The sequence below is a fragment of the Streptomyces sp. NPDC005808 genome, from assembly GCF_042871385.1.
GTDB lineage: Bacteria > Actinomycetota > Actinomycetes > Streptomycetales > Streptomycetaceae > Streptomyces.
Map to the genome: position 1 here is coordinate 114,521 of NZ_JBIAIK010000018.1, position 41,931 is coordinate 156,451.

The window sequence follows — 41,931 nt, forward strand, 5'->3', positions numbered from 1 at the left end:
TGCCCCCAGGGGGATCCGAGTGTCAGTGCGATGTTCTACGCTCCCCGGCATGTCGTGGACGCGTGGACTGCTCGCCGCGCTCGCGTTCTGTGCCCTGCTCGGCGGACCGGTGGGCTGCGGCTCGGGGGATGCGCAGGAGCCGAAGGACGGAGTGTCGGCCTCACCCGTGGGCGAGCTGCTGGAGAAGACCGACGAGGCGGGACGGCGCTACCGTGAGATCGAGGAGAAGGACGCACCCGAGGTCGCGATCGAGGTCCAGCCGGAATCCGACAACGGCTGGGACGTCACGCTGACCGTCGAGCGCTTCCGCTTCTCACCCGCCGGTACGCGCGCGGTGGCCGTCGCCGGACACGGGATCGCCATCCTCTACGTCGACGGCCGCAGTATCGCAACGCTCCGCACCTCCGAGTACCACCTCCCCGGCGACCTCGTCCCGCGCGGCACACACCAGGTCACCGCCCGCCTCTACGCGGACGACCGCACGGTGTGGGCCGTCGACGAAGAGCCGGTCGAGAGCACCGCGGACATCACGTCGTCGTCGCAGGCCGGACAGACGTCGGCCGAGACCGAGTCGCCGGAACCTCGATGAGTACGAGCGGCAGCGAGGCCCGTACTGAGACCGGAGGTTCACCGGACCCCGGCGGAAAGGCATCATGAAGCCCGTGCCCCATGCGAGCTCGCTGCGCCGAGCGCCCGTGCAACGCCGCAGCGCAGAACGACTGACCCGCATCCTCGATGCCTGCGCCGACCTGCTCGACGAGGTCGGCTACGACGCGCTGAGCACCCGGGCCGTGGCCCAGCGTGCCGGCGTACCCATCGGCTCCGTCTACCGCTTCTTCGGCAACAAGCGCGCGATGGCCGACGCGCTCGCCCAGCGCAACCTGGAGCGCTACGCCGAGCGCGTCACCCTCCGGCTTCAGGAGACCGACGAGGAGGGGGAGGTCCCAAGCGGCTGGCGTGCCGCCGTGGACGCCGTGCTCGACGAGTACATAGGTATGAAGCGCACCGCGCCCGGCTTCTCCCTTGTCGACTTCGGCAACCAGATCCCGGTCGGCTCCCGCGCCGAGCCCAACACCCGCGTCGCCGACCGCCTCACCGAGCTCCTCGCCGGCTACCTCGACCGCACCCCCGACGAGGACCTCCGGCGCGTCTTCCTGGTCGCCGTGGAGTCGGCCGACACCCTCGTCCACCTCGCCTTCCGGCTCGCCCCGGAGGGCGATGAACGGATCATCGAGGAGACCCGAGTACTGCTGCGGGCCTATCTGGAGCGAGTGCTCGACTGAGGGGCCGCGGGGGAGGACCGGCGGGCCGCGAAGTGCTCGCGAGTCATCGACCGAGGTGCCGCGGAGCCGCGCCGAGCACCGGCGGTGGCGGATCCCGACCGCGAACCCTCGAATGAGGGGCCGTCGCGGAGGGCCGCCGCGGAGGGTCGGCGTGTGGCGAAGCGCTCGCGAGTCCTCGGCGGGGGATCGCAGCCGAGGACCTGCGTGCAGTGAACCGCTCGCGAATTTCCGACCTGACCCTCAGCAGGCCCTCCCCGCCATGCGTACCGGTCGGTATGCTCGGCCCCAGTCCGTGTGCCAACGCTGCCACCGCCCTCCGGGAGGACCCCGTGTCCCGCACCACCGGTACCACCGCCGACTCCCGCACCGCCCTGCGGATCTGCCCCCTCTGTGAAGCCACCTGCGGGCTGACGCTCACCATCGAGGGCACCCGGGTGACCGGCGCCCGAGGTGATCGCGACGACGTGTTCAGCAAGGGGTTCATCTGCCCGAAAGGCGCCTCTTTCGGGGCGGCGGACAGCGACCCCGACCGGCTGCGCACCCCCCTCGTACGCAAGGACGGCGAGCTGCGCGAAGCAAGCTGGGAGGAGGCCTTCGACGCGGTGGCCGCCGGACTGCGGCCCGTCGTCGAGCGGTACGGGCCGCACGCCGTCGGCGTCGTCCTCGGCAACCCGAACGTGCACACCATGGCGGGCGCCCTCTACCCGACCGTCCTGCTCACCGCTCTCGGCACCCGCAGCATCTTCACCGCCTCCACGGTCGACCAGATGCCCAAGCACGTGTCGAGCGGCCTGCTGTTCGGCGACGCCAACGCGATCCCGGTGCCCGACCTGGACCACACCGACCACCTCCTGCTCATCGGCGCCAACCCGGTGGAATCCAACGGGAGCCTGTGCACCGCCCCCGACTTCCCCGGCAAACTCAAGGCGCTGCGGGCACGCGGCGGCACCCTGACCGTCATCGACCCGCGACGGACCCGTACGGCAAAGCTCGCCGACCGGCACGTGGCGATCCGGCCCGGAACCGACGGGCTGCTGCTCGCCGCCGTGGCGAACGTCCTCTTCGAGGAGAAGCTCGTCGATCTCGGCGACCTCACCCCGCACGTCCAGGACGTCGACGAACTCGCCGTCGCCGTACGGGACTTCACTCCCGAGGCGGCAAGCGAGGCCTGCGACGTCCCCGCGGACACGATCAGGGCGCTCGCCCGCGAGCTCGCCGCCGCACCCACCGCCGCCGTCTACGGCCGCATCGGCAGCTGCACCGTCCCGCACGGCACCCTGACCAGTTGGCTCGTCGACGTCGTCAACATCCTCACCGGGAACCTCGACCGGCCCGGCGGCGCACTCTTCCCGCAGGCCGCCACCGACCGGACACCCCGGGCCGCCGGCCCCGGCCGCGGCTTCGCGCTCGGACGCTGGCACTCGCGGGTGAGCGAGTACCCAGAAGCCAAGGGGGAGTTGCCGATCTCCGCTCTCGCCGAAGAGATCGACACCGCCACCGAACAGGGCGAGCCGATCCGCGCGGTCATCGCCGTCGCCGCGAACCCCGTACTCTCCGCACCCGACGGCGACCGCCTCGACAAGGCCCTCGGCTCGCTGGACTTCATGGTCAGCGTCGACCCGTACCTGAACGAGACCTCGCGCCACGCGCACGTCGTGCTCCCACCGCCCCCGCCCGCGCAGAGCGCCCACCACGACTTCGCCTTCAACACGCTCGCCGTACGCAACCAGGTCCGCTACACCCGTGCCGCCGTCCCCCTGGAGCCGGGCCGCCTGGCCGAGACCGAGATCCTCGCGCGGCTCACCCTGGCCGCGACCGGCATGCACGGCGCCGACCCCTCCGCCGTGGACGCGATGGTCATCGGCAGCACACTCGGCAAGTCCGTCGCCGAGGCACACTCCCCGGTGCACGGCCGTGACCCGCAGGAACTCGCCGCACAGCTCGCCGGCGACAACGGCCCCGAGCGGCGGCTCGACATGATGCTGCGCCTGGGCCCCTACGGCGACGGTTTCGGCGTACGACCCGACGGGCTGAACCTGGAGAAGCTGCTCGCGCAGCCGCACGGCATCGATCTCGGGCCCCTGCGGTCGCGACTCCCGGGGCCGCTCAAGACCCGCAGCGGCAAGATCGAGCTGCTGCCCGGACCGATTGCCGACGATCTTCCCCGGCTGCGGGACGCCCTGCGCGAGCGCCCCTCCGCCCTCGTGCTCGTCGGCCGCCGTCACCTGCGGTCCAACAACAGCTGGATGCACAACGTGCCTGCCCTCACCGGCGGCACCAACCGCTGCACTCTGCACATCCACCCCGAGGACGCCGAACACCTCGGGATCGGCGACGGCTCGGCCGTCCGCGTCAAGGGCGCCGGGGGCGAGGTGACCGCCCCCGCCGAAGTCACCGACGCCGTACGGCGCGGGGTCGTGAGCCTGCCGCACGGGTGGGGACACGACCGCCCCGGCACCCGGATGAGCCACGCCGCACTCGACCCCGGAGTCAACGTCAACCAGCTCCTCGACGGCAGCCTCCTGGACCCCCTGTCGGGGACCGCGGTCCTCAACGGCGTACCCGTGGAGCTGACCTCCGTGAGCTGAGCAAAGCTGTGACCTGGAGTTTTGCGCTTATTGCTCACGTGTCAACGTCTTGTTAAGACTTGCGCACCCGACCTAACGTCACACGCACCGCCGTCCCAGGTGGGAGTTCAAGGGCGAACGTTAGGTATCCACTCATGCTGACCATCCTCGGCTTCACCATGATCGCGACCTTCCTGGTCCTGATCATGTTGAAAAAGATGTCGCCGATCGCGGCGCTCGTGCTGATTCCGGCGCTCTTCTGTGTGTTCGTCGGTAAGGGCGCCCAGCTCGGCGACTACGTCATCGACGGTGTCACCAGCCTCGCCCCCACCGCGGCGATGCTCATGTTCGCGATCGTCTACTTCGGAGTGATGATCGACGTCGGGCTCTTCGACCCGATCGTGCGCGGCATCCTGAAGTTCTGCAAGGCCGATCCGCTGCGCATCGTGGTCGGTACGGCGGTGCTCGCCGCGATCGTCTCCCTGGACGGAGACGGTTCGACCACCTTCATGATCACGGTCTCGGCGATGTACCCGCTGTACAAGCGCCTCAAGATGAGCCTCGTCGTGATGACCGGCGTCGCCGCCATGGCCAACGGCGTGATGAACACCCTCCCTTGGGGAGGCCCGACCGCCCGCGCCGCCACCGCCCTCAAGGTCGACGCCGGCGACATCTTCGTACCGATGATCCCGGCCCTCGCCGTCGGCCTGCTGGGCGTCTTCGTGCTCTCGTACGTCCTCGGTCGCCGCGAGCGCACGCGGCTGGGCCGGCTGACGCTGGAGGAGGTACTGGAGCCGCAGGAGGCCGAGACGGTTCTGGTCGGCGCCGGCAGCGGTAGCGGTGGCTCGGTCGATCTCGGCAAAACGCCTGTGAGCGAAGGCGGTTCGGGCTCCGGAACGGACGCGGACGCGCCCGAGGACGACGACGGCTTCGCGGTCCTCGACCCCGACCGCGCCACCCTGCGCCCCAAGCTCTACTGGTTCAACGCCCTGCTCACGGTCACCCTGCTCACCGCCATGATCATGGAGCTGCTGCCGATCCCGGTGCTGTTCCTGCTCGGCGCCGCCCTCGCGCTCACCGTCAACTTCCCCCATATGCCCGACCAGAAGGCCCGCCTCGGCGCCCACGCCGAGAACGTCCTCAACGTCTCCGGCATGGTCTTCGCCGCCGCCGTCTTCACCGGCGTCCTCCAGGGCACCGGCATGGTCGACCACATGGCCGAGTGGCTGGTCTCCAACATCCCGGACGCCATGGGCCCCCACATGGCCTTCGTCACCGGCGTCCTGAGCATCCCGCTCACGTACTTCATGTCGAACGACGGTTTCTACTTCGGCATCGTCCCGGTCCTCGCCGAGGCGGGCCAGGCCCACGGTGTCTCCACCCTGGAGATCGCCCGCGCCTCCCTCGTCGGCCAGCCGCTGCACATGTCGAGCCCGCTGGTCCCCGCCGTCTACGTCCTCGTCGGCATGGCGAAGGTCGAGTTCGGCGACCACACCAGGTTCGTGGTGAAGTGGGCGGCGCTCACTTCACTGGTGGTGCTGGGGGCGGGGATTCTGTTCGGCATCATCTAGACGCCTGGCAGATATTCACGGACGGATGTCATCAGAGACGGGTCAGTGGCCGTCCGTCGTCCGTCGCTCGTCGCTCGTCACCGGATGGAGGATCACTGTGGGGCCCGGTGGAAACCGCGGCTGGTTGCTGCGCCTCGTCATCGCCTTCAGCTTCGCGCAGGGAGCGGTGTCGATGGCGCGGCCCGCCGTCTCCTACCGGGCCCTCGCCCTTGGCGCCGACGAACGTGCGATCGGCGTGATCGCGGGTGTGTACGCCCTGTTGCCCCTCTTCGCGGCGGTGCCGCTGGGCCGCCGTACCGACCACGGCCGTTGCGCCCCGCTGCTGCCCGTCGGCGTGGTGCTCATCGCGGGCGGCTGCGCCCTCAGCGGCACGGCGGACTCGCTCACGGTGATGGCCGCGTGGAGCGGAGTGATGGGCCTGGGCCACCTCTGCTTCGTCATCGGCGCCCAGTCGATCGTCGCCCGCCAGTCCGCGCCGCACGAACAGGACCGCAACTTCGGCCACTTCACCATCGGTGCCTCCCTCGGCCAACTGGTCGGACCGATCGCCGCGGGCGCTCTCATCGGCGGTTCCGACATGGCGGGCACCAGCGCCCTCGCCCTGCTCGTCGCCGGCGGCCTCGCGGCGGTCTCGTTCACCTCGCTGTGGCGCATCGAACACCGTACGGCGGCCAAGTCCCGTACGGCACAAGGCGATCGCATCCCCGTGCGCCGCATACTGCGCACCCGGGGTGTCCCCGCGGGCATCTTCATCAGCCTCGCCGTGCTGTCCGCGACGGACATCCTCACCGCGTATCTGCCGGTCGTCGGTGAACACCGGGGTATCGCGCCGTCCGTGGTCGGCCTGTTGCTGAGCCTGCGAGCGGCGGCCACGATCGCCTGCCGGCTGGTGATGACGCCGATGCTGAGGCTGCTGGGCCGGACCGCGTTGCTCACCGTGACCTGTCTGGCGGCGGGGGTGCTGTGTGCGGGCATCGCGCTGCCGGTGCCGGTCTGGGGGTTGGCCGCGATGCTTCTGGTCCTCGGGTTCTGCCTCGGCGTCGGCCAGCCGCTTTCGATGACGACGGTGGTCCAGGCCGCCCCCGACGGCGCGCGCTCCACGGCCCTCGCCCTCCGCCTGACCGGCAACCGGCTCGGACAGGTCGCCGCGCCCGCCGCCGCGGGCCTGGTGGCCGGAGTCGCGGGCGTGGCCGCGCCGTTCATGATGCTGGGTGCGCTGCTGGTGGTGTCTTCGGGGATCGCGCTGCGCGCCCCCGCGAAGCCGGAGGCCGCTGCTCCGGCGGGGCAGACCTCAGCTCTGCAGCCCGGCCGGGGCTAGGGATTTCCAGCAGGTCTGCCGCCCCACCCGGGCGAGTGATATTCAGCCCGTCCGGCGTTTGAGGACGAGGCCGTTCAGGCCGAAGCGGGGTCTGGGGGCGGCAGCCCTCCAGGAACAAGGGACGGGTAGGGGCGGAGGGGCGAAAACCTGTCCGAGCCTCAGATCCGTTCCGGCACAGGCTGCACCACCCGGGCCCTCGGCCGGGAGCGCGACACCGCCACCCCGGCCAGGCACAACACCCCGCCGGCGAGAGTCAGAAGCCCAGGGACCTCGCCCAGGAACAGCCAGGACATCATCACCACGAGAGCGGGTACCGCATACGTCGTCGCCCCCATCCGACTCGCCGTCGTACGCGCCAGCGCATACGCCCACGTCGTGAACGCGAGCGCGGTAGGAAACACCCCCAGATAAAGCATGTTGAGCGTCGCGGACACAGGCGCTTCCGCCGCGTCATGGACAAGCTGCCCCGCGAACGGCAGACACGCCACCGCCCCGATCAGGCAGCCGAACGTCGTGGCCTGCAGCGGGCTCGACACGCCGAGGACCGGCTTCTGAGCGACGACCCCGGCCGCGTAGGTGGCGGCCGCGAGCAGACACAGGACGACCCCGAGAACCGGGGAGGAGCCGCCCTCGCCCGACATCGACAGTCCCACGGCGACCGCCCCCGCGAACGACACCGCCATCCCCGCGAGCAGCCTCGGCGGCATGGCGTCGCCGAGCAGTCGGGCACCGAGCAGGGCGATGAGGATCGGGCCGATGTTCACGATCAGCGCCGCCGTGCCCGCGTCCACCTCCTGCTCGCCCCAGTTGAGGGCGACCATGTAGACGCCGAACCAGAGCACCCCGGACACGGCGATGCCCCGCCAGGCCGAACGGGGTGGCCAACCCGCCCTGCGTATCAGGCAGATGGCGCCCAGCGTGACGGCTCCCGCCAGCAGCCTGCCGAGAGCGAGCGCGCCCGGCGAGTACGCCGCACCGGCGCTCCGGATCGAGACGAAGGCCGAGGCCCACAGCACGACGGTGACGGTTGCGGCGGCCGCGGCGCGCGGGTCGGTCCGCCGGGCGGGCGTGGGGGAATGGGCGGGGGAGTGGGCCGGGGTGGTCATCATGGTCCTGAGGCTAGACGGGCTGCCGGGGCGAGGTCTCGCGGATTTCGGACGCCGCGTCCGAGACGAGGCGCTGCCCCTGGAGCCCAGCTCCTCAAACGCTGGAGAACTGACCCCTGGCCCGTCCGGCGTTTGAGGACGAGGCCGTTCAGGCCGACGAGGGGGGCCTGGGGGTGCCAGCCCCCAGGAATGAGGGACGCTCGGTGACGTAGGGGGCGAAAACGCCCGACCTCACTCCGCCCGCCCCAACCCCTTGAACCGCACCGCCAACCCATCCAGCAAGGCACTCAGCCCCATCTCGAACGCCCGCTCGTCGATCTTCTCCTGCTGCTCCGCGAGGAGATGCGCCTGCCCGAGGTGGGGGTAGTCCGAGGGATCGTATGCCCCCGCGTCGTCCACGAAGCCGCCGGCGAAGGAGTCAAGGGCTGAGCCCATGACGAAGTAGCGCATCAGCGCGCCGATGGACGTGGCCTGGGACGGCGGCCACCCCGCCTCGACCATCGCGCCGAAGGCGGCGTCCGCGAGCCGGAGCCCCGCGGGGCGCCTCCCGGGCCCCCGCGCCAGCACCGGCACGATGTTGGGGTGGTCGCGCAACGCCGCCCGGTAGGACAGGGCCCAGTCGTGCAGAGCTGTACGCCAGTCACGGCCGTCCTCGAACATCGACAGGTCGACCTGCGCGCTGACCGAGTCGGCGACCGCTTCGAGGATCTGGTCCTTGGTCGGGAAGTGGTTGTAGAGGGACGGCCCGCTCACCCCCAGCTCGGCCGCGAGCCGCCGCGTCGAGAAGGCCGCCAGTCCCTCGGTGTCCAGCAGCGTCCGCGCCGCGTCGACGATGCGGTCGGTGCTGAGGAGCGGCTTGCGCGGTCGGGCCATGGCGCACATAGTAGGGCTGGACCTGAAAACTAGCAGTGATAATTAAAATGTACTGGGGTGACCCGTCATGGACCTGGAGCTCAGCGAGGAGCAGACCGCCGTCCGGCGGCTCGCCAGGGACTTCGTGGACCGGGGATCGTCTCCCCTGCCGTCGCCCTGGTCGCGCCCGCCCGGCTGGGCGCCAGCCGGATCCGGAAGCTGGCCGTCGGGCGAGCGCCGACCGACGTTTCGGGCTTCTGATGTGCCCCCTGAGCGGGCACGCTAAGCGCTCGCTCAGGTTCGGGGGTATGGTGTCACCCTGCCAGTGGAAGGGGCCAACCAGCGATGAGTACGGCGGAGGAGACGGCCGGCGCCGAGGTGCAGCCGTGGGCCGAGGTCACCCCGGACGCGGCCCGGCGGCTGCTCGTCGCCGCCGTGGAGGCCTTTGCCGAGCGCGGGTACCACGCGACGACGACCCGGGACATCGCGGGCCGCGCGGGCATGAGCCCGGCCGCGCTGTACATCCACTACAAGACCAAGGAAGAGCTGCTCCACCGGATCAGCCGGATCGGCCACGACAAGGCGATCGACATTCTGCGGACCGCGGCGGAGCGTGACGGCAGCGCCGCCGAGCGGCTCGCGGACGCCGTGCGGTCCTTCGTACGGTGGCATGCCGCTCAGCACACCACTGCGCGCGTCGTGCAGTACGAACTCGACGCGCTCGGTCCCGAGGCGCGCGCGGAGATCGTGGCCCTGCGGCGCCGGACCGACGCCGCTGTGCGCGGCATCATCCAGGACGGCGTCGCGGCGGGCGAATTCGACGTGCCGGACGTGCCGGGCACCACGCTCGCCGTGCTCTCGCTCTGCATCGACGTGGCGCGCTGGTTCAACGTCAACGGCCCCAGGACCCCGGATGAGGTCGGCGCGCTCTACGCCGACCTCGTGCTGCGGATGGTGGGGGCGAAGCCGTAGCCGCTGCGGGTCTCGGATCCCCGGACGCCGCTGGGGCCCGGGTCAGGCGCGTGCCGGTCCGTAGCCGCTGCGGGTCTCGGATCCCCGGATGCCCCTGGGACCCGGTTCAGGCAGGTGCCGGTCCGCTGAGGACCGGCTCAGAAGTAGTAGCGCGACACCGACTCCGCCACGCACGCCGGCTTGTCGCCGCCCTCGCGCTCGATCGTCACCGCGGCCGTGACCTGGACGCCACCGCCCGCCTCGGCGACCTCCGTGAGGACGGCGGTGGCGCGCAGCCGTGAGCCCACCGGGACGGGCGCGGGGAAACGGACCTTGTTGGTGCCGTAGTTGACGCCCATCTTCAAGCCGTCGACGCGCATCACCTGCGGTACCAGCACGGGGAGCAGTGAGAGCGTCAGGTAGCCGTGCGCGATGGTCGTGCCGAAGGGACCCGCGGCGGCCTTCTCGGGGTCCACGTGGATCCACTGGTGGTCACCGGTGGCGTCCGCGAACAGATCGATCCGCTTCTGGTCGATCTCCAGCCAGTCGCTGTGGCCCAACTGCACGCCCACCGCGGCCTTCAGCTCGTCGGCGGACTCGAAGATCCTCGGCTCTGCCATGTCCCTGGCCTCCTGTGGCTCAATGTCTAAGCGACTGCTTAGCATGGTCGGGTGCGGGTCGGATGTCAACGGACTCCGCGTGTGGCGAGGTGGGTAGGGTTGGAGGGGTGCCCCAGATCCCTGAGAAGATCCACGAGCTGACCGTCGGCCAGCTCTCGGCGCGCAGTGGCGCCGCCGTCTCCGCCCTGCACTTCTACGAGTCCAAGGGCCTCATCAACAGCCGCCGCACCACCGGCAACCAACGCCGCTATCACCGGGACGCGCTACGCCGCGTCGCCTTCGTGCGCGCCGCGCAACGCGTCGGCATCCCGCTCGCCACCATCCGCGAGGCGCTCGCCGAACTCCCCGAGGAGCGCACCCCGACCCGGGAGGACTGGGCCCGCCTTTCGGAGGCCTGGCGCTCCGAACTCGAGGAGCGCATCAACCAGTTGGGCCGTCTGCGGGACCACCTGACGGACTGCATCGGCTGTGGCTGTCTGTCCCTGGAGACCTGCGTGCTCTCCAACCCTGACGACGTCTTCGGTGAGCGCCTGACAGGCTCGCGCCTCATGGCGGAACGCGCCCGTCCGGCCGAGGGACGGGACAAGCGGGCCCACGCCCCGCGGAAGGAACCCGGGGACTCCTGCTGAACTTGCTGAGCGTGCTGAGCCGCACCCGAATCCTGTACGCCGGAGAAGCGGCTCCCGGCTCTACGAGGTACGCCGATCCCGCCCGGACTGGTACTGGACGAGTCCCGCCGCCACCAACTGGCCGTTGGACAGGGCTCGTTCACCGTCCGGCAGCAGCAAGGTGTCCTCCAGCCCGATCCGGGTGGCGAGGCCCAGCCTCCCCGCGAGCCGCAGCACCGGCCAGGTGCCGCCCTCCATGCCGTGCAGCAGGACAGGGCGGCCGTGGGCGGCGCCCAGGTCGAAGAGCAGGGCGTGGGCCGACTCCTCCGCAGTGTCGGCGGCGGTGTCCAGCACCTCGGCCAGTACGCGCAACACCCGTGGCCCCAGCGGCGACGCCACGAAGCGCGCGGCGGCGTCCGTGTCGGACCAGATGCCCGCCTCCACGCCGATCCCGCGGTCGAGGAGCGCCGACGCGACCTCCTCGGCGCCCGGCTCATGCCAGTTGACCGAGGCGTGGTCGGGCAGCACCGTCCAGGAACGCACGCGCTCCACGCGGGCCACCGGGTCCGGCTCGGCCCAGGCGCCGGTGGTCACGCCGACCGGTACGTCCACCCGTGCCCGTATCGCTTCGAGCGTCGGTGCAAGGGCCCTGGGTGACAACGTGTCGTGCCCGCAGGGAGACTTCGGATGGACATGGATGTCCGATGCCCCGGCCGCGACATCCTCCGCCGCGGACGCGGCCATCGAGCCGGGCGACAGTGGCACGACGGCACCGTCACCCGCGCCCCTGGCTCCGTTCACACACACCTGCACCATGCCTCGATACTGCCGGCCGACACTGACAACCGGGTTCGTACGCTGCCCCTGCAGGGGCACGCCATCATGCAGTTGCGCGCCGCCCCGCCGCGGATACCTCGCGGCGGGTTACTCACCCGCGGACCCCGCGCCGGGCAAGCTCACCTGAAGCCACCCGCGCCGGACACCGCATCGCGGACACCACACCGGGCGCCTCACCCGCAGTAGCCGCACCCGGTGCCGCACTCACGTGCCCGGTCGCGCACTTACGCCGATATGAGAAGCCGCGGCCCGCGCCTGGCCTCCGCCAGCGCCTCCGGGGTGAGAACAGGCCGCGGCACCACGATTCCGCAGCGCGTGCAGACAGGGCCGGACGAGGGTTCGTGGGCCAGGTCGAACTTCCAGTCGAGGCGCTCGCCCGCGCACACCGGGCACATCGCACCCGGCTCGCGCTCCAACGCGGCGATCAGCCGGCGCAGCACCTCGGCCAGCGGTTCGTGAGGGTGGATCCGCGGGTTGTCGCACCATGCGACCCCGAAGCCGCCCCAGGTCATCCGGTGCCAGTCATCGATGGTGCCCGGCCTGCGCAACCCGTCGTGCTTCTCCTTCTTGCGCCGCTCCGCGAACCCGACCTCATAGGCGAGCCAGACCGAACGGGCTTCCTCCAGCTCGTCCAGTGCGGCCACGAGCCGCGCCGGATCGGGGGAGCGGTCCTCGGGACCGAACCCGGCCCTCGAGGACAGATGGTCCCAGGTCGCCCGATGTCCGTAAGGGGCGAACCTTTCAAGGCACTTGCGCAGTGAGTAGCGCCGCAGTGCCAGATCACTCCTCGGATCTCGCACCTGTCTCGCCAGACTCCGGAAACCGGCCATCGTCCTGCACCTCCGTCACACCTGCACCTGTACTTCGGTCACTTCGGCGTCGTCGCACGGACTTCGCCGAATAGACGTATCGACAAGCGATTCGGCTCCATCGGATTTCCGATGACCTTCAAGAAGTCATCTGCCGAACCCCTCATGGCCTACCTCCGAACGCTGTGAGCTGCCTGTTGTCCGCCCGTCAGTTGCGCGGCGGGCACAGCGCCGGAGGGCGGGCGCTCCCTGGGGAGTACCCGATCCCTGAAAGTGACGCATGTTCATCTTCAAACACGGGGATACCGGCGGTAACGTCCGGCCCACCCCCCTTCGCGAGGAGCTGCCATGACCCGGCGCACCCCACGCACCATCCTGGACAGACTGAGAACTCCCCGCCGATTGCCCAAGTTCCTGAAGGCAGCATCCGTATGCCTTCTCATTGCCGGCCTTTTGTCTCCCCTTACCCAAGCGTCCGCCGCGGGCACGCCGATCACGGCGGCCGCCGCGAACGACTACTGCGGCAGTCAGTGCTCCGACATCCTGCCGCCCGGTGAGAACGGCAACGCCACCCTCGCAGAGGTCCTGCTCAACCAGGTCCTCGGCATCCAGCCGGCCCACGCGGAGGACCAGCTCGGCCCCTACGCGAACCTGGCCTCGGGCTACTCCGCACTCACCGATGCCAAGATCAACGACTTCTTCAACGACGCCTCGTTCGGTGTCCCCGCCGACCAGGTCGAATCGACCCTCAACCCCGCCGGGCGCACCGACGTCACGATCGTCCGTGACAGGAAGACCGGTGTCCCGCACATCACCGGCACCACCCGCTACGGCACCGAGTTCGGCGCCGGGTACGCCGCAGCCCAGGACCGGCTGTGGCTGATGGACGTCTTCCGGCACGTCGGACGCGGCACGCTGACCCCCTTCGCGGGCGGTGACCCCTCCAACCAGGCACTTGAGCAGCAGTTCTGGCGCACCGCGCCCTACACCGAGGCCGAACTGCAGGCCCAGATCGACAGCGTCACCACCAACAACGGCGCCCGTGGCCAGCAGGCGCTCGCCGACGTCACCGCCTACCTCGCCGGCGTCAACGCCTACATAGACGCCTCCGACAGCGGCCGCTACTTCCCCGGCGAGTACGTCCTGACCGGCCACAAGGACTCCATCACCAACGCCGGAACCATCGACCACTTCAAGCTCACCGACCTGGTCGCGCTGGCCTCCGTCATCGGTTCCCTCTTCGGCTCGGGAGGCGGCGGCGAGGTCAACAACGCCATCTCGCTGCTCGCCGCCCAGTCCCAGTACGGCGTGGTGGAGGGCACCAAGGTCTGGGAGTCCTTCCGTGAGCGCAACGACCCCGAGGCCGCCCTCACCCTCCACGACGGCCAGAGCTTCCCGTACGCGGCCAAGCCCGCTGTCGCGCAGGGTCAGGCGCTGCCGGACGCCGGCACCCTGACCGAGGAGCAACTGGTCTTCGACCGCACCGGCAGCGCGGCCACCGCGACCGCCGAGAGCACGTCCGCCACGGCAGCGGCCGCCGCCCTCTCTTCCGCCAAGAAGGGCATGTCCAACGCGCTTGTGGTGAGCGGCGACCACACCGCGAGCGGCCACCCGATCGCCGTCTTCGGCCCCCAGACCGGCTACTTCGCGCCCCAGCTCCTGATGCTCCAGGAGATCCAGGGCCCGGGCCTCAGCGCCCGCGGCGCCTCGTTCGCGGGACTGAGCTTCTACGTCGAACTCGGCCGCGGCCAGGACTACTCCTGGAGCGCCACGACGTCCGGCCAGGACATCATCGACACGTACGCCGTCGAGCTGTGCCAGGACGACTACCACTACCTCTACCACGGCACCTGCACGGCCATGGACAAGGTCGAGCACACCAACGCCTGGGTGCCGACCACGGCCGACCCCACGGCCGCGGGCTCTTACCGCATGCAGGTCTACCGCACCAAGTACGGCCCGGTGACGCATCGCGCCACGGTCGGCGGCAAGGAGGTCGCGTACACCACCCTGCGTTCCTCCTACATGCACGAGGCCGACTCGATCATCGGCTTCCAGATGTTCAACGACCCGGACTACGTCAAGAGCCCGGAGACCTTCCAGGCGGCGGCGCAGCACATCAACTTCACCTTCAACTGGTTCTACGCGGACTCGACCCACACCGCGTACTACAACAGTGGCAACAACCCGGTGCGCGCCACCGGCGTCGACGCCGAGTTCCCGGTGTGGGCGCAGGCCGCGTACGAGTGGCAGGGCTGGGACGGGGCGACGAACACCGCCACCTACACCCCGGCGTCCGCGCACCCCAACGACATCGACCAGGACTACTACATCTCCTGGAACAACAAGGTGGCCGAGGACTACGCGACCGCCCCCTGGGGCAACGGCTCCGTCCATCGCGGCAACCTCATCGACGACCGCGTGAAGCGACTCGTGGCCGCGGGAGGCGTGACCAGATCCGCGCTGGTGAAGGCCATGGCGGACGCCGCGCTCGCCGATCTGCGGGCGGAGGACGTGCTTCCGGACCTGCTGAAGGTCATCAACAGTCAGCCGGTCACCGACACGGCGGCCGCAGCGGCGGTGAGCACACTGTCCGCCTGGGTGACGGCGGGGTCGAAACGCGCGGAGACCTCGTTCAATTCGAAGACCTACGCCAACGCCGACGCCATCCGCATCCTGGACGCGTGGTGGCCGCTGCTGGTGCAGGCTGAGTTCGAACCGGGACTCGGCACCGGCCTGTACACGGCCATCACCAACAACCTCCCCATCGACGAGCCGCCTTCGGCCGGACACGGCCCGACCGGCTCGCACGCGGGAAGCGCCTTCCAGTACGGATGGTGGAGCTATGTCGACAAGGACATCCGGGCGGTGCTCGGTGAGACCGTGCAGGGCCCGCTGGCGAAGAAGTACTGCGGCGGCGGCACCCTCAGCGGCTGCCGGGACATCCTGATCAGCACCCTCAAGACGGCGGCCGGCAAGACCGCGGCTCAGGTCTACCCCGGCGACGCCAGTTGCGCCGCGGGCAACCAGTGGTGTGCCGACTCGGTCATCCACCGTCCGCTCGGCGGCATCAAGCACTACAGCATCAGCTGGCAGAACCGTCCGACCTACCAGCAGGTGGTGGAGTACACGTCGCACCGATGACGGTGCTGTAGCACTGCACTACCGGTCCGGTACCGGTACCGGTACCGGTACCGGTACCTACGGTTGTTGGCCAACGAGCGTTTCCCCCACGCTCGTTGGCCAACGGCCGTTTGCGGGCGATCGTTCGCCACCGATCGTTCGCCACCGATCGTTTGCCAACAAGAGTTTGCCAACAAGAGTTTGCAAACGGCCGTTGCCGGCCGGTAGACCGCAATGGCGAACCGGCAGGCGTTTCACACCTCACCGATACACCAGGTACTCCTCGCGCACGCGCCGGAACGCCGCCAGTTCGTCCTGCCAGGCCGCCACGACCTCGTCGACCGTCGCCCCCGCGTCGATCATCGTGCGGACGCCGGTGGACCCGGTCAGCTTGTCGATCCAGTGGTCGGCACGCCAAGTGAAGCCGCTCCAGACCTCCTTCGCGGTCACCAGAAGCGCGATCCCGGTGCGCACGGGGTCGTACGCGGCCCGGTCGTGCACGTGGATCTGTACTCCGCCGATGGTCCTGCCCTGGAACTTGGAGAAGGTCGGGGCGAAGTACGCCTCCCTGAAGTGCACGCCGGGCAGCCCGAGTTGCCCCACCGCCTCCGCCCAGCTCCGGTCGATACCCTCCGCGCCGAGCAGCTCGAACGGACGGGTCGTGCCGCGCCCCTCCGACAGGTTCGTCCCCTCGAAGAGACAGGTCCCCGAGTACACCAGCGCAGTGTCGGCCGTCGGCATGTTCGGGCTCGGCGGCACCCAGGGGAGACCGGAGGCGTCGTAGAACTCCGAGCGCCGCCAACCCGACATCAGTACGGTCTCCAGCGGCACCGGCGTCGCCAGGAACTCCCCGTTGAACAGCCGCGCCAGTTCCGCGACCGTCATTCCGTGTGCCTGCGCGATCGGCTCCCGTCCGACGAAGGTCGCGAACTCCTTGTGCAGCACGGGACCTTGGGCCGCCCGGCCGGTCACCGGGTTCGGCCGGTCGAGCACCACGAAGCGTTTGCCCGCCAGTCGGGCCGCGGCCATGCAGTCGTACAGGGTCCAGATGTACGTGTAGAAGCGCGCGCCCACGTCCTGGATGTCGAAGACGACGGTGTCCACGCCGGACGCGGTGAAGATGTCGGCGAGCGGCTGACCGCTCTTGAGATACGTGTCGTAGACGGGAAGTCCGGTCGCCGGGTCGTCGTAGCGGCCCTCCGAGCCGCCCGCCTGCGCCGTACCGCGGAAGCCGTGCTCGGGACCGAAGACGGCGATCAGGTTCACGCGGTCGTCGGCGTGCATGACGTCGACGATGTGGCGCACGTCCCGGGTGATGCCGGTGGGGTTGGTGACGACGCCGACGCGCTGTCCGTCGAGGGGGGCGTAACCGCCCGCGGCCAGGCGTTCGAAGCCGGTACGCAGCTGTCTCCCCGCGGCCGCGGCTGCGGGGGTCGCGGGCAGGCCCACCGCGCCCGTGGTGGCGGCGAGCAGGGTTCGTCGGGACAGGCGCATGGGGGGACCTCCGTGATCGCGGAAGGTTGGCACAGGCACGCTATGGGCTTCCGCCGGAAGTTCGTAGCCCGCGGGCAGCTCCTGGCCTGTCGCGCCACGCCGCGAGCCCGCAAATGTCACATCCCGCGCCCCTCGAACCGCCTTCCCTGTTTACATACCGACTGGTTAGTCTGGCCGGAGACAGAGCCGAATCACGTCGCCTCGAAGGAGACCGATGGTGGAAGCCGTGCAGGATGCCGGAGTGATCGTCACCGGAGCGGGGGGCGGTATCGGAGCCGCGCTGGCCCGCCGCTTCGCCGCCGAGGGGGCCAGGGTCGTCGTCAACGATCTGGACGCCGTCAAGGCGAAGACAGTGGCCGACGAGATCGGCGGCATCGCGGTCCCGGGCGACGCCTCCACGATCATGGCGGAGGCCAGGGACGCCCTCGGCGGCACGGTCGACGTGTACTGCGCCAACGCGGGCGTCGGGTCGGGCGGGACGGAGGCGGCCCCCGAGCAGGTCTGGGCGCTCGCCTGGGACGTCAATGTCATGGCCCACGTACGCGCGGCCCACGAGCTGCTCCCCGCCTGGCTGGAGCGTGGCAGCGGCCGTTTCGTCTCCACGGTCTCGGCGGCCGGACTGCTGACCATGATCGGCGCCGCGCCGTACGCCGTCACCAAGCACGGTGCGTACGCCTTCGCCGAGTGGCTGTCCCTGACGTACCGGCACCGCGGCCTGAAGGTCCACGCGATCTGTCCGCAGGGCGTGCGCACGGACATGCTCGCCGCCACCGGCAGCGCGGGCGACCTGGTCCTCCAGCCCACCGCCATCGAGCCCGAGGCCGTCGCTGACGCCCTCTTCGCCGGGATGCGGGAGGACCGCTTCCTGATCCTGCCGCACCCCGAGGTGGCCGAGTACTACCAGGTGAGGGCCGCGAACCCCGACCGCTGGCTGACCAACATGAACCACATCCAGCAGAAGTGGGAGGCCGGTCAGTGACCGAAGGCCGGTTCTACGTGCTCGACCACGAGTAGGGGCGACCGGCCGCACACATATTCGCGGCGGGAGGAGATGCTGCCCGTTCTGCCGAAGGTGGCGAGTGGCAAGATCCTGCATCGGGAGCTGCGTTCCCGATCGCACAAGAGTCAGATCGCGCAAGACTCAGATCGCGCAAGAGTCAGTAGGACAGCCAGAGAACCAAGGAAGGCAGGTGGCGGCAGTGCCCAGGACGACGGAGGGTGACAGTACGCCCGTGCCGCAGCGGCTCCTGGCCGCCGCCACCCGGCTCTTCGCCGAGCAGGGCTATGACCGGACCTCCGTGCAGGAGATCGTCGAGGCGGCGGGCGTCACCAAGGGGGCGCTTTACCACTACTTCGGCTCCAAGGACGACCTCCTGCACGAGGTCTACGCGCGCGTGCTGCGCATCCAGCAGGAGCGACTGGACGCCTTCGCGGGCGCCGACGCACCCGTCGAGGAACGGCTGCGGGGCGCCGCGGCCGACGTGGTCGTCACGACCATCGACAACCTCGACGACGCGTCGATCTTCTTCCGCTCCATGCACCACCTCAGCCCGGAGAAGCACAAGCAGGTACGCGCCGAGCGCCGCCGGTACCACGAGCGCTTCCGCGCGCTCGTCGAGGAGGGCCAGGAGAAGGGCGTCTTCTCCACGGCCACCCCCGCCGACCTGGTCGTCGACTACCACTTCGGCTCCGTGCACCACCTGTCGACGTGGTACCGCCCCGACGGCCCGCTCACCCCGCAGCAGGTCGCCGACCAGTTGGCCGACCTGCTGCTGCGCGCGCTGCGGCCCTGAGGCCGATATCCGCGGGTCAGGGATCCACGGCCGGCCCGAGTCCCGCGGGCCAGGGGGACAGGGCCGGTGAAGACGTACACCCTCACCGGCCCTCGCGGCACGCACCTTCACCGGCCCAGGCGCTGCACCCGCACCCCGCACTGGCCCCGACGCCGGCCCGCGTCTCACTGGTGCCTCTTGATCTCCTGCCGCGCCAGCGACCGCTGATGCACCTCGTCGGGACCGTCGGCGAGCTGCAACGTCCGTGCGGTCGCCCACAGTTCGGCCAGCGGGAAGTCCTGGCTCACGCCGCCCGCGCCGTGCAGCTGGACCGCCTTGTCGAGAATGTCGACGACCGTACGGGGAGTGGCGATCTTGATGGCCTGGATTTCGGTGTGGGCGCCCTTGTTGCCGACCGCGTCCATCATCCAGGCGGTCTTGAGGACCAGCAGGCGCAGTTGCTCGACGGCCACACGGGCGTCGGCGATCCAGTTCTGGACCACGCCCTGGTGTGCCAGCGGCTTACCGAAGGCGGTACGGGACACGGCTCGGCGGCACATCAGCTCGATCGCCCGCTCGGCCATCCCGATCAGCCGCATGCAGTGGTGGATCCGGCCGGGGCCGAGGCGTGCCTGGGCGATGGCGAAGCCGCTACCCTCCTCGCCCACCAAGTTGCCCACGGGAACCCGGACTTGATGGAAGGAGACCTCCGCGTGCCCGCCGTGGGAGTGGTCCTCGTAGCCGTACACCTGCATGGCGCGCCGGACTTCGACACCGGGAGTGTCGCGCGGCACGAGCACCATGGACTGCTGACGGCGGAGGTCGGACCCCTCCGGGTCCGTCTTGCCCATCACGATGAAGATCTTGCAGTCCGGGTTCATCGCGCCGGAGATGTACCACTTGCGGCCCGTGATGACGTACTCGTCGGAGCCGTCGGAGGACCGCTCGATGCGTGTGGTGATGTTCGTGGCGTCGGAGGAGGCCACCTCGGGCTCGGTCATCGCGAACGCCGAGCGGATCTCACCGGTGAGCAGCGGCTCCAGCCACTGCTTTTTCTGCTGCTCGTCGCCGAACTGTGCGAGTACCTCCATGTTGCCCGTGTCGGGCGCGGCGCAGTTCAGCGCGGTGGGCGCCAAGTGCGGGCTGCGGCCGGTGATTTCGGCGAGCGGCGCGTACTGGAGGTTGGTGAGCCCGGCGCCGTACCGGGAGTCCGGCAGGAAGAGGTTCCACAGCCCCTGGCTGCGTGCCTCGGCCTTCAACTCCTCGACCACGGCCGGGGTGTCCCACGGCGACGCCAGTCGAGCGCGCTGCTCCTCAGCGACGCTCTCCGCCGGATAGACGTACTCGTCCATGAAGACGAGCAGCTGATGGCGCAGCTCCTCGGTGCGCGCGTCGAATGCGAAGTCCATGGCGGATCAGCCTTCCTGAAGGGTGGTCAGGCCGTGCTCGATGAAGACCGGGGTCAGCGCGCCCAGGCGGTCGAATCCCGCGCCGACCGTCTGGCCCTGCGTGTAGCGGTAGTGGATGCCCTCCAGGATGACGGCGAGCTTGAACCACGCGAAAGCCGTGTACCAGGAAATGGCGGACACGTCGCGCCCCGAGCGCGCGGCGTACCGCTCGACGATTTCGGCCGGATGCGGGTGCCCGGCGGCTGAAGCCGTCGTGCTGATGGGGGAGTCGAGCGTTTTGAGAGGGATGCTGTACATGACCAGCAGCCCCAGATCCGTCAGTGGATCGCCGAGGGTGGACATCTCCCAGTCCAGGATCGCGTTGATCCGGTCGTCGGTGTCGATCAGCACGTTGTCGAGCCGGTAGTCGCCGTGCACGACGGTCGGCGCCGGGGAGTCGGGGAGCGCGCGCCCCAGAGTTGCGTGGAGTTCGTCGATCCCGGGGAGCTCGCGGCTCCTGGACGCCTCCAACTGCTTGCCCCAGCGGCGCAACTGGCGGTCGAGGAAGCCCTCCGGACGTCCGAAGTCGGTGAGTCCGACCTCGGCGGGATCCACCGCGTGCAGTTCGACCAGCGTGTCCACAAGACCGAGCACCGCGCCGCGGGTGCGCTCCGGACCGAGCGGGGCGAGCTGCTCCGCCGTGCGGTACGGCGTCCCCTCCACGAACTCCATGACGTAGAACGGCGATCCCAGCACCGACTCGTCCTCGCACAGCAGCACCGGGCGCGGCACCGGAACCGCCGTCGGGTACAGCGCGCTGATCACCCGGTGCTCACGCTTCATGTCGTGCGCGGTGGCCAGCACATGCCCGAGCGGAGGCCGCCGTACGACCCACTTCGCGCCGCCGTCCGTGACGGTGTACGTCAGGTTCGACCGTCCGCCTTCGATCAGCCGGCCGGTCAGCGGGCCTTTCACCAGCCCGGGCCGCTCGCGGTCGAGCAGGCCGCGCAGCCGGTCGAGGTCGAGACCTGGCGGATGGTCTGGGGACATCTTGGCTCCTACGCGCGGGGAAACAGGACATGACCATGATGCCGACCAGTCGGTATGTCGTCCAGCGCGGGAACGAAACGTGATCGGCATCTCCCTCCAGCCTCAGGGGGAACCAAGGTGCCCCACGGACGAGACCTCTCCGGCTCAGAACACCAGCTCCGCGGCGCAGACCTCCGGCTCAGAACACCAGCGCCGCGGCGCACACCGCAAGTGCCACGGTGCACAGCGTCGCGGCCGTCGCGTGCAGGGGTGTCAGTGCGGGCGGCCGGTGCGAGCCGGAGACCGCCGTGAGCACCCGGATCCGGCGGTGGGCGATGGCCAGGAAGCCCAGCCAGAGCACGCAGCACAGGGCGCAGACCACGACGCCGGTCACCGATCCGCCGCCGTGCAGGGTCGTCTTCGCGGCCAGCACGGTGGCCACCGTGCCCGACAGGGTCGTACGTCGCCACGCGAGGCGCGTGCGCTCCGGTTGCAGGCCCGGGTCGCGCTTTTCTTCCCCCTCCGGGGCGGGCGTGGTCATCCTGCCCTGCCGAGCAGTACGACGACGACCATGGCCACGGCGACGATCGCGACCACGATGCTCAGCACGGCCGGGAAGCGCGACACAGGCAGGTCTTCGCCTTTCCGCATCGCCATCTCACATCGCACCCAGTGGTTGACGGCCCGCAGTGAGCAGAGCACACCCGCCGCCAGCAGGGCCAGCGCGAGGCCGACGCGCCATCCCCGCCCCAGGTCCGGCAGGAACTGGTCCACCGCGAAGCCGCCGCCGATCAGTGCCAGCGCGGTGCGCAGCCACGCCAGGAAGGTCCGCTCGTTCGCCAGGGAGAAGCGGTAGTCGGGCGTGCTGCCTTCCGCTCCGACGGCCGGGGGCGCGAACCACAGCCGGACGTTCCGTACGATTTGGATCACGCCCTGGACCCTACCGGGAGCGTTGTCGGTGCGGCTCGCTACCGTTCGGCGCATGGACGTCCCCCTCTCACTGGCCCGGTACGCCGAGCCCGGCCACGGCATCGCCCCGGCCGAGGAACTGATCGGGCTGGCCGGATTCTGGCCCGCGTACTTCCTCCCGGTCTGGGACGAGTTCATGGAGGAGCCCGCCCTCTTCGGCGCCGACGAGGCGGACGTCGACGCCGCGACCGAGGCACTGTACAGCGCGCGCGAGGTCTGGCCGGCGTACCGCATTCCGCTTACCGGCGGGCACCTGCTGTGGATCGTCCACCGCAACTTCCCGGACGACCCCGGCACGGACTACCTGATCACGCACCCTGACTGGGACCGGGACGCGCCCATGACCTCGCTGGAGGGTCACTTCAGTGGCCCGGGGCTGTCCTGGCCCGAGCTGGTGGCGGTCGCCGACTCGGCCCCGGCACGGTCCGAGGGGGTGTGCGACCCCGCGATGCGGCTGCTCCTGCTGCTGCCCGCCTTCGGCGACGCGGACGTGCCGGTGGCCGGGGCGGTTTCCCGGATATCCGGCGCGCTCACCGCCGTGGGAGTCGCGGCGGGGGCGGCACCCCGCGTGGCCGAGCGGCTCCTCGACCATCCGTTCTGGGACGGCCCTACCTGGACGGTGCAGGGCGAGAGCCCGCTGAGCGGTGGCGCGGTGGGGCCGAGCCCCCTGAAGGTGTGCGACGGGCACTACAGCCCGCGCACCCTGCCCCTCGACCTGTGCGGCACCCCCGCCCACGCGCGGGCGCTGGCCGACGCGCTAGCGGGGAGCGGGTCCATAACGGGTGCCGGCACGGGCGTGCGTGCTGGTGCTGGTGTGGGGGCGTCGGAAGCCGGTCAGACCCCCGACGAGCGGTAGTCCTTGAGCCGCTCGTACGCCGCCAGGCCGTCCGGGACCCAGATCCAGTCGGCGAGGTGCCGTTCCACCTCGTCCTCGGGGAGGAACGCGTGCCAGGCGACCTCCTCGACCTGCGGGGCGACCGGCAGCTCGCAGCGCACCTCGTAGACGGAGGACCACCAGGTCTGGCCGGCACCGTTGTCGTAGAGGAACTTGAAAAGAGGCACGGGCCCGGGGAGCCCGGAGACGCCGAGTTCCTCCTCGGCCTCACGCAGGGCCGCCTCGTCGTACGTCTCGCCCGCGCCGACGACCCCGCCGACGAACATGTCGTACAGGGAGGGGAACACGAGCTTGGTGGATGTCCGGCGGTGGACGAAGATCCGGCCCTGGGCATCCCGGGCCTGGATGAACACGCACCGGTGGCGCAGGCCGAGCGCGTATGCCTCCCCGCGCGGGGACTGCCCGATGACCTGGTCGTTCTCGTCCACGATGTCGAGGATCTCGTCAGCGGCACTCATGTTCCCCATCCAAGCAGGGCCGAGCCACGTCGACAGGCCGGCCCGAGGGGCTCGCTCCGAGCCGGAATGCGCCGTGAGTCCGGCCGCCTTCAGCGCGGAGGCTTCAATGCGGCTGAAGATCCAGCGTCGGCTTCGTCTCGGACGTCCCGCGCGGCATCGCCGGATGCAACCCGAGCAGCACGATCCCCACCACGACGGCCGCGAGACCCGCGGCCTGCCAGGCGAGTGCCCCGGCATCCGTGCGTAGCTGGTCCCCCAGGAACCCGACCCCACACACGATCCCGGCCAGCGGCTGGGCCGCGGTGAGGGCCGGCAGCGACATCCGCAGGGGCGCGGTCTCGAAGGCGCTCTGCACCAGCACGAGGCCCGTCACGCCGAGGACCAGAACGCCGTACGGCTGCCAGCCGGTGACCAGCTCGGCCCAGCCGCCCTCGCCGAAGCGCTGGCCGCTGACCCGGGTGAGCGCGTCCTGGACGCCGTACAGCAGGCCCGCGGCCAGGGAGAGCAGCACGGGCATGGAGCTGAGCCGCGACCGCTTCGCGTAGGCGGTGAGCAGGAGCGCGAGGCCCACCATGATCCCGATGATCAGCCATTGCCGCAGGGGATCACTGACGGCGTCACCGCCCTCCGGCTGCCCGGCCACGATGAACGCGCTGACCCCGCCCGCGAGCAGCAGGAGCCCGGCCCAGCCCTGCCGGCCCAGCGGCTGCTTGGTCTGGTGGCGGGAGAGTGCGAGCGCGAAGAGCAGGTTCGTGGCGAGCAGGGGTTCCACCAGGGATAGCTCGCCCTTGCCCAGGGCGACCGCGCCGAGGACCATGCCGCACACCATGAGCCCGATGCCGCCCAGCCACCGGGGCACCCGGATGAGGTCGAGCAGCAGGCGGGGGGAGAGGAAGTCGCTCAGCGGGGCGTGCGAGGCGGCGTTCTGCTGGAGCACGAACCCGAAGCCCAGACAACAGGCCGCGCTCACAGAGAGGATCAGAACGAGAACCGACACGCTGTGTACCTCGATACATCGGGAGTCAGTGCGGGCCACGGGTGCGTATCGCGCCGACTGTAGTGCCACAGGCCGGGGCCTGCCCCGACAGTACCCGGATCCGGGCAGTTGACTCGGTCACTCTTCTTGCCGAAGGATCTGACCGATCAGTAACAACGAGTGGTCGAGCACCATGGGCGACCACCGCCTTCCGTACTTCCAATGTCTCATCAACCAGCGACGAAGCCGATCGGTTCGTGACGAACCTCATGAACAGGCTCATGACCAGCCTCATGGACAGGCTCATGACCAGGCTCATGGGCAACCTCGTGGGCACTCGTGCCGCCACCGATCCGGCCCGTCGGAATGCCGAGAGGACGGGCCCATGGCCTACGACGCAGATGTGATCGTGATCGGAGCGGGCCTCGCGGGGCTCGCCGCGACCGCGGAGCTCGTCGACGCAGGCCGCAAGGTGATCCTCCTCGACCAGGAGCCGGAGCAGTCGATCGGTGGCCAGGCGCACTGGTCCTTCGGCGGGCTCTTCTTCGTGAACTCGCCCGAGCAGCGCCGTCTGCGGATCAAGGACAGCCATGCGCTGGCCCTCCAGGACTGGATGGGAACGGCCGGTTTCGACCGCGCCGAGGACCACTGGCCGCGTCAGTGGGCCGAGGCGTACGTCGACTTCGCGGCCGGGGAGAAGCGTTCCTGGCTGCACGGGCAGGGCGTCCGTTTCTTCCCGGTGGTCGGCTGGGCCGAGCGCGGCGGCTACGACGCCAACGGGCACGGGAACTCGGTACCCCGCTTCCACATCACCTGGGGGACAGGACCCGGCCTGGTCGCACCCTTCGAGCGGCGCGTACGGGCCGGCGTCGCCCGTGGCCTCGTCCAGCTGAAGTTCCGCCACCGTGTCACCGGTCTGTCCCGCAGCGCGGGCGCCGTCGACACGGTCACCGGCGAGATCCTGGAGCCGTCCGGCATCGAGCGCGGCCAGGCGAGCAGCCGCACCGTCAGCGGCGCCTTCGAGTTCAAGGCCCAGGCGGTGATCGTCACCTCCGGCGGCATCGGCGGCAACCACGACCTCGTACGCGCCAACTGGCCGGAGCGGCTGGGCAGTCCGCCGGAGCGGATGGTCGCCGGGGTTCCCGCGCACGTCGACGGCAAGATGCTCGCCATCGCCGAGGAGACCGGCGCCCACTTCATCAACCGCGACCGCATGTGGCACTACACCGAGGGAATCCAGAACTGGAACCCGATCTGGGAGAACCACGGCATCCGCATCCTGCCCGGCCCCTCCTCGCTCTGGCTCGACGCCCGCGGCAAGCGGCTGCCGGTACCGCTCTTCCCCGGCTTCGACACCCTCGGCACCCTCGAACACATCATGAAGACCGGGTACGACTACACCTGGTTCGTGCTCGACCAGAAGATCATCGGCAAGGAGTTCGCGCTCTCGGGGTCGGAACAGAACCCCGACCTCACCGGCAAGTCCATCAGGGACGTCATCGGGCGGGCCCGCGCCGATGTGCCCGGTCCGGTCAAGGCGTTCATGGACCACGGCGTGGACTTCGTCGTCGAGAAGGACCTGGGCGCGCTCGTCCGCGGCATGAACGCGCTGACCAAGGAGCCGCTCATCGACGAGGCCGCGCTGCGCAACGAGATCGTCGCGCGCGACCGGGAGATCGCGAACCCCTTCACCAAGGACCTCCAGGTGATGTCGATCCGCGGTGCCCGCAACTACCTCGGCGACAAGCTGATCCGTACGGCGGCCCCGCACCGCATCCTCGACCCCAAGGCCGGCCCGCTGATCGCCGTCCGCCTCAACATCCTCACCCGCAAGTCCCTCGGCGGCCTGGAGACCGACCTCTCCTCGCGCGTACTGACGGAGGGCGGGGACCCGCTGGAGGGTGTGTACGCGGCGGGTGAGGCCGCCGGGTTCGGCGGCGGCGGAGTCCATGGCTACCGCTCCCTCGAAGGCACGTTCCTCGGCGGCTGCCTGTTCTCCGGGCGTACGGCGGGCCGGGCGGCGGCCAAGGCGGTGAGCTGACCTGCAGCCGGTTCACTTCCTCAACAGTGCGTAATAAGTGGTTACGGAATTCTGACGGGCACCCGCTTCCCCTGGCCCTTTGGGGGTCGCGGGTGCTCGAATCGATGGGTGAACCCTGAACATCCCGAAGCGCGGGAGCCGGAACGACCGCAGGCGCGGGAACCGGAACACCCCGAAGAGCGCGGCGTGCCGGTCGGCCGGCGGGTGTTCCTCGGCACGCTCGGACTCGGCGCGCTGGGCGTGCTCGCCGCACCCACGCTCCAGCGCGGCCTCGAATCCTTCCTCGCCGGCGCGTCCGACAAGGACCCCACCGGCCTGACGGGTCTCCTCCCCAACGGCGGCGGCTTCCGCTACTACTCGGTCGCCTCGTCCGTCCCGCACAAGGACGCCACCGACTACCGCCTCACCGTCGACGGCCTGGTCGACCACCCGGCCTCCTACACCCTCGCCGACCTGAAGGCCCTGCCCCAGACCCGGCTCGTGCACGACGTCCAGTGCGTCACCGGCTGGCGGGTACCGGGTACGCCCTTCGAGGGGGTCCGCCTCTCCGCCCTCCTGGACGCCGCCGGAGTGCGCTCCACGGCCGGGGCGATCCGCTTCACCTGCTTCGACGGCATGTACACGGAGAGCCTCACCCTGGAACAGGCCCGGCGCTCCGACGTCCTGGTCGCCCACCGGATGCAGGACAAGGCCCTCGGCCACAGCCACGGCGGCCCGGTCCGCCTCTACGTCGCCCCCATGTACTTCTACAAGTCCGCCAAGTGGCTCTCCGGCATCACGGTCACCGAGGACGTCCGTCCGGGTTACTGGGAGGAACGTGGCTACGACGTGGACGCCTGGGTCGGCCGGTCGAACGGACGCGACGATGAACCCACGAGTTGACGACACCCCGGCCCTGTCCTCCCGCGTACGGCGCTTCAGCCGCGCGGAACGCTGGGTGCACCGGGTGACGGCCCTGCTCATGGGCGTGTGCGTGGTGACCGCGGCGTGCCTGTACGTGCCTCAGCTCGCCGAGCTGGTCGGCCGCCGCGAGCTGGTGGTCCGTGTCCACGAGTGGGCGGGCCTGGTGCTCCCGGTGCCGGTCCTGGCGGGCCTGGCCTCCCGCGCCTTCCGCGCGGACCTGGGCCGCCTCAACCGTTGGGGGCCGCAGGACCGCACGTGGCTCCGTGCGGTGCTACGCCGCGACGCCCGTCCTTCCTCCCGTCCCGCCGCCAAGTTCAACGCCGGTCAGAAGACCTATGCCGCGTGGATCGCGGGCGCGACCCTCGTCATGCTCGGCACGGGGCTGCTGATGTGGTTCACCCACCTCACCCCGCTGATGTGGCGCACCAGCGCGACCTTCGTCCACGACTGGCTCGCCCTCACGATCGGCATCGTCCTCGCCGGCCACATCGGCATGGCCCTCGCCGACCCGGAAGCCCGCCGCGGCCTCCGCACCGGCTCCGTCAGCCGCGAGTGGGCAGAACGGGAACACCGCCTTTGGCGGCCCTGACGCCGGCCCGTGACGCGCTGAATGCCGGCCGCGTGACCCGCTAAATCACGAGTGACAGCAGCAGGACCAGCCCGCCCGCCACCACCGAGATGATCGTCTCCATGACCGACCAGGTCTTGATGGTCTGTCCGACGCTCAGCCCGAAGTACTCCTTGACCAGCCAGAATCCCGCGTCGTTGACATGGCTGAAGAAGAGCGAACCCGCGCCGATCGCCAGCACCAGGAGGGAGACGTGCGCGGTGGACATGTCGGCCGCCAGGGGCGCGACGAGACCGGCCGCCGAGATGGTGGCGACGGTCGCCGAACCCGTCGCGAGCCGGATCGCCACCGCGATCAGCCAGGCCAGCAGCAGCGCGGGGATCGACCAGTCCTTGGAGATGTCCAGGATCATCTGGCCGACGCCGGAGTCGATCAGCGTCTGCTTGAAGCCGCCGCCCGCGCCGACGATCAGCAGGATGCCCGCGATCGGGGCGAGCGACTTCTCGACGGTCGTCGACAGCCGGTCCTTGGTGAAACCGGCGGCCCGGCCCAGCGTGAACATGCCGACGAGCACGGCCGCGAGCAGCGCGATCAGCGGCGAGCCGATGACGTCGAAGACCCGCTGCACCATGTGCGTGGGGTCGTCGACGACGATGTCCACCAGCGCCTTGGCCAGCATCAGCACGACCGGAAGCAGCACGGTGGCGATGGTGGCGCCGAAGCCGGGGCGCTTCTCCAGGTCCTCGGAGGCGCGAGCGGGGATCATCCTGTCGGGCGCCGGGACGTCCACCCAGCGGGCGGCGTACTTCGAGAAGACCGGACCCGCGATGATCACCGTGGGGATGGCGACCAGGATGCCGAGAGCCAGTGTGAGACCGAGGTTGGCCCCCACCGCGTCGATCGCGACCAGCGGGCCGGGGTGCGGCGGGATCAGGCCGTGCATCACGGACAGGCCCGCCAGTGCCGGGATGCCGATGCGCATCAGCGAGTAGTTGCCGCGCTTGGCGACCATCAGCACGACGGGGATCAGCAGCACGATGCCGACCTCGAAGAACAGCGGCAGGCCGATCACCGAGGCGATCAGGACCATCGCCCACGGCATCGCACGCCCGCCGGCCTTGGCGAGGATCGTGTCGACGATCTGGTCGGCGCCTCCGGAGTCGGCGAGCAACTTGCCGAGGATCGCGCCAAGGGCGATCAGGACGCCCACGCCGGCGACGGTGGAGCCGAGTCCGGTCGTGAAGCTGACGATGACCTTGTCGAGCGGCGCCCCGGCGAACGCGCCGAGCGCGAGCGAGCCGACGGTCAGGGCCAGGAAGGCGTGCAGCTTGAACTTGGTGATGAGCAGGACGATGACGGCGATGCCCGCCAGTACGGCGATGCCCAGCTGAGCATGGCCCGCCGAGGTGATCGGCTCGACGGCGTCCGCTGCCAGCGACTCGACGCTGAGTCTGGTCACGGTGGTTCCCTTACATGAGTACGTGAGCAAGGTAGAAAAAAAGGGGGGTCAGAGGGAGGGCTGAGGCAGGTCGCGGAGTGCGGCCACGGCCCGCTCCGTGATCTCCCCGGGGTCACCGGACACATCCACGGCGACGCCCACCTCGTCCGCCTCGAGCGGCTGGAGGGTGGCGAGTTGGGAGTCGAGGAGCGCCGCCGGCATGAAGTGGCCCTGGCGCTGCGACATCCGGCCCTCGATGAGCGCGCGGTCTCCGGTGAGGTGCACGAACACGACCCCGGGGGCGGCCGCCCGCAGCCGGTCCCGGTAGCCGCGCTTCAGTGCCGAGCTGCTGACCACCCCGCCGAGCCCCGCCCGCTCGTGCGCCCAGCGCCCGATGGCGTCCAACCACGGCCACCGGTCCGCGTCGGTCAGAGGTGTCCCGGCCGTCATCTTGGCGATGTTGGCCGGGGGGTGGAAGTCGTCGCCCTCGGCGTACGGAACGCCGAGCCGGGCCGCAAGCAGGGGACCGATGGTGGTCTTCCCGGTGCCTGCCACGCCCATGATCACGACGACATGGGGGGTACGCGTCAGCTCCATCGTGCTCTCGCTGTCCTCATCGTCTTGGCCGATACCTGAGACACCCGAACTGAGACCTCCGAACCGAGACATCCGAGCCCGGGACATCCGATGCCGACGACACTGAAACCCATTAGGTAAGACAAATTCAAGAGTCTGTGACATATAAGTCTGACTTTTTGTTCCGAGCGTCGGACTCGTACGCTGGCCCCCATGAGCACACGGGGCCGGGGCCTGCACGAACACGTACTGGGGATCCTCGGGCCGGCGATCACCGCGGGCGAGTACCCGCCCGGCAGCGTTCTGCGCACGGACGAACTCGCGCAGCGCTTCGAGGTCTCGCGTTCCGTGATGCGCGAGGCGGTGCGCGTCCTGGAGTCCATGCACCTGGTCGAGTCCCGCCGCCGCGTCGGCGTGACGGTCCTCCCCAAGGTCGAGTGGAACGTGTACGACCCTCAGGTCATCCGCTGGCGGCTGGCCGACGCCGACCGTCCCCACCAGCTGCGTTCGCTCACCGTCCTGCGCTCCGCCGTCGAACCGATCGCCGCAGGCCTCGCCGCCAGGCACGCCACCGCCGCGCAGTGCGCCGAGCTCACCGAATGCACCCTGGGCATGGTCGCCAACTCACGCGGCCATCAGCTGGAGGGCTATCTCGTCCACGACATCGCCTTCCACCGGGTGATCCTCAACGCCTCGGGCAACGAGATGTTCGCCCGGCTCGGCGATGTAGTCGCCGAGGTCCTGGCGGGCCGCACTCACCACGAGGTCATGTTCGAGGACCCCGACCCCGCGGCCGTCACCCTGCACGTCCAGGTCGCGGAGGCCGTCCGGGAGGGCGACGCCGCCCGCGCCGAGGCGCTCACCCGCGAGATCACGGCGGGTGCGCTCCAGGAGCTGGACGTACTGGCGCCGTAACGGCTACTCGATGAAGTCGCCGTCCACGTACACCCACGCGCCCTCGAACCGCTCGAAGCGGCTGCGCTCATGCAGCGAGCCGCCTCGGTAGGAGGCCCGAAAGGTCACGGTCCCCACCGAGTGGAACGCGGACCCATCGCCCGTCTCCAGGACCTCCAGACCGGTCCACCGCATCCCGGGATCGAAGTCGAGCGACGAGGGCCGGGTACGCGGATGCCAGGTCCGCAACAGGTACTGCTCGTCCCGCCGTACGAAGGCGGTGTACCGCGACCGCATCAGCGCCTCGGCGGTCGGCGCGGCCGCGGCCCCGGAGTGATAGCGCCCGCAGCACCGCTCGTACGCCTGGGGCAACCCGCACGGGCAGGAGCGACCGGTCGTGGCTGTCGTCATGGCTGCGAAACTCACCGCCTCTACGCCGAGTCGGCGTTGGTGGGCGGATACGTGGGCCGCGCCGGAAGCAGGGTCTGCGGTGACGGCAGCGGAGGGAGCGCCGTCTTGTACAGCCACGCCGCGAACAGGTCGTCCAGGGGTTCGGCCGCGAAGCGGGTGACATGCGCGGTGAAGACCGCCGTCGTGACGGCGCCGCCCCGGTGCTGGGTGGCCCAGCCGCGCAGCATCCGGAAGAAGGCGTCGTCGCCCATCGCGCAGCGCAGCGCGTGCAGGACCAGCCCGCCGCGCTCGTAGAGCCGGTCGTCGAACATCAGCTTGCGCCCCGGATCGGCCAGGCACAGATCCTGCGGCAGCGAGGACAGCTTCCGGTGCGCGGCGGCGGCGAGTTGATGTGCCCCGCGACCTCCGGAACGCTCCGACCACAGCCACTCCGCGTACTTCGCGAACCCCTCGTTCAGCCAGATGTGCCGCCAGTCCGCGATGGACACGCTGTTGCCGAACCACTGGTGCGCCAGCTCGTGCGCGACCAGCCGCTCCGAACCCCGCGCGCCGTCCACGTGGTTGGCGCCGAACAGCGACAACCCCTGTGCCTCGACGGGGACATCGAGCTCCTCCGCCGTCACCACCACCGCGTACTCGCCGAACGGATACGGCCCGAAGAGGGTTTCGAACAGCTCCATCATCGCGGGCTGCCGCGCGAAGTCCCGGGAGAACTCGGCGAGCAGGTCCGCGGGCAGATGACCGGTCTGCGGCACACCGCCGAGGCCGGGGTCGCCGAGCAGCACCGTCTGGTACTTCCCGATCGAGAGACCGACCAGATAACTCGACGTCGGCGCCGACTGCTCGTAGACCCAGGTGGTCGTCGAAGCCCTCGTCGTACGGGTCAGCAGCCGGCCTCCGGCCACCACGGAGTACGAGGACGGCGTGGTGACCGAGATCTGGTACGAGGCCTTGTCCGCCGGACGGTCGTTGCACGGGTACCAGGAGGGTGAGCCGACCGGCTGGCTCGCCACCAGCGCCCCGTCCTCCAGCTCCTCCCAACCGATGCCGCCCCAGGGGCTGTTCACCGGCTTGGGATTGCCGGCCCAGTGCACCTCGACGGTGAAGGCGACGCCGGCCCGGATCGGCTTCGGGGGCCGGACGCGCAGTCTGCCGCCGCGGTGTGTGTAGTGCGTCGCCTTGCCGTCGACCCGGACCCGGCCGATCCGGAAGTCGGCCAGGTTCAGCTGGAATTCGGTGAGCGGGGAGCGGCCCGCTATGGCGTTGAGCCGCGCGGTGCCGGAGAGCCGGTTCGGGCCAGGGCGGTAGTCCAGCGCGAGTTCGTACCGGTGCACCCGGTAGCGGGGATCACCGTTGGCCGGGAAGTACGGGTCCGGTGCCACTGTCTGCTGAACGCTCACTGCTGCGTCTGCTCCCTGCCCTGTGCTCGTACGACATGCCGGTACACCGCCCTTCGTATCCGATCCGGCCATCTCTTCTATGAACGCCATGACTCAATCGGGTTGCCCAGCCAGCGGGTGTCGTCGGGTACGGACTCCGCCGCCATCACCAGCGACGCGGGACCCAGTGTGGAACGGGCCCCCACAGTGCTGCCGGGCAGGACGATTCCGCCCGGGCCCAGGGTGGCGCCCTCACGGAGGACAACAGTATCCGTCCGCAAGATCCGGTCGTGGAAGAGGTGAGTCTGCAGGACGCAGCCTCGGTTCACGGTGGAGGCGTCGCCCAGTGTCACCAGATCCGTCTCGGGCAGCCAGTAGCTCTCCACCCAGGCGCCCTTGCCGATCCGGGCACCGAGCCCGCGCAGCCACGCCGTCATCAGCGGCGTACCCGGCACGGAACCGGCCAGCCACGGCACGGCCACCACCTCGACGAAGGTGTCCGCAAGCTCGTTGCGCCACACGAAGCTGCTCCACAGCGGGTGCTCTCCCGCCTTGTGCCGGCCCACGAGCACCCACTTCGCCACGATGGACAGCACGCACGCGAGCACACCCGCCGCGAGCAGCACCACCCCGGCGAGCGCCCAGGCCCAGTCCCCCAGCGCACTCAGCGCGGCCACGGTCAGCACGGCGAGGGCCGCCGAGCAGAACACCGGCACGATCCGGCACAGCTCCACCAGACCGCGTGCCCACAGCAGATGAGCGGGCGGGTCGTACGTACGGCTCTGATCGCCGCCCTGTGTGGCACGCGGCAGCTTCATCGGCGGCAGCCCCAGATAGGAGCTGCCCTTCTTCGCCTTCTTCGGCGTCGCCGACAGCACCCCGACCAGACCGCCGTCCGGCACACTGCGTCCCGGAGCGGTCATCCCGGAGTTGCCGAGGAACGCCCGGCGCCCGATCTCGGCCCGCCCGATCTTCACCCAGCCACCACCGAGCTCGTACGGCGCGGTGAGCGTGTCGTCGGCGAGGAACGCGCCCTCACCGACGGTGGTGAGACTCGGCAGCGCGAGCACGGTGGACACCTCGGCGCCCCGCCCGATCTTCATGCCGAGCAGCCGCAGCCACACCGGCGTGATCAGCCCGGCGTACAGCGGGAACAGCGTGTCGCGTGAGCGGTCCATCAGCTGCGTGACCGTCCAGGCCTGCCAGCCGACCCTGCTGTGCGTGGGATACGTGCCCGCGCGCAGCCCCAGACTGAGCAGCCGTACGGCGATCAGGAGCAGCAGCGCGTACGCGAGCCCGAAGGCGAGTGTCGCCGGCACCAGGGCCACCGCGGCGCCGCGCAGCGCCTCGCCGAGCCCGGCGTCCGCGCTCACGAACACATGGGCCACAAGGAGCGCGGCAAGGCCCGCGACCAGCGGCAGCGCGGACAGCGCGAAACCCGTCACGCCGTACATCACGCGCCAGTACGTGCCACGCGCAGGCCGCTCCTTGGGCCAGGCCCGCTTGGCCTTCCCGAGCTTGACGGCGGGCGCTCCGGCCCAGCGCTGCCCGGTCGTGACGTGCCCCGCCACGGCGGAACCGGGGGCCACCTCGGCCCGCTTGCCCACTCGCGCACCGGGGAAGAGCAGGCTGCGGGTGCCGACCACGGCGTGCGCGCCCACCTTGACCGGACCGATCTCCAGCCGGTCACCGTCCAGCCAGTACCCCGACAGGTCGACCTCGGACTCGATGGCAGCGCCCCGGCCCAGCTTGAGCATGCCGGTCACCGGCGGCAGCGAGTGCAGATCCACGTCGGGGCCGATTTTGGCGCCCAGGGCACGCGCGTACCGCTCCAGCCAGGACCCGGTCAGCGAGGTCGCGCCACTGAACTCGACCAGCCGCTCGGCCGTCCACAGCCGCAGATGCACACTCCCGCCGCGCGGATGACGGCCGGCCCGCACGCCCCGCAGCAGCAGCCGCGCACCGCCCGCTGCGATCGCGAGCCGCCCCGGCGGGCTGAAGAGGACGAGGGCCCCGGCGCCGACGAGCCACCACGACGCGGTCGGCGCCCACGGGTAGGGCCCGAACCAGTGAGTCACGTTCCCGAGCGCGGTCAGCGCCACCGTCCAGCGCAGTCCCATCAGGGTGAACAGTGGGATCAGCAGCAGGAGCTGGGCCGCCTTGGTCCGCAGCGGCACGGGCGCGATGACCCGCTCGGCGCTGTCGTCCTGTGAGGACTCCTCCAGGTGCCGGGCCAGCTTGCGCAGGGTGGGCTGCTGGTAGATGTCGAGGACGGCCGCGCTGGCGTAACGGGTGCGCAGTCGCGTGGTGAGCTGGGCGGCGGCCAGGCTGCCGCCGCCGATCGCGAAGAAGTCGTCGGACGCGGTGGCGACGGGGATGCCGAGCACCTCGCTCCACTGCTCGGCGAGCCAGGCCTCGGTGCCGTACAGCTGCTCCTTCGCGCCGCCGGTCTCCAGGTTCTCCAGCGGCCAGGGCAGCGCGTTGCGGTCGACCTTGCCCGACGTCCGGGTCGGCAGGTCGTCCACGGGCGCGAGCAACGGGACCAGGGCCGCGGGCAGTTCGGCGCGCAGCTTCTCGACGGCCGTGGCCTGGTCCCAGCCGTCCTGGGTGACGACATAGCCGACGAGCAGCTGGTTGCCGCTGCGCGCGGTCCGTACGGCGGCCGCGGCGCCCGCGACACCGGGCAGTGCCTGCAGAGCGGCGTCCACCTCGCCGAGCTCGATGCGCCGTCCGCCGAGCTTGATCTGCTCGTCGGCCCGGCCCAGGAAGATCAGCCCTTCGGGCTCCGCCTTGACCAGGTCACCACTGCGATAGGCGCGCTCCCAGCCGAGCGACTCCAGTGGCGCGTACTTCTCGGCGTCCTTCTCCGGGTCGAGGTAGCGAGCGAGTCCCACCCCGCCGATGACGAGCTGCCCGCTGCCGCCCATCGCGACGGGCTCCCCGGCCTCGTCGACGACGGCCAGTTCCCAGCCGTTCAGCGGCAGCCCGATCCGGATCGGTTCCTCGCCGGTCATCAGGGAGGCGCAGGCCACGACGGTCGCCTCGGTGGGGCCGTAGGTGTTCCACACCTCACGCCCCTCGGTCACCAGCCGCTGGACCAGCTCGGGCGGACAGGCCTCGCCGCCGAAGATGAGCAGCCGGACCTCGTTGAGCGCCTCCGGCTCCCAGAGCGAGGCCAGCGTCGGGACCGTCGAGACGACGGTGATCTCCTGCTCGACCAGCCAGGACCCCAGGTCCGCGCCGCTGCGCACCTGGGAACGCGGCACGGGCACCAGACAGGCCCCGTACCGCCAGGCCAGCCACATCTCCTCGCAGGAGGCGTCGAAGGCGACGGAGAGGCCTGCCATCACCCGGTCGCCGGGCCCGATCGGGTCCTCGGTGAGAAAGAGATCCGCCTCGGCGTCGACGAAGGCGGCGGCACTGCGGTGACTGACGGCGACGCCCTTGGGCCTGCCGGTGGAGCCGGAGGTGAAGATGATCCAGGCGTCGTGCTCGGTGCCGGGGCGCCCGGCGGGCGTCTCGCTCCTGCCGGTGACGGTCAGCTCGTGCCCGGCCCCCACGACCGCACGTACCTCTGCCTCGCCGAAGACCAGCTCGGCCCGCTCGTCCGGGTCCTCGGCGTCCACCGGTACATAGGCGGCACCGGCGGCCAGTACGGCGAGGATGGCGACGTACAGGTCGTTGGTTCCGGAAGGAACCCGGACGCCGACCCGGTCGCCCCGCCCGACACCCGCGTCCGCGAGTGCGCGCCGGAGGGTTTCCACCTCGGCGGCAAGCGCGCGGTAGGTGAGGGAGCGCACCCCGTCGTCCAGGGCGGGCTCGTCGGGGTACGCCCTGACAGAGGCGTCGAGAATGTCCACAAGGGTGCGCGGCGAGGCGGCGGAGGAGGCGGAGAAACGCGCCTGCTCACCGAACTCCGCGCGCACCTCCTCGTCGGACAGAGCGAGCGCAGGGCCTTGCTCTAGGGCTGCCATCGGGTCCTCACGTGGTGTGCCCGGAGCGTCCGGGGCGCTGGTGGGCCCGCAGGTACGCCTGGGGATATTCCGGTCCAGCTCCAAACAAGCAGGGAATTTTAGTACGACGCTAGCCGCGTACCTGCACGTCAGCCACGTGAGGAGGCCTTGGGAGGGCCCCGGAACCAATGATTCCGGGTTGCCGCCGGTGCCCTGACGTGGGGGTATGTCATCCTGACGAGATCTGCCCCACATCTTGCCGTAACACGTCGTACGGCAGTGGAATGGGCGTGGTTCCGCTCGGAGTTGGTGACGTCCACTCCGCCGCCCTTCGCACGTCAGCGGGGTTCGAGGGGCCCTCGGGGGAGTACGGTTGGGGGTACCGAGCGCATCCCGCACGCCGTCATCCGTCACAGCGTCGCCCTCGGGGAACGGCAAGGCCGGGGGACATCGCGCCCCGGCGGAAATGAGCCGCCCCATGACTGCTCGCTCGCACTGGCACGCTGAGTTCCGCGTGCCGTTCCCCGCCCTGAGCTAGCGGACTTCTGGTTCACACGGTGCGCGGTCCCACGAGACGCGCCTTCCGTCGGCCGAAACGCGCCGGCGATGACACGAACGACAACAACTCCATGACGAGGAACCCGCATGAGCCGCACGAGCCTGATGAGTCTGGGCGTACTCGCCTCGTCCCGCAAGGAGAACGAGTCCCGACTGCCGCTGCACCCGGGCCACCTCGGCCGGATCGCCTCGGACATACGCGAGAACATCTTTCTCGAACAGGGTTACGGCGAGCGGTTCGGCGTCGGTGACGACGCTCTGCGACCGCTCGTCGCGGGCCTGCGCACCCGAGAACAGCTCATCGCCGAGTGCGATGTGGTGGTGCTGCCCAAACCGACCCACGACGATGTCGCCGAGCTGCGCCAGGGCCAGGTGCTGTGGGGATGGCCGCACTGTGTGCAGGACGACAGGATGACCCAGCTCGCCATCGACCGGCAGCTCACCCTCATCGCCTGGGAGGCCATGAACCACTGGACCTCCACGGGCGCTTTCAGCGTCCATGTGTTCCACAAGAACAACGAACTCGCGGGCTACTGCTCGGTGCTGCACGCTCTGCAGCTCGGCGGGCTGACCGGCAGCTACGGGCGCCGCCTGCGTGCGGTGGTCATCAGCTTCGGCGCCACGGCGCGCGGAGCGGTCACGGGCCTGGGCGCCATGGGCGTCTCCGACGTCACGGTCCTCACCCAGCGCGCCGCGGCGGCGGTGGCCTCGCCGATGCCGTCGGTCGTGATGGGGCACTTCGAGGAGCAGGAGGACGATCCCTCACGGCTGCGGGCGATCACCGCGGCCGGTTCCGCGCCGCTGGCGGAGTACCTGGCCGGGTTCGACATCATCGTCAACTGTGTCCTGCAGGACACCGACGCCCCGCTGATGTTCGTCACCGACGAGGAACTCGCCCTGTTCCGGCCGGGCACCTTCTTCATCGACGTCGCCTGCGACGACGGCATGGGCTTCGAATGGGCCCGCCCGACCACCTTCGGCGAGCCCATGCCCATGGTGGGACAGGGCTGCCACTACTACGGGGTGGATCACAGCCCGTCCCACCTGTGGAACTCGGCCACCTGGGAGATCAGCGAGGCGCTCCTGCCGTACCTGCGCAAGGTCATGAGCGGCCCCGCGGCATGGGAGGCCGACACCACGGTCAGGAAGGCCATCGAGATCCGCGACGGAGTCGTCCGGAACCCGAAGATCCTCTCCTTCCAGCACCGGACGGCCGCCTACCCCCACGCCCGCGAGATCCCGGTCCCGGCTCCGGTGCCGGTCGCGGTGTCGGCCACGGCTCCGGCGCTTTCCAGCTGATGCCCGCGCGGAGTTGACGTACGACGACGAAACGCGAAGGGTGCCGACCAGAACTGGTCGGCACCCTTCGCGTGGAACAACTTGTGTCCGAGGGGGGACTTGAACCCCCACGCCCGATAAAGGGCACTAGCACCTCAAGCTAGCGCGTCTGCCATTCCGCCACCCGGACAAGGTGTCTGTCGCACGGGGCTGCCCCCGCGGCGACAGAGAAAACATTACCAGGCCTCCGAGGGTGTCCGATCACGCCCCGTTCCCGCGTGAACGGCGTGTGACGGGCCGGGTCCGGCCTTGGTCACGGCGGGGGGCGGAGAGAGGATGGAGGGGGACCACCAGCAGTGACAGTGGGAGGAAGCAGCGTGAGCGAGTCGAGCACGGCCAGGGGCGTCTCTGGCGAGGACGAGGTCGTGGACCTCTGTCGCGAGCTGATCCGGATCGACACCAGCAACTACGGGGACCACTCCGGGCCCGGTGAGCGCAAAGCCGCCGAGTACGTCGCCGAGAAGCTCGCCGAGGTGGGACTCGAACCGCAGATCTTCGAGTCGCACCAGGGGCGCGCCTCCACCGTCGCCCGGATCGAGGGCGAGGACCCGTCGCGCCCCGCGCTGCTCATCCACGGCCACACCGATGTCGTACCGGCCAATGCCCAGGACTGGACCCACCACCCCTTCTCCGGCGAGATCGCGGACGGCTGTGTGTGGGGCCGGGGCGCCGTCGACATGAAGGACATGGACGCCATGACGCTGGCGGTCGTACGGGACCGGCTGCGCAGCGGGCGCAAGCCGCCCCGCGACATCGTCCTGGCCTTCCTCGCGGACGAGGAGGCGGGCGGCACCTGGGGGGCGCGGCATCTGGTCGACAAGCACCCGGACCTCTTCGAGGGCGTCACGGAGGCGATCGGCGAGGTCGGCGGGTTCTCCTTCACGGTCAACGAGAACCTGCGGCTCTATCTCATCGAGACCGCCCAGAAGGGCATGCACTGGATGAAGCTGACCGTGGACGGCACCGCCGGGCACGGTTCGATGATCCATCGCGACAACGCCATCACCGAACTGTCCGAGGCCGTCGGGCGGCTCGGGCGGCACAGGTTCCCGGTCCGCGTGACCAAGACGCTGCGGCACTTCCTCGACGAACTCGGCGACGCGCTCGGCACCGAACTCGACCCGGAGAACATGGACGCGACGCTCGCCAAGCTCGGCGGCATCGCCAAGCTCATCGGCGCCTCTCTGCAGAACACCGCCAATCCCACCCAGCTGGGCGCGGGTTACAAGGTGAACGTGATTCCGGGGCAGGCGACCGCGCACGTCGACGGACGTTATCTGCCGGGCTACGAGGAGGAATTCCTCGCCGACCTCGACCGGATTCTCGGCCCGAAGGTGAAGCGCGAGGACGTGCACGCCGACAAGGCGCTGGAGACCACCTTCGACGGCGCTCTCGTCGACGCCATGCAGACCGCGCTGTCCGCCGAGGACCCGATCGCGCGCGCCGTCCCGTACATGCTGTCGGCGGGCACCGACGCCAAGTCCTTCGCCGACCTCGGCGTCCGCTGCTTCGGCTTCGCGCCGCTGAAGCTGCCGCCGGAGCTGGACTTCGCGGGCATGTTCCACGGCGTCGACGAGCGGGTTCCGGTCGATGCGCTGAAGTTCGGCGTGCGCGTACTGGACCGCTTCATTGACGCCTCCTGAACGGGCCCCGGGATGTGGTGAATTGGCCCGCTGAAACGAGACTTCACTATTCGCCAACCTGTGCGGAATCGACTGAGAAGAGTGAATGAGACGATAAGCGCGTAGCCCCATTACTTCCCCCTCGTTACAGGTGATGCGATCCGAAGCTGGGATCGCATTTGCCAACAAGGAGGAATAATGATCAAGAAGATCGTCGCCGCTGCGGCTGCCACCGGTGGTCTCGTTCTCGCCGGTGCGGGCCTGGCCGTCGCCGACTCGGGTGCCCAGGGTGCCGCTGTGGGCTCCCCCGGCGTCGTCTCCGGCAACGTCATCCAGGTGCCGGTTCACATCCCGGTGAACGTCTGCGGCAACACGATCTCGGTGATCGGGCTGCTGAACCCCGCCTTCGGCAACACCTGCATCAACAAGTGACGTTGTGCCTCATCCCATGAGGACCTGTCCCCACCGGGGGCTGTGCTCATGAGGATCTGACTCCATGAGGGTCTGAGTCCGTCGGCCCCGGAGCGCGCGCCATGCGCTCCGGGGCCTACCGGCTTTCCGCGCACGCCTCGGTCGGATGCGTGCGCGTTCCGGATGGTCCAAGCCAAGGGCGAAGGCAGGGATATAGCTATGCGACAGGTCACCCGCAAGGGCCTGATGACCGTGGCGGCGGCGAGTGGCGTTCTCGCCGTCACCGGCGGCCACGCACATGCCGACTCGGGTGCGAACGGCGCCAGTTCGGACTCGCCCGGCGTGCTGTCGGGCAACACGGTGCAGGCGCCGGTGCACGCGCCGGTCAACGCCTGCGGCAACACCGTGAGCGTCGTCGGGCTGCTCAACCCGGCGATGGGCAACAAGTGTGCCAACGAGAGCGGTGGCCGCGGTTCGTCCGGGGGCGGCTACGGGGACGACGGCTCGCACGCCGGGGGAGGCTCGGGGGCCGGCGGGCACGCGAGTGACTCACCGGGAGTCGGCTCGGGGAACCACGTGCAGGTGCCGGTCGAGGTGCCGGTCAACATCTGCGGCAACAGCGTGAACGTGGGCGGAATCGGCAACGCCGTGACGGGCAACGAGTGCGGGAACGGGACGGGCGGCGGTCACTCCACCACCCCGCCCGGCGGCGGACCCGAGACGCCGACCCCGGGCAAGCCGTGGCAGCCGGGGCACCCGGGCGAGCCGGGCACTCCTGGTACGCCGGGTCAGCCGGGCACCCCGGGTCAGCCGGGCAGTCCGGCCGAGCCGGCCGGCTGGGGCGAGCAGAATCCGGGCGGCGCCGCGGCGCACGCGGATCACCTGGGCGCGCGGTCCGTCACCCAGCCGCAGGGGTTCGGGCAGCTCGCTCAGACCGGTGGTGACCTGCCCCTGGGCGCGATCGTCCCGGTGGGCGTCGGCGCACTGCTCGGCGGCGCCGTGCTGTACCGCAGGGCGCGCTCGGCGGCGTAAACGGCACAACTGTGAACCCAACGCCACAAACCTCTCCGCGGTGAGCTGAAACGGGGTGGGGCCCCCCGCGGGGGGGGCCCCCCCCGGTAAAGCGCTTTTTCTTAACCAATCGCGCGCCCCATAACGAATATAAGCGCACCCCCCCGCCCACGGAGCCGTCCGGGGCGCACCACGAAACGAA

General features: G+C 70.2%; 36 protein-coding genes and 1 tRNA gene. 19 read left to right on the forward strand and 18 right to left on the reverse strand.

The annotated features are described in order from the left end of the window. The first annotated feature begins 49 nt into the window (after positions 1-49). From ACFYPC_RS31820 to ACFYPC_RS31840, 5 genes are all read left to right on the forward strand, one after another. A complete protein-coding gene (locus ACFYPC_RS31820) occupies positions 50-589 on the forward strand; it encodes a hypothetical protein (RefSeq protein WP_391889670.1) in 540 nt (179 codons plus the stop codon). A 64-nt stretch (positions 590-653) separates the two neighbouring features. Then, complete coding sequence (locus ACFYPC_RS31825; protein WP_391889673.1) at positions 654-1,283, forward strand: TetR family transcriptional regulator; 630 nt, start codon at positions 654-656, stop codon at positions 1,281-1,283. A 329-nt stretch (positions 1,284-1,612) separates the two neighbouring features. Then, complete coding sequence (locus ACFYPC_RS31830; RefSeq protein ID WP_391889675.1) at positions 1,613-3,871, forward strand: molybdopterin oxidoreductase family protein; 2,259 nt, start codon at positions 1,613-1,615, stop codon at positions 3,869-3,871. A gap of 134 nt (positions 3,872-4,005) precedes the next feature. Then, entirely contained in the window at positions 4,006-5,421 is a 1,416-nt protein-coding gene (locus ACFYPC_RS31835) for a CitMHS family transporter (RefSeq protein ID WP_391889676.1), read from the forward strand. Positions 5,422-5,518: 97 nt separating this feature from the next. After that, complete coding sequence (locus tag ACFYPC_RS31840) at positions 5,519-6,739, forward strand: MFS transporter (RefSeq protein WP_391889678.1); 1,221 nt, start codon at positions 5,519-5,521, stop codon at positions 6,737-6,739. 158 nt (positions 6,740-6,897) lie between these two features. Here ACFYPC_RS31840 and ACFYPC_RS31845 read toward each other — a convergent pair whose 3' ends face one another. Together ACFYPC_RS31845 and ACFYPC_RS31850 are read right to left on the reverse strand one after the other, a co-directional pair. Next, the gene (locus ACFYPC_RS31845) at positions 6,898-7,848 is read right to left on the reverse strand and encodes a DMT family transporter (RefSeq protein ID WP_391889681.1); all 951 of its coding nucleotides are present in this window, start codon (positions 7,846-7,848) and stop codon (positions 6,898-6,900) included. Between the two features lie 228 nt (positions 7,849-8,076). Continuing rightward, a complete protein-coding gene (locus tag ACFYPC_RS31850) occupies positions 8,077-8,718 on the reverse strand; it encodes a TetR/AcrR family transcriptional regulator (protein WP_391889683.1) in 642 nt (213 codons plus the stop codon). Between the two features lie 324 nt (positions 8,719-9,042). Between ACFYPC_RS31850 and ACFYPC_RS31855 the strand changes: the two genes are divergently transcribed. After that, the gene (locus tag ACFYPC_RS31855; RefSeq protein WP_391889685.1) at positions 9,043-9,669 is read left to right on the forward strand and encodes a TetR/AcrR family transcriptional regulator; all 627 of its coding nucleotides are present in this window, start codon (positions 9,043-9,045) and stop codon (positions 9,667-9,669) included. A gap of 137 nt (positions 9,670-9,806) precedes the next feature. Here the strand turns inward: ACFYPC_RS31855 and ACFYPC_RS31860 are convergent, their stop codons facing one another. After that, positions 9,807-10,268 (reverse strand): MaoC family dehydratase, encoded by a 462-nt coding sequence (locus tag ACFYPC_RS31860; protein ID WP_391889687.1) that lies wholly within the window; start codon positions 10,266-10,268, stop codon positions 9,807-9,809. A gap of 107 nt (positions 10,269-10,375) precedes the next feature. Here ACFYPC_RS31860 and soxR point away from each other — a divergent pair, with 107 nt between their 5' ends. Beyond that, positions 10,376-10,897 (forward strand): redox-sensitive transcriptional activator SoxR, encoded by a 522-nt coding sequence (gene soxR / locus ACFYPC_RS31865; RefSeq protein ID WP_391889690.1) that lies wholly within the window; start codon positions 10,376-10,378, stop codon positions 10,895-10,897. A 60-nt stretch (positions 10,898-10,957) separates the two neighbouring features. On the opposite strand, the gene ACFYPC_RS31870 is transcribed toward soxR, so the two are convergent. Both ACFYPC_RS31870 and ACFYPC_RS31875 read right to left on the reverse strand, forming a co-directional pair. After that, entirely contained in the window at positions 10,958-11,692 is a 735-nt protein-coding gene (locus tag ACFYPC_RS31870; protein WP_391889692.1) for a 3-keto-5-aminohexanoate cleavage protein, read from the reverse strand. Between the two features lie 245 nt (positions 11,693-11,937). Continuing rightward, positions 11,938-12,543, reverse strand: coding sequence for a hypothetical protein (locus tag ACFYPC_RS31875; protein ID WP_391889694.1), 606 nt, complete (start codon positions 12,541-12,543; stop codon positions 11,938-11,940). 327 nt (positions 12,544-12,870) lie between these two features. On the opposite strand from ACFYPC_RS31875, the gene ACFYPC_RS31880 reads away from it, so the two are divergent. Beyond that, positions 12,871-15,666, forward strand: coding sequence for a penicillin acylase family protein (locus ACFYPC_RS31880; protein WP_391889696.1), 2,796 nt, complete (start codon positions 12,871-12,873; stop codon positions 15,664-15,666). Between the two features lie 240 nt (positions 15,667-15,906). Here the strand turns inward: ACFYPC_RS31880 and ACFYPC_RS31885 are convergent, their stop codons facing one another. Continuing rightward, positions 15,907-17,139 (reverse strand): exo-beta-N-acetylmuramidase NamZ domain-containing protein, encoded by a 1,233-nt coding sequence (locus ACFYPC_RS31885; protein WP_391889698.1) that lies wholly within the window; start codon positions 17,137-17,139, stop codon positions 15,907-15,909. A 214-nt stretch (positions 17,140-17,353) separates the two neighbouring features. On the opposite strand from ACFYPC_RS31885, the gene ACFYPC_RS31890 reads away from it, so the two are divergent. Both ACFYPC_RS31890 and ACFYPC_RS31895 read left to right on the forward strand, forming a co-directional pair. Further along, entirely contained in the window at positions 17,354-18,118 is a 765-nt protein-coding gene (locus ACFYPC_RS31890; RefSeq protein ID WP_391889700.1) for an SDR family oxidoreductase, read from the forward strand. A gap of 220 nt (positions 18,119-18,338) precedes the next feature. After that, positions 18,339-18,932 carry a TetR/AcrR family transcriptional regulator gene (locus ACFYPC_RS31895; protein ID WP_391889769.1) on the forward strand — a complete coding sequence of 198 codons (594 nt, stop codon included), beginning with the start codon at positions 18,339-18,341 and terminating at the stop codon, positions 18,930-18,932. A 164-nt stretch (positions 18,933-19,096) separates the two neighbouring features. Here ACFYPC_RS31895 and ACFYPC_RS31900 read toward each other — a convergent pair whose 3' ends face one another. The 4 genes from ACFYPC_RS31900 to ACFYPC_RS31915 form a co-directional block, all read right to left on the reverse strand. Next, positions 19,097-20,320, reverse strand: a complete 1,224-nt coding sequence (locus ACFYPC_RS31900; RefSeq protein WP_391889702.1) for an acyl-CoA dehydrogenase family protein — start codon at positions 20,318-20,320, stop codon at positions 19,097-19,099. A gap of 6 nt (positions 20,321-20,326) precedes the next feature. Then, positions 20,327-21,349: a phosphotransferase family protein gene (locus tag ACFYPC_RS31905; RefSeq protein WP_391889705.1), complete on the reverse strand. Its 1,023-nt coding sequence runs from the start codon at positions 21,347-21,349 to the stop codon at positions 20,327-20,329. A gap of 178 nt (positions 21,350-21,527) precedes the next feature. Beyond that, entirely contained in the window at positions 21,528-21,869 is a 342-nt protein-coding gene (locus ACFYPC_RS31910; protein WP_391889707.1) for a DUF202 domain-containing protein, read from the reverse strand. Further along, positions 21,866-22,258, reverse strand: a complete 393-nt coding sequence (locus ACFYPC_RS31915; protein WP_391889708.1) for a YidH family protein — start codon at positions 22,256-22,258, stop codon at positions 21,866-21,868. Before ACFYPC_RS31915 ends, ACFYPC_RS31910 begins: the two co-directional genes overlap by 4 nt. A gap of 52 nt (positions 22,259-22,310) precedes the next feature. Between ACFYPC_RS31915 and ACFYPC_RS31920 the strand changes: the two genes are divergently transcribed. Then, the gene (locus tag ACFYPC_RS31920) at positions 22,311-23,153 is read left to right on the forward strand and encodes a hypothetical protein (RefSeq protein ID WP_391889711.1); all 843 of its coding nucleotides are present in this window, start codon (positions 22,311-22,313) and stop codon (positions 23,151-23,153) included. Here ACFYPC_RS31920 and ACFYPC_RS31925 read toward each other — a convergent pair. Further along, positions 23,132-23,650 (reverse strand): NUDIX domain-containing protein, encoded by a 519-nt coding sequence (locus tag ACFYPC_RS31925; protein WP_391889713.1) that lies wholly within the window; start codon positions 23,648-23,650, stop codon positions 23,132-23,134. The genes ACFYPC_RS31920 and ACFYPC_RS31925 overlap by 22 nt on opposite strands. A 103-nt stretch (positions 23,651-23,753) precedes the next feature. Then, positions 23,754-24,647 carry a DMT family transporter gene (locus ACFYPC_RS31930; RefSeq protein ID WP_391889715.1) on the reverse strand — a complete coding sequence of 298 codons (894 nt, stop codon included), beginning with the start codon at positions 24,645-24,647 and terminating at the stop codon, positions 23,754-23,756. A 364-nt stretch (positions 24,648-25,011) separates the two neighbouring features. Here ACFYPC_RS31930 and ACFYPC_RS31935 point away from each other — a divergent pair, with 364 nt between their 5' ends. From ACFYPC_RS31935 to ACFYPC_RS31945, 3 genes are all read left to right on the forward strand, one after another. Then, a complete protein-coding gene (locus ACFYPC_RS31935) occupies positions 25,012-26,667 on the forward strand; it encodes an FAD-binding dehydrogenase (RefSeq protein ID WP_391889716.1) in 1,656 nt (551 codons plus the stop codon). Positions 26,668-26,775: 108 nt separating this feature from the next. Then, positions 26,776-27,549, forward strand: coding sequence for a molybdopterin-dependent oxidoreductase (locus tag ACFYPC_RS31940; protein ID WP_391889719.1), 774 nt, complete (start codon positions 26,776-26,778; stop codon positions 27,547-27,549). Further along, entirely contained in the window at positions 27,533-28,159 is a 627-nt protein-coding gene (locus ACFYPC_RS31945) for a cytochrome b/b6 domain-containing protein (protein ID WP_391889721.1), read from the forward strand. The genes ACFYPC_RS31940 and ACFYPC_RS31945 overlap by 17 nt, the downstream gene beginning before the upstream one ends. Positions 28,160-28,199: 40 nt before the next feature. Here the strand turns inward: ACFYPC_RS31945 and ACFYPC_RS31950 are convergent, their stop codons facing one another. Together ACFYPC_RS31950 and ACFYPC_RS31955 are read right to left on the reverse strand one after the other, a co-directional pair. Then, entirely contained in the window at positions 28,200-29,597 is a 1,398-nt protein-coding gene (locus tag ACFYPC_RS31950) for a gluconate:H+ symporter (RefSeq protein WP_391889723.1), read from the reverse strand. Positions 29,598-29,645: 48 nt separating this feature from the next. After that, a complete protein-coding gene (locus ACFYPC_RS31955; protein WP_391889725.1) occupies positions 29,646-30,173 on the reverse strand; it encodes a gluconokinase in 528 nt (175 codons plus the stop codon). A gap of 192 nt (positions 30,174-30,365) precedes the next feature. On the opposite strand from ACFYPC_RS31955, the gene ACFYPC_RS31960 reads away from it, so the two are divergent. Next, a complete protein-coding gene (locus ACFYPC_RS31960) occupies positions 30,366-31,067 on the forward strand; it encodes a FadR/GntR family transcriptional regulator (protein WP_391889727.1) in 702 nt (233 codons plus the stop codon). Positions 31,068-31,070: 3 nt separating this feature from the next. Here ACFYPC_RS31960 and ACFYPC_RS31965 read toward each other — a convergent pair whose 3' ends face one another. The 3 genes from ACFYPC_RS31965 to ACFYPC_RS31975 all read right to left on the reverse strand — a co-directional run bounded on the left by ACFYPC_RS31965 (position 31,071) and on the right by ACFYPC_RS31975 (position 36,810). Further along, positions 31,071-31,457, reverse strand: a complete 387-nt coding sequence (locus tag ACFYPC_RS31965; protein WP_391889728.1) for a YchJ family protein — start codon at positions 31,455-31,457, stop codon at positions 31,071-31,073. A gap of 20 nt (positions 31,458-31,477) precedes the next feature. Continuing rightward, complete coding sequence (locus tag ACFYPC_RS31970) at positions 31,478-32,857, reverse strand: M1 family metallopeptidase (RefSeq protein ID WP_391889730.1); 1,380 nt, start codon at positions 32,855-32,857, stop codon at positions 31,478-31,480. A gap of 77 nt (positions 32,858-32,934) precedes the next feature. Next, complete coding sequence (locus tag ACFYPC_RS31975) at positions 32,935-36,810, reverse strand: Pls/PosA family non-ribosomal peptide synthetase (protein WP_391889732.1); 3,876 nt, start codon at positions 36,808-36,810, stop codon at positions 32,935-32,937. 624 nt (positions 36,811-37,434) lie between these two features. Here ACFYPC_RS31975 and ACFYPC_RS31980 point away from each other — a divergent pair. Then, positions 37,435-38,646, forward strand: coding sequence for a N(5)-(carboxyethyl)ornithine synthase (locus ACFYPC_RS31980; protein ID WP_391889733.1), 1,212 nt, complete (start codon positions 37,435-37,437; stop codon positions 38,644-38,646). An 84-nt stretch (positions 38,647-38,730) separates the two neighbouring features. Here ACFYPC_RS31980 and ACFYPC_RS31985 read toward each other — a convergent pair. Then, a tRNA-Leu gene (locus ACFYPC_RS31985) sits at positions 38,731-38,815 on the reverse strand. 187 nt (positions 38,816-39,002) lie between these two features. On the opposite strand from ACFYPC_RS31985, the gene ACFYPC_RS31990 reads away from it, so the two are divergent. The 3 genes from ACFYPC_RS31990 (at position 39,003) to ACFYPC_RS32000 (ending at position 41,750) form a co-directional block, all read left to right on the forward strand. Beyond that, positions 39,003-40,328 (forward strand): M20/M25/M40 family metallo-hydrolase, encoded by a 1,326-nt coding sequence (locus tag ACFYPC_RS31990; protein ID WP_391889736.1) that lies wholly within the window; start codon positions 39,003-39,005, stop codon positions 40,326-40,328. A 177-nt stretch (positions 40,329-40,505) separates the two neighbouring features. After that, positions 40,506-40,739: a chaplin ChpH gene (gene chpH, locus ACFYPC_RS31995; RefSeq protein WP_365434825.1), complete on the forward strand. Its 234-nt coding sequence runs from the start codon at positions 40,506-40,508 to the stop codon at positions 40,737-40,739. A 198-nt stretch (positions 40,740-40,937) separates the two neighbouring features. Then, positions 40,938-41,750 (forward strand): chaplin family protein, encoded by an 813-nt coding sequence (locus tag ACFYPC_RS32000; RefSeq protein WP_391889738.1) that lies wholly within the window; start codon positions 40,938-40,940, stop codon positions 41,748-41,750. The last annotated feature ends 181 nt before the right edge of the window (positions 41,751-41,931 follow it).

What these genes read in the sequence shown, in the direction of transcription:
- ACFYPC_RS31825 (WP_391889673.1), top strand. Translation starts at nt 654, where the DNA reads ATGAAGCCCGTGCCCCATGCGAGCTCGCTGCGCCGAGCGCCCGTGCAA.
- ACFYPC_RS31900 (WP_391889702.1), bottom strand. Translation starts at nt 20,320, where the DNA reads ATGGACTTCGCATTCGACGCGCGCACCGAGGAGCTGCGCCATCAGCTG.
- ACFYPC_RS31975 (WP_391889732.1), bottom strand. Translation starts at nt 36,810, where the DNA reads ATGGCAGCCCTAGAGCAAGGCCCTGCGCTCGCTCTGTCCGACGAGGAG.
- ACFYPC_RS31855 (WP_391889685.1), top strand. Translation starts at nt 9,043, where the DNA reads ATGAGTACGGCGGAGGAGACGGCCGGCGCCGAGGTGCAGCCGTGGGCC.
- chpH (WP_365434825.1), top strand. Translation starts at nt 40,506, where the DNA reads ATGATCAAGAAGATCGTCGCCGCTGCGGCTGCCACCGGTGGTCTCGTT.
- ACFYPC_RS31935 (WP_391889716.1), top strand. Translation starts at nt 25,012, where the DNA reads ATGGCCTACGACGCAGATGTGATCGTGATCGGAGCGGGCCTCGCGGGG.
- ACFYPC_RS31965 (WP_391889728.1), bottom strand. Translation starts at nt 31,457, where the DNA reads ATGACGACAGCCACGACCGGTCGCTCCTGCCCGTGCGGGTTGCCCCAG.
- ACFYPC_RS31890 (WP_391889700.1), top strand. Translation starts at nt 17,354, where the DNA reads ATGGTGGAAGCCGTGCAGGATGCCGGAGTGATCGTCACCGGAGCGGGG.
- ACFYPC_RS31845 (WP_391889681.1), bottom strand. Translation starts at nt 7,848, where the DNA reads ATGATGACCACCCCGGCCCACTCCCCCGCCCATTCCCCCACGCCCGCC.
- ACFYPC_RS31920 (WP_391889711.1), top strand. Translation starts at nt 22,311, where the DNA reads ATGGACGTCCCCCTCTCACTGGCCCGGTACGCCGAGCCCGGCCACGGC.
- ACFYPC_RS31820 (WP_391889670.1), top strand. Translation starts at nt 50, where the DNA reads ATGTCGTGGACGCGTGGACTGCTCGCCGCGCTCGCGTTCTGTGCCCTG.
- ACFYPC_RS31910 (WP_391889707.1), bottom strand. Translation starts at nt 21,869, where the DNA reads ATGACCACGCCCGCCCCGGAGGGGGAAGAAAAGCGCGACCCGGGCCTG.
- ACFYPC_RS31885 (WP_391889698.1), bottom strand. Translation starts at nt 17,139, where the DNA reads ATGCGCCTGTCCCGACGAACCCTGCTCGCCGCCACCACGGGCGCGGTG.
- ACFYPC_RS31945 (WP_391889721.1), top strand. Translation starts at nt 27,533, where the DNA reads ATGAACCCACGAGTTGACGACACCCCGGCCCTGTCCTCCCGCGTACGG.
- ACFYPC_RS31880 (WP_391889696.1), top strand. Translation starts at nt 12,871, where the DNA reads ATGACCCGGCGCACCCCACGCACCATCCTGGACAGACTGAGAACTCCC.
- ACFYPC_RS31980 (WP_391889733.1), top strand. Translation starts at nt 37,435, where the DNA reads ATGAGCCGCACGAGCCTGATGAGTCTGGGCGTACTCGCCTCGTCCCGC.
- ACFYPC_RS31925 (WP_391889713.1), bottom strand. Translation starts at nt 23,650, where the DNA reads ATGAGTGCCGCTGACGAGATCCTCGACATCGTGGACGAGAACGACCAG.
- ACFYPC_RS32000 (WP_391889738.1), top strand. Translation starts at nt 40,938, where the DNA reads ATGCGACAGGTCACCCGCAAGGGCCTGATGACCGTGGCGGCGGCGAGT.
- ACFYPC_RS31870 (WP_391889692.1), bottom strand. Translation starts at nt 11,692, where the DNA reads ATGGTGCAGGTGTGTGTGAACGGAGCCAGGGGCGCGGGTGACGGTGCC.
- ACFYPC_RS31905 (WP_391889705.1), bottom strand. Translation starts at nt 21,349, where the DNA reads ATGTCCCCAGACCATCCGCCAGGTCTCGACCTCGACCGGCTGCGCGGC.
- ACFYPC_RS31960 (WP_391889727.1), top strand. Translation starts at nt 30,366, where the DNA reads ATGAGCACACGGGGCCGGGGCCTGCACGAACACGTACTGGGGATCCTC.
- ACFYPC_RS31835 (WP_391889676.1), top strand. Translation starts at nt 4,006, where the DNA reads ATGCTGACCATCCTCGGCTTCACCATGATCGCGACCTTCCTGGTCCTG.
- ACFYPC_RS31955 (WP_391889725.1), bottom strand. Translation starts at nt 30,173, where the DNA reads ATGGAGCTGACGCGTACCCCCCATGTCGTCGTGATCATGGGCGTGGCA.
- ACFYPC_RS31875 (WP_391889694.1), bottom strand. Translation starts at nt 12,543, where the DNA reads ATGGCCGGTTTCCGGAGTCTGGCGAGACAGGTGCGAGATCCGAGGAGT.
- ACFYPC_RS31860 (WP_391889687.1), bottom strand. Translation starts at nt 10,268, where the DNA reads ATGGCAGAGCCGAGGATCTTCGAGTCCGCCGACGAGCTGAAGGCCGCG.
- ACFYPC_RS31850 (WP_391889683.1), bottom strand. Translation starts at nt 8,718, where the DNA reads ATGGCCCGACCGCGCAAGCCGCTCCTCAGCACCGACCGCATCGTCGAC.